This is a genomic window from Massilia sp. BHUDP2, assembly GCF_046236355.1.
Classification (GTDB): domain Bacteria; phylum Pseudomonadota; class Gammaproteobacteria; order Burkholderiales; family Burkholderiaceae_D; genus Telluria; species Telluria varians.
The window spans coordinates 1,016,900-1,073,758 of sequence record NZ_JBJUVW010000003.1; the positions used below are offsets into that span (position 1 = coordinate 1,016,900).

General features: G+C 61.1%; 53 protein-coding genes and 2 pseudogenes (1 of these 55 running past the window's edge). 27 read left to right on the plus strand and 28 right to left on the minus strand.

The window, feature by feature from the left end:
* The 3 genes and pseudogenes from folE to ACK6C6_RS21330 all read left to right on the plus strand — a co-directional run.
* Positions 1–412, plus strand: partial view of a GTP cyclohydrolase I FolE gene (gene folE / locus ACK6C6_RS21320; RefSeq protein WP_027867092.1) — the 3' portion only. The gene continues 155 nt to the left of window position 1, outside the view; only the last 412 of its 567 coding nucleotides appear in the window; its start codon lies beyond the left edge, outside the window; it ends in the stop codon at positions 410–412.
* An 86-nt stretch (positions 413–498) separates the two neighbouring features.
* Positions 499–774, plus strand: a pseudogene (locus ACK6C6_RS21325) (transposase); the annotation flags it as partial.
* A 176-nt stretch (positions 775–950) separates the two neighbouring features.
* The gene (locus ACK6C6_RS21330) at positions 951–1,556 is read left to right on the plus strand and encodes a phosphatase PAP2 family protein (protein ID WP_209589742.1); all 606 of its coding nucleotides are present in this window, start codon (positions 951–953) and stop codon (positions 1,554–1,556) included.
* 128 nt (positions 1,557–1,684) lie between these two features.
* Here ACK6C6_RS21330 and ACK6C6_RS21335 read toward each other — a convergent pair whose 3' ends face one another.
* The 3 genes from ACK6C6_RS21335 to ACK6C6_RS21345 form a co-directional block, all read right to left on the minus strand.
* Positions 1,685–2,122 carry a hypothetical protein gene (locus ACK6C6_RS21335; RefSeq protein WP_285381029.1) on the minus strand — a complete coding sequence of 146 codons (438 nt, stop codon included), beginning with the start codon at positions 2,120–2,122 and terminating at the stop codon, positions 1,685–1,687.
* 13 nt (positions 2,123–2,135) lie between these two features.
* Positions 2,136–2,405, minus strand: a complete 270-nt coding sequence (locus ACK6C6_RS21340) for a hypothetical protein (protein WP_409269143.1) — start codon at positions 2,403–2,405, stop codon at positions 2,136–2,138.
* A 136-nt stretch (positions 2,406–2,541) separates the two neighbouring features.
* Positions 2,542–3,279 carry a hypothetical protein gene (locus ACK6C6_RS21345; protein WP_409269144.1) on the minus strand — a complete coding sequence of 246 codons (738 nt, stop codon included), beginning with the start codon at positions 3,277–3,279 and terminating at the stop codon, positions 2,542–2,544.
* A gap of 622 nt (positions 3,280–3,901) precedes the next feature.
* Between ACK6C6_RS21345 and ACK6C6_RS21350 the strand changes: the two are divergent.
* Positions 3,902–4,421 (plus strand): annotated as a pseudogene (locus tag ACK6C6_RS21350) (RtcB family protein); the annotation flags it as partial.
* Here the strand turns inward: ACK6C6_RS21350 and ACK6C6_RS21355 are convergent.
* The 5 genes from ACK6C6_RS21355 to blaOXA form a co-directional block, all read right to left on the minus strand.
* Positions 4,411–5,049 (minus strand): HAD hydrolase-like protein, encoded by a 639-nt coding sequence (locus tag ACK6C6_RS21355; protein WP_209589739.1) that lies wholly within the window; start codon positions 5,047–5,049, stop codon positions 4,411–4,413. The pseudogene ACK6C6_RS21350 and the gene ACK6C6_RS21355 overlap by 11 nt on opposite strands.
* Before the next feature lie 12 nt (positions 5,050–5,061).
* The gene (locus ACK6C6_RS21360; protein WP_409269145.1) at positions 5,062–5,802 is read right to left on the minus strand and encodes an SDR family oxidoreductase; all 741 of its coding nucleotides are present in this window, start codon (positions 5,800–5,802) and stop codon (positions 5,062–5,064) included.
* A 58-nt stretch (positions 5,803–5,860) separates the two neighbouring features.
* Positions 5,861–6,400, minus strand: a complete 540-nt coding sequence (locus ACK6C6_RS21365) for a GNAT family N-acetyltransferase (protein WP_409269147.1) — start codon at positions 6,398–6,400, stop codon at positions 5,861–5,863.
* A 12-nt stretch (positions 6,401–6,412) separates the two neighbouring features.
* Positions 6,413–8,092, minus strand: coding sequence for a 2-isopropylmalate synthase (leuA, locus tag ACK6C6_RS21370; RefSeq protein ID WP_209589736.1), 1,680 nt, complete (start codon positions 8,090–8,092; stop codon positions 6,413–6,415).
* Between the two features lie 403 nt (positions 8,093–8,495).
* Positions 8,496–9,278: a class D beta-lactamase gene (gene blaOXA / locus ACK6C6_RS21375; RefSeq protein ID WP_409269148.1), complete on the minus strand. Its 783-nt coding sequence runs from the start codon at positions 9,276–9,278 to the stop codon at positions 8,496–8,498.
* A gap of 339 nt (positions 9,279–9,617) precedes the next feature.
* On the opposite strand from blaOXA, the gene infA reads away from it, so the two are divergent.
* The 4 genes from infA to ACK6C6_RS21395 all read left to right on the plus strand — a co-directional run bounded on the left by infA (position 9,618) and on the right by ACK6C6_RS21395 (position 14,056).
* Positions 9,618–9,881 (plus strand): translation initiation factor IF-1, encoded by a 264-nt coding sequence (infA, locus tag ACK6C6_RS21380; RefSeq protein WP_027867080.1) that lies wholly within the window; start codon positions 9,618–9,620, stop codon positions 9,879–9,881.
* A 91-nt stretch (positions 9,882–9,972) separates the two neighbouring features.
* Complete coding sequence (locus ACK6C6_RS21385) at positions 9,973–11,154, plus strand: fatty acid desaturase (protein WP_409269150.1); 1,182 nt, start codon at positions 9,973–9,975, stop codon at positions 11,152–11,154.
* A 74-nt stretch (positions 11,155–11,228) separates the two neighbouring features.
* A complete protein-coding gene (locus tag ACK6C6_RS21390) occupies positions 11,229–12,878 on the plus strand; it encodes an ATP-binding domain-containing protein (RefSeq protein ID WP_409269151.1) in 1,650 nt (549 codons plus the stop codon).
* Between the two features lie 83 nt (positions 12,879–12,961).
* On the plus strand, positions 12,962–14,056 hold the full coding sequence (locus ACK6C6_RS21395) for a hypothetical protein (RefSeq protein ID WP_409269152.1): 1,095 nt from the start codon (positions 12,962–12,964) through the stop codon (positions 14,054–14,056).
* A 24-nt stretch (positions 14,057–14,080) separates the two neighbouring features.
* Here ACK6C6_RS21395 and ACK6C6_RS21400 read toward each other — a convergent pair whose 3' ends face one another.
* Positions 14,081–14,581 carry an NMCC_0638 family (lipo)protein gene (locus ACK6C6_RS21400; RefSeq protein WP_409269153.1) on the minus strand — a complete coding sequence of 167 codons (501 nt, stop codon included), beginning with the start codon at positions 14,579–14,581 and terminating at the stop codon, positions 14,081–14,083.
* A gap of 141 nt (positions 14,582–14,722) precedes the next feature.
* On the opposite strand from ACK6C6_RS21400, the gene ACK6C6_RS21405 reads away from it, so the two are divergent.
* From ACK6C6_RS21405 to ACK6C6_RS21420, 4 genes are all read left to right on the plus strand, one after another.
* Positions 14,723–15,289 (plus strand): flavin reductase family protein, encoded by a 567-nt coding sequence (locus ACK6C6_RS21405; RefSeq protein ID WP_409269155.1) that lies wholly within the window; start codon positions 14,723–14,725, stop codon positions 15,287–15,289.
* Positions 15,290–15,544: 255 nt separating this feature from the next.
* Positions 15,545–16,642, plus strand: a complete 1,098-nt coding sequence (locus ACK6C6_RS21410) for an MrcB family domain-containing protein (protein WP_409269156.1) — start codon at positions 15,545–15,547, stop codon at positions 16,640–16,642.
* A 176-nt stretch (positions 16,643–16,818) separates the two neighbouring features.
* Entirely contained in the window at positions 16,819–18,120 is a 1,302-nt protein-coding gene (locus tag ACK6C6_RS21415) for an MFS transporter (protein WP_409269157.1), read from the plus strand.
* Positions 18,121–18,134: 14 nt separating this feature from the next.
* Positions 18,135–18,422 (plus strand): hypothetical protein, encoded by a 288-nt coding sequence (locus ACK6C6_RS21420; RefSeq protein WP_409269159.1) that lies wholly within the window; start codon positions 18,135–18,137, stop codon positions 18,420–18,422.
* A gap of 78 nt (positions 18,423–18,500) precedes the next feature.
* On the opposite strand, the gene gyrB is transcribed toward ACK6C6_RS21420, so the two are convergent.
* From gyrB to dnaA, 3 genes are all read right to left on the minus strand, one after another.
* Positions 18,501–21,002 (minus strand): DNA topoisomerase (ATP-hydrolyzing) subunit B, encoded by a 2,502-nt coding sequence (gene gyrB / locus ACK6C6_RS21425; protein ID WP_409269160.1) that lies wholly within the window; start codon positions 21,000–21,002, stop codon positions 18,501–18,503.
* An 80-nt stretch (positions 21,003–21,082) separates the two neighbouring features.
* The gene (gene dnaN / locus ACK6C6_RS21430) at positions 21,083–22,189 is read right to left on the minus strand and encodes a DNA polymerase III subunit beta (RefSeq protein ID WP_409269161.1); all 1,107 of its coding nucleotides are present in this window, start codon (positions 22,187–22,189) and stop codon (positions 21,083–21,085) included.
* A 215-nt stretch (positions 22,190–22,404) separates the two neighbouring features.
* On the minus strand, positions 22,405–23,802 hold the full coding sequence (dnaA, locus tag ACK6C6_RS21435; protein ID WP_313033738.1) for a chromosomal replication initiator protein DnaA: 1,398 nt from the start codon (positions 23,800–23,802) through the stop codon (positions 22,405–22,407).
* 333 nt (positions 23,803–24,135) lie between these two features.
* On the opposite strand from dnaA, the gene rpmH reads away from it, so the two are divergent.
* The 8 genes from rpmH to ACK6C6_RS21475 all read left to right on the plus strand — a co-directional run bounded on the left by rpmH (position 24,136) and on the right by ACK6C6_RS21475 (position 31,903).
* Positions 24,136–24,270 (plus strand): 50S ribosomal protein L34, encoded by a 135-nt coding sequence (gene rpmH, locus ACK6C6_RS21440; RefSeq protein WP_040378179.1) that lies wholly within the window; start codon positions 24,136–24,138, stop codon positions 24,268–24,270.
* A 30-nt stretch (positions 24,271–24,300) separates the two neighbouring features.
* On the plus strand, positions 24,301–24,699 hold the full coding sequence (gene rnpA / locus ACK6C6_RS21445; protein ID WP_209589716.1) for a ribonuclease P protein component: 399 nt from the start codon (positions 24,301–24,303) through the stop codon (positions 24,697–24,699).
* Positions 24,696–24,965 (plus strand): membrane protein insertion efficiency factor YidD, encoded by a 270-nt coding sequence (yidD, locus tag ACK6C6_RS21450; RefSeq protein ID WP_036206697.1) that lies wholly within the window; start codon positions 24,696–24,698, stop codon positions 24,963–24,965. The genes rnpA and yidD overlap by 4 nt, the downstream gene beginning before the upstream one ends.
* Before the next feature lie 10 nt (positions 24,966–24,975).
* A complete protein-coding gene (yidC, locus tag ACK6C6_RS21455) occupies positions 24,976–26,652 on the plus strand; it encodes a membrane protein insertase YidC (protein WP_409269164.1) in 1,677 nt (558 codons plus the stop codon).
* Between the two features lie 72 nt (positions 26,653–26,724).
* Positions 26,725–28,101, plus strand: a complete 1,377-nt coding sequence (gene mnmE / locus ACK6C6_RS21460) for a tRNA uridine-5-carboxymethylaminomethyl(34) synthesis GTPase MnmE (protein ID WP_409269166.1) — start codon at positions 26,725–26,727, stop codon at positions 28,099–28,101.
* Between the two features lie 164 nt (positions 28,102–28,265).
* Positions 28,266–29,498 carry a tyrosine-type recombinase/integrase gene (locus ACK6C6_RS21465; protein ID WP_409269167.1) on the plus strand — a complete coding sequence of 411 codons (1,233 nt, stop codon included), beginning with the start codon at positions 28,266–28,268 and terminating at the stop codon, positions 29,496–29,498.
* Positions 29,499–29,677: 179 nt separating this feature from the next.
* Complete coding sequence (locus tag ACK6C6_RS21470; protein ID WP_409269168.1) at positions 29,678–30,478, plus strand: hypothetical protein; 801 nt, start codon at positions 29,678–29,680, stop codon at positions 30,476–30,478.
* Positions 30,479–30,988: 510 nt separating this feature from the next.
* Positions 30,989–31,903 carry a plasmid recombination protein gene (locus ACK6C6_RS21475; RefSeq protein WP_409269169.1) on the plus strand — a complete coding sequence of 305 codons (915 nt, stop codon included), beginning with the start codon at positions 30,989–30,991 and terminating at the stop codon, positions 31,901–31,903.
* Between the two features lie 350 nt (positions 31,904–32,253).
* On the opposite strand, the gene ACK6C6_RS21480 is transcribed toward ACK6C6_RS21475, so the two are convergent.
* Positions 32,254–32,613 carry a hypothetical protein gene (locus tag ACK6C6_RS21480; protein ID WP_409269170.1) on the minus strand — a complete coding sequence of 120 codons (360 nt, stop codon included), beginning with the start codon at positions 32,611–32,613 and terminating at the stop codon, positions 32,254–32,256.
* A gap of 196 nt (positions 32,614–32,809) precedes the next feature.
* Here ACK6C6_RS21480 and ACK6C6_RS21485 point away from each other — a divergent pair, with 196 nt between their 5' ends.
* The 4 genes from ACK6C6_RS21485 to ACK6C6_RS21500 all read left to right on the plus strand — a co-directional run bounded on the left by ACK6C6_RS21485 (position 32,810) and on the right by ACK6C6_RS21500 (position 38,929).
* Positions 32,810–33,943, plus strand: a complete 1,134-nt coding sequence (locus tag ACK6C6_RS21485; protein ID WP_409269210.1) for an SIR2 family protein — start codon at positions 32,810–32,812, stop codon at positions 33,941–33,943.
* Entirely contained in the window at positions 33,940–36,660 is a 2,721-nt protein-coding gene (locus ACK6C6_RS21490; RefSeq protein WP_409269171.1) for a hypothetical protein, read from the plus strand. Before ACK6C6_RS21485 ends, ACK6C6_RS21490 begins: the two co-directional genes overlap by 4 nt.
* Positions 36,661–36,948: 288 nt before the next feature.
* Positions 36,949–38,298, plus strand: coding sequence for an FRG domain-containing protein (locus ACK6C6_RS21495; RefSeq protein ID WP_409269172.1), 1,350 nt, complete (start codon positions 36,949–36,951; stop codon positions 38,296–38,298).
* Positions 38,299–38,473: 175 nt separating this feature from the next.
* Entirely contained in the window at positions 38,474–38,929 is a 456-nt protein-coding gene (locus tag ACK6C6_RS21500) for a hypothetical protein (RefSeq protein WP_409269174.1), read from the plus strand.
* Positions 38,930–39,229: 300 nt separating this feature from the next.
* On the opposite strand, the gene ACK6C6_RS21505 is transcribed toward ACK6C6_RS21500, so the two are convergent.
* Entirely contained in the window at positions 39,230–39,988 is a 759-nt protein-coding gene (locus ACK6C6_RS21505) for a hypothetical protein (RefSeq protein WP_409269175.1), read from the minus strand.
* A gap of 282 nt (positions 39,989–40,270) precedes the next feature.
* Here ACK6C6_RS21505 and ACK6C6_RS21510 point away from each other — a divergent pair, with 282 nt between their 5' ends.
* Both ACK6C6_RS21510 and ACK6C6_RS21515 read left to right on the plus strand, forming a co-directional pair.
* Entirely contained in the window at positions 40,271–41,401 is a 1,131-nt protein-coding gene (locus ACK6C6_RS21510) for a hypothetical protein (RefSeq protein WP_409269176.1), read from the plus strand.
* Between the two features lie 480 nt (positions 41,402–41,881).
* Entirely contained in the window at positions 41,882–42,460 is a 579-nt protein-coding gene (locus ACK6C6_RS21515; RefSeq protein WP_409269178.1) for a DUF1439 domain-containing protein, read from the plus strand.
* 532 nt (positions 42,461–42,992) lie between these two features.
* Here ACK6C6_RS21515 and ACK6C6_RS21520 read toward each other — a convergent pair.
* Complete coding sequence (locus ACK6C6_RS21520; RefSeq protein WP_409269179.1) at positions 42,993–43,607, minus strand: Hpt domain-containing protein; 615 nt, start codon at positions 43,605–43,607, stop codon at positions 42,993–42,995.
* Entirely contained in the window at positions 43,604–44,560 is a 957-nt protein-coding gene (locus ACK6C6_RS21525) for a CAP domain-containing protein (RefSeq protein ID WP_409269180.1), read from the minus strand. Before ACK6C6_RS21525 ends, ACK6C6_RS21520 begins: the two co-directional genes overlap by 4 nt.
* A gap of 142 nt (positions 44,561–44,702) precedes the next feature.
* Between ACK6C6_RS21525 and pssA the strand changes: the two genes are divergently transcribed.
* Positions 44,703–45,488, plus strand: coding sequence for a CDP-diacylglycerol--serine O-phosphatidyltransferase (gene pssA, locus ACK6C6_RS21530; RefSeq protein ID WP_409269181.1), 786 nt, complete (start codon positions 44,703–44,705; stop codon positions 45,486–45,488).
* Here the strand turns inward: pssA and ACK6C6_RS21535 are convergent, their stop codons facing one another.
* The 12 genes from ACK6C6_RS21535 to ACK6C6_RS21590 form a co-directional block, all read right to left on the minus strand.
* On the minus strand, positions 45,489–45,800 hold the full coding sequence (locus tag ACK6C6_RS21535) for a metal-sensitive transcriptional regulator (RefSeq protein ID WP_027867059.1): 312 nt from the start codon (positions 45,798–45,800) through the stop codon (positions 45,489–45,491).
* Between the two features lie 18 nt (positions 45,801–45,818).
* A complete protein-coding gene (locus ACK6C6_RS21540) occupies positions 45,819–46,745 on the minus strand; it encodes an aldo/keto reductase family oxidoreductase (RefSeq protein ID WP_409269182.1) in 927 nt (308 codons plus the stop codon).
* Between the two features lie 107 nt (positions 46,746–46,852).
* Entirely contained in the window at positions 46,853–47,998 is a 1,146-nt protein-coding gene (locus ACK6C6_RS21545; protein ID WP_209589709.1) for a D-alanyl-D-alanine carboxypeptidase family protein, read from the minus strand.
* A gap of 114 nt (positions 47,999–48,112) precedes the next feature.
* On the minus strand, positions 48,113–48,733 hold the full coding sequence (locus ACK6C6_RS21550; RefSeq protein ID WP_036206714.1) for an alpha/beta hydrolase: 621 nt from the start codon (positions 48,731–48,733) through the stop codon (positions 48,113–48,115).
* A 25-nt stretch (positions 48,734–48,758) separates the two neighbouring features.
* Complete coding sequence (locus ACK6C6_RS21555; RefSeq protein WP_027867055.1) at positions 48,759–49,091, minus strand: ferredoxin; 333 nt, start codon at positions 49,089–49,091, stop codon at positions 48,759–48,761.
* Positions 49,092–49,139: 48 nt separating this feature from the next.
* Positions 49,140–50,321: a VanZ family protein gene (locus ACK6C6_RS21560; RefSeq protein WP_209589708.1), complete on the minus strand. Its 1,182-nt coding sequence runs from the start codon at positions 50,319–50,321 to the stop codon at positions 49,140–49,142.
* A complete protein-coding gene (locus ACK6C6_RS21565) occupies positions 50,318–50,944 on the minus strand; it encodes an ABC-type transport auxiliary lipoprotein family protein (RefSeq protein ID WP_349681040.1) in 627 nt (208 codons plus the stop codon). Before ACK6C6_RS21565 ends, ACK6C6_RS21560 begins: the two co-directional genes overlap by 4 nt.
* An 8-nt stretch (positions 50,945–50,952) precedes the next feature.
* The gene (locus tag ACK6C6_RS21570; protein ID WP_409269183.1) at positions 50,953–51,900 is read right to left on the minus strand and encodes an MlaD family protein; all 948 of its coding nucleotides are present in this window, start codon (positions 51,898–51,900) and stop codon (positions 50,953–50,955) included.
* A gap of 2 nt (positions 51,901–51,902) precedes the next feature.
* The gene (locus tag ACK6C6_RS21575; RefSeq protein WP_081925744.1) at positions 51,903–52,769 is read right to left on the minus strand and encodes an ABC transporter ATP-binding protein; all 867 of its coding nucleotides are present in this window, start codon (positions 52,767–52,769) and stop codon (positions 51,903–51,905) included.
* Complete coding sequence (locus ACK6C6_RS21580; RefSeq protein WP_409269185.1) at positions 52,769–53,917, minus strand: MlaE family ABC transporter permease; 1,149 nt, start codon at positions 53,915–53,917, stop codon at positions 52,769–52,771. The genes ACK6C6_RS21575 and ACK6C6_RS21580 overlap by 1 nt, the downstream gene beginning before the upstream one ends.
* Before the next feature lie 56 nt (positions 53,918–53,973).
* Positions 53,974–55,458 carry a DUF4080 domain-containing protein gene (locus tag ACK6C6_RS21585; RefSeq protein WP_409269186.1) on the minus strand — a complete coding sequence of 495 codons (1,485 nt, stop codon included), beginning with the start codon at positions 55,456–55,458 and terminating at the stop codon, positions 53,974–53,976.
* A gap of 102 nt (positions 55,459–55,560) precedes the next feature.
* Positions 55,561–56,766 carry an OmpA family protein gene (locus ACK6C6_RS21590; protein WP_409269187.1) on the minus strand — a complete coding sequence of 402 codons (1,206 nt, stop codon included), beginning with the start codon at positions 56,764–56,766 and terminating at the stop codon, positions 55,561–55,563.
* Positions 56,767–56,859 lie beyond the last annotated feature (93 nt).

Sequence of the window (56,859 nt, forward strand, 5' to 3'; positions counted from 1 at the left end):
AGTGCTCAAGGCCTTCGAGGATGGCGCCGAGGAATACAACGAACTGATCGTGGTGCGCGGCATCCCGGTCTACAGCCATTGCGAGCACCACCTGGCGCCCTTCTTCGGCAAGGCCACGGTCGGCTACCTGCCGAACGGGAAGATCGTCGGCCTCTCCAAGCTCACCCGCCTGGTCGACATCTTCTCGAAGCGCCTGCAGGTGCAGGAGCGCATGACGATCCAGATCGCCAACGCGCTGATGGAAGTGCTGGAACCGAAGGCGGTGGGCGTGGTCGTCAAGTGCCGCCACATGTGCATGGAAAGCCGCGGCATCCGCGCCATCGGCGAAGAGACCATCACCTCGGCCCTGCTCGGTGAACTGCAACCGAACCTGGCTTTGCGTACCGAGTTCCTGGCGCTGGCACGCGACTAGGACTAAGCTGTAAAGGCGGGCCGCCGGGCCCGCCTTGGAACCTGTTCCGGATCGCCGGCCTCCAAGTGATTTTCGGAGGGCGCGCCATGGATCGTCCGGCATTTCCCAGCGACATTTCTCGCGAACAGTTCGAGCCCGTGCGCGGCATGCTGGAAGCGGCGCGCCGCAAGACCCGCCCCCGCAAGCACGACCTGTACGACGTGTTCTGTGCCGTCCTCTATTTCCTCCACACCGGCGCCACCTGGCGCAGCATGCCGGCGGGCTTTCCGCCCTGGCGTACCGTGCACGAATACTTCACCCAGTGGACCATGCTGCGCGATGGCGACCGCACCCTGCTCGAAAGCGTGCTCGAGAAATCGGGGCGCGAGATGGAACTGGCACAGCTGAGGCGCCTGCTCCACCGCCATTGAGCTGAAGCAGTCGCACGCGACATTGTCGGGGAATTGTCACAATCTGTTGCACTTCTTGAAAAGTGCGTCAGCCGGGCTCCGCTAAGCTACAGGAAAGCTTATCAATATTTTATCTTCGAGCCGGCGCCATGTTCGAGCACCTCAACCTGATCCTGTTCTCCACCCTCAACGCCCAGGCCGGCCTGACCGGCTGGCAGTTGATGGCTGCCATCTTCGCCGCGCAGTGGCTGATCTTCGTGATGCCGCTGTCGCTCGTCATGCTGTGGCTCGGCGGCGGGCCGGGGCGCGAGGTCGCGCTGCGCGCCTTCATCGCGGCCGGCTGTGCGCTCACGTTGAACGCGCTGATCGGCCATTTCTGGTACAGCCCGCGGCCCTTCGTCGCCGAAGTCGGCCAGACCTTCCTGTTGCACGCGCCGGACAGCTCCTTCCCGAGCGACCATGCCACCAGCATCTTCTCGGTGGCCCTGGTGCTGGCGTTCAGCCGGGTGCAGGAAGCGCGCCGCGTCGGCTGGATGCTGCTGCCGCTGGCGCTGGTCGTGGCCTGGTCGCGCGTCTACCTGGGCGTGCACTGGCCGAAGGACATGGCGGGAGCGCTCCTGATGTCGGCGTCGATGGCCTTGCTGGTGCAGACGGCGGCCGTGCGCGCGGCAAGCGCTCACTTGCTGCCGGTGGTGGAAAACCTGTACCGCCGCGTGCTGGCGGTGCCGATCGGACGCGGCTGGCTGCGTCCTTGACGATATCGATGATGACCGGGTAGGGCGGCGCGGCCGGCAACGACCTGGTCGCCACCTGCGTCGGGCGAGGGATCCAACGCACGCAGGACGCGTGGACGGTTTCCTGCGCCGGCCGCGCTTTCCTACGCTTATTGTTCCGCAGGAGTACCGGCAGCGGCGGCGGCCTCGAAGACCAGCTTGTCGTGCTCGTCGAGGTGGAAGCTGCCCAGCGCCTGGCCGGTCACCGCATTCGCTTCCGGCGCTTCCAGTTCGGTACAACCCTGGGTTTCCACCTGCCAGACATCCTCGCCCGAGCGCAGCGTGTACACGTCCGGTCCGCTCGCGAACAGCTCGATCTCCAGCCCCGACAGCGACACCTTGCCCAGCTCCAGCTGGCGCTGGCAGTCCGGCATGCGGGCGACGATGAGGCGCAGCGTCGCCTCCTTGCTCCAGAAATAATCCTGCAGCACGCGCACGCTGAGCGCATGCTCCTTGCCCGCGATCGGGTAGCTGGCCGAATCGTTGACGCAGCCGGCCAGCAGCAGCGGTGCAAGAAGTGCGGGGAGCAGGTAGAAGGGCTTGCGCATGGCGGTTCCGTGGTCAGATGATGCGTGAAGGCATTGCCTGACGGAGTATAGAAGCGGCATGGGGCGGGCGCAACCGCGCGTGCCCTCCCGCCCGTTCAGAATCGGTACCCAGGGTGAGCGACGCGACGGTATGGCGCGGCACCGATAGCGGCGCGTGGAACTCGGCGCTGCGGCGGATGGCCCGCAGTTGCGTGAACCAGGGGCCGTGTTCGCGGCCGCGGGTGCCGGGAAAATCCAGCCGCAGCCCGGCACTCAGCTCACCGACCCAGCGCCGCGGCTTCACGCCGGGGTCGTCCTTCCACGGCCAAGTAACTCCTGTCGCACCGAAAGATGCTTTGGACCTTCCTGACGATGTTATTGAAGCCGCTTTCACTCAAACGGAACATAAGTTGTATAGCATCCTCTGATGCCTACGGCTACTATGGCACGGCAAGATTTGCTTTGGGGCCAGAAGGTTTTGGTTTTAAACTTTTCTTTGATTTTTCCGGAAAAGGCAAAAACAAGCCCTGCGATACTAATGCAGATTCGACTTGCGTCTTAAATGGTTCCATCCGCCTATATGCTCTCCAAGACAAATCCATTTGATATTTCATGGATTTTCTTATTTCAGCGTGAATATGAATCGAATTCCTTGCCTCATAAAATTCTATTAATTCCGCACAAAGAGCGTCGTCAATCAATCCAATATCTCTTGCGCATTCAGCTTTTTTATCAAAACGAATTTTTGAGGTTTTAATTTTTTTGATTGATTCTCTCGTAACGATAATTGGGCTGCCTCCATGAGTTAAATGCTTTTTTAGGAGTTCCATTTTGGCTGAAGGTATTGAAACATCTGTTCTGCCTGACTGTCGCTGCAAGGCTATTACACGACTGTCGGTTGCAAAGTCAACAAATAAGATATGATGAATAATGGCTTCGTATATCGAAGCATAAGAAAAAACTTGTGCTCGTACTTGAGCTCGAAGCATCCATTTGGTGACAGACAATCCTTCGAGGATTTTATACAGGCATCGGGTTGAAATAAACTCTTCTGCTAGGCGTGCTGCCAATTTTTGGTCGGATATAAATCTGAAGAAATCTTTGTGCCATTCTTCATCTGCGATGTCTCGAGTCACATAAGAAATTATTTCATCTTTAATTCTTTTATCGAACGGCAAAATCAGTGTCCTTTAGTAAGAGTTTATAACAAAAATTCGAAGATTGCAGGTCGAATAAGGTAAGGAAGGTGATATCAAGTTGTCGATTCCGATTGCTGCGATTCAACATGCTACTAGGATGTGCTGCAAAGATTGTCTGGCCAGGACCGCTATCGGCCCACACCGGCCGTGGGCTCAGGTTAGCAGGTTGTGACGAAGAAAAAGTCACACACTTTCACTACAAATCCTCGTTCCAAGCGGAAGATTTCTCAATCCTAGGCCGCTTTTTCTCACCTCTCGCATCGTGACGTTGATAATTTGTCCACGAAAGTGGGCCAAGGTTACGTCTGGTTCTTCTCTTATCTATAGGGCACAGATTCGCTTCGATGAAACATTTATTCTCAGTAGTATTGCAAAAAGACTGTTACCTCTTAAGGCAATCGCTTCCCCGCTAAGAACAGGGATGTAACAGTTACTATGTAGGATGACAGGCTGCGGCAAGATGGCGGCCAAGATCACCTTGCGCGCGAGCGACCTGCCCCGACAACCTGTCCGGTGCTGTGCAGCCCATCGAACAGCCGGTGCCGCAGGGCATTGTCGCGACCAAGATCCGCAACAACAAGGGAAGCCGCGATGTCAGTAAGCGGTCGGCTGGGCCCAGAAGTTCGCGCGCATCAACCGCGAAGTGATGATGCACAACGTGATCTGCGCGATGCGCGATGCGCGAGGTGATCCCGAAACCCTTCGAGACGCACGTGGAGGCAGTCAATTGCCACCACAATTATGTGCAGAAGGAGAAGCACTTCGGCAAGGACGTGTTCGTCACTCGCAAGGGTGCGGTGTCGGCGCGCGAAGGCGAGCTCGGCATCATTCCCGGTTCGATGGGCGCCAAGAGTTTTATTGTGCGCGGCAAGGGCAACCCGGAAAGTTTCAACAGCTGCAGCCATGGCGCCGGGCGTGTCATGAGCCGCACCGAGGCCAAGCGCCGCTTCACGCGGGCCGACATGGAGCGCGCCACACAAGGGGTGGAATCGCGCAAGGACGAAGGGGTGATCGACGAGATCCCGATGGCCTACAAGGACATCGACGCCGTCATGCATGCGCAGCGCGACCTGGTCGAGGTGGTGCACACCCTGAAACAGGTGGTGTGCGTCAAGGGCTGACGCTTCTGGCGATGTGCAGCAGCTCGGCCGGCGTACCGAACTCACGGTCCGGCGCCACCCGCCGCAGCGCCTCGATCGGCGCATAGCCCCAGCTCACCGCGCCGAAGGCCACCCCGGCCCGGCGCGCGGCGTCGGCGTCCAGGGCCTGGTCGCCCACGTAGAGCGCATGCGCCGCCGGCACCGCCGCGCGCTTGACCACCTTGCGGATGCGCCCGGCCTTGCCGAACATCGACATCCCGCATTCGTAGTGGCCGAACAGGGCGCTCAGGCGCGGGCCCAGCACCAGGCGCACGTTCTGCTCCGAGTTCGAGGACACGATCGCCAGCCGCACGCCTTCGCGGTCCAGCGTGTGCAGCACCTCGCCGATGCCGTCGAACAGCGGGATGCGCGCCGCGTTCTCGCGCATCAGCCCGATGAAGCTGCGCGAGGCAAGCGGCAGCTTCCATGCCGGCATGCCGACGTGACGCATGATCGTGCGGGTATCGTGGTGGCGCAGCTGCTGGGCTTCCTCCGCGGCGATGCGGCGAAAGCCGAGCTCGTCGGCGATCTGGTTGAACACGCTGATGAAGAAGGGGAAGGAATCGGCCAGCGTGCCGTCGAAATCGAAGATGGCGAGACGGTAGGACATGGGCGACAATCTTCAGGCGGTGCCGCCGTTGGCGCGCAGCACCTGGCCGTTGACCCAGCCCGATTCCTCGCTCACCAGGAAGGACACGATGCGCGCGATATCGCCCGGCTCGCCCAGCCGCTCAAGCGGCGGCAGCTTTGCAAAGTGGTCGATCTGCTCCTGCGTCTTCCCCGAGAAGAACAGCTCGGTGGCAACCGGCCCGGGCGCCACGGTGTTGACGCGAATGCGGCGTCCGCGCAGCTCCTTGGCGAACACCGCGCCCATCGCCTCCACCGCGGCCTTGCTGGCGCTGTAGATGGCGTAGCCGGGCAGCTTCATCGCCAGCACGGTGGTGGAGAAATTCACGATGCGCCCGCCATCGTTCAGGCGCCGCGCCGCCTCGCGCAGGGTGTTGAAGGTGCCCTGCACGTTGACGCCGAAGGTCTGGGCGAACAACTCGTCGGAAGTATCGGCCAGCGGCATGGTCTTGAGCACGCCGGCATTGTTGACCAGCACGTCCACCTTGCCCAACTCGCGCTCGGCGGCGTCGAACAGCGCGCGCACTTCCTCCGGGTTCGCCACGTCGGCCTTCACCGCGATCGCCTTGTGGCCGCAGGCGTGCAGGGTGGCGACCACGCGCTTGGCCTCGGCCTCGTTGCTGGCGTAGTTGATGACCACCTGGTAGCCGTCCTCGGCCAGCCGCTGGGCCAGGGCGGCGCCGATGCCGCGCGAGGCGCCGGTGACGATCGCGACTTGTTGAGCGTCCATGTTCATGCATCCTCCTGTCGGTGAGTGATGCTCCCATGATGAACTATTATTCTCCCCTCAACAATCAGGCCTGCAGCGCCTGCGCCATGCTGTGTTCGCGCGTATAAACGCCGACCGCTTTGCCGACGATCTCGGTGTCCGCTTCATACTGCAAGCCAAGGCGCCTGGCAACGCGCAGCGACGATTCATTGCCTGAGGCGATGAGCGCCCGGACTTTCGGTTCGCGCCGGACCTCGAGCGCATGGTGCAAGGCCGCCGCCGCCGCTTCGTTCGCGAATCCCCGGCCCCAGAAAGCACGATAGGTGTTCCAGCCAAGCTCCATCACGGTGGAGTCCTCGCGAAAGAAGGCGCCGACACTCCCGACGAGCCGGCCCGTCTGCTTTTCCTCGACAGCCCACCAGCCGGCGCCATGGATGAGCCATAGTCCTGCTTGCGAACAGAAGATTCGCCACGCTGCATGGCGGTCGGCCGGGACCAGGTGGGCCGCGCTGACCGGGTCGGCCAGGTGCGCTGCGAATACGTCGAAGTCTTCCCGCCGGTATTCACGAAGCCTGAGGCGTTCCGTGTGAAGGCCTGGAACAGAAGTGATGAACTCGCTATTCATGCGCCAGCCTTGTCAGGCGGCGATCGCCGTCTCGTCGGTGCCCGCGATCGCCAGGTGGCGGTTCACCGCCGACAGCACCGCGCGGAACGAGGCCGTCACGATATTGCTGTCGATGCCCACGCCGAACAGGGTCTGGCCGCTGCCCACGCGCAGTTCGACGTAGCAGGCGGCGCGCGCATCGGCGCCGTGGCCGATCGCATGCTCGTGGTAGTCCATCACGCGGATGTCCAGGCCCAGCGCGTTCACGAAGGCGTCGATCGGGCCGTTGCCCTTGCCCTGCATGGCCTGCGGCGCATGGTGGCGCGTCAGGTCCAGCGCGATCTCGACGCCGTGCGCGCTGTCCTCCGTCATGCGGTGCGCCACGTACTGCCAGGGGCTGTCCTGTTCCAGGTATTCGCTTGCGAACAGCGCGTGGATGCTTGCTGCGGCGATTTCGCGGCCGGTCGAATCGGCCACGCGCTGCACCGCGCGCGAGAACTCGATCTGCAGGCGGCGCGGCAGCTCCAGGCCGTATTCCTGCTGCAGCAGGTAGGCCATGCCGCCCTTGCCGGACTGGCTGTTGACGCGGATGACGGCGTCGTAGCTGCGTCCCAGGTCGGCCGGGTCGATCGGCAGGTAGGGCACTTCCCAGATCGCATCTGCCTTCTGCACGGCGAAGCCCTTCTTGATGGCGTCCTGGTGCGAGCCGGAGAAGGCGGTGAAGACCAGGTCGCCCGCATACGGATGGCGCGGGTGCACCGGCAGCTGGTTGCATTCCTCCACCAGCTGGCGCACCGCGTCGATGTCGGAGAAATCCAGGCCCGGGTCGATGCCCTGGGTGTAGAGGTTCATCGCCAGCGTCACCAGGTCGACGTTGCCGGTACGCTCGCCGTTGCCGAACAGGCAGCCCTCGACGCGGTCGGCGCCTGCCATCACGGCCAGCTCGGCCGCCGCCACGGCGGTGCCGCGGTCGTTATGCGGGTGCACGCTGATGACCAGGGCTTCGCGGCGCTCCAGGTGGCGGCACATCCACTCGATCTGGTCGGCGTAGACGTTGGGCGTGCTCGCTTCCACGGTGGAGGGCAGGTTGACGATCATCTTGTTCTCGATCGTCGGCTGCCACACATTGCTGACGGCATCCACGATCTGCTTGGCAAAGTCCAGCTCGGTGGTGGAGAAGGATTCCGGCGAGTACTCGAGGCCCCACTGGGTCTGCGGATGCGCGGCCACCAGTTCCTTGATCAGCTGCGTGCCCTTGACCGCGATCTGCACGATCTCCTCGCGTTCCATGCCGAACACCACGCGGCGGAACACCGGCGCCACCGAGTTGTAGACGTGGACGATGGCGCGCTTGGCGCCGGCGGCGGATTCCACCGTGCGGCGGATCAGCTCCTCGCGCGCCTGGGTCAGCACGATGATGGTGACGTCGTCCGGGATGCGCTTTTCCTCGACCAGCATGCGCACGAAGTCGAAGTCGGTCTGCGATGCGGACGGGAAGCCGACCTCGATCTCCTTGATGCCGATTTTGACGAGCATCTCGAAAAAGCGCAGCTTCTTCTCCGGGCTCATCGGCTCGATCAGGGCCTGGTTACCGTCGCGCAGGTCGGTGCTCATCCAGACCGGCGGGCGGGTGATGGAGCGGCTGGGCCACTGGCGGTCGGCCAGCTGGACGGCGGGGAAAGGACGGTATTTGGCGGCGGGGTTCTTCAGCATTTCGTTTGCTCCTGATGCGGTGACACGACGAGCCCATGGGGGCGGTGGTGTGGCGGCAGGCTGCCGGACGGGCCACGAACGCTAGGCCCGGCAACCGGTCAGTAGCTTTAGCAGGAGACGAAACTGTGCGCGCGAGCCGACTGCCAGCGTGATGCCGGTGGCGGAGAACGACGGGGTGTGGAACGGAATCTTGGACATCGGTACAACTTTCCTTGACTGCTTGCAGGCCGGCGGAGGCGCCGGGACGTACGGCGTGGATTACGCGCGTAGTAGCAGGGCTGCCAGCGATAGCGCGCCGGCGGCAGGTAGGGAAGTCGACAGATGCAGGTGGAAGGACATGCGATCCACTCTACGAGAGGAATGGATCGCATGTCAAGCAAAAAATGCTGCGCTGCGGAAGTGTTTACAGTTTCTCGAGCAGCGCCGGCAGTTCCTTCATGAAGGCGTCGCGCACGCGCAGGCCGGCACGGGGGCCGCTCTCGCCCTGCGCATCCTGCACCAGGCGCGCGAACACGACCGTGCGTCCGCCGTCGACGGCCCAGCCCACCAGCCAGCCATGCGGCGGCGAGCCCGGTTCCGACCCGGTGCCGGTCTTCGCATACACGTCCCAGCCGTTGCGCAGCCGCGCATGGCGCATGAGGGCCGCCGTCATGTCGAAGGCCCTGGCGGACACCGGCAGCGTGCGGTTGACCAGCTTGCGCAGGAACACCGCCTGCTCGTCGGCCGAGATCTTCAGCGAGCTGCCCAGCCAGGCCTGGGTCAGCCCGTCGTTCCTGCCCGGATTGCCGGAGGCGTCGCGGTTGCCGTAGTCGAAGCGGTCGATATAGGACTGGAAGCGCTCCGCGCCGAGCCGGGTCGTGACCTGCTGCGAATACCAGACCACCGAATGCTTCATCCACGCGGCCGGGCTTGTCGTGGTGCGCCATTCCGGCAGCCAGTCGACGTAGCCTTCGCGGAAGGGCAGCTGCGGCGTGGCCGTATCGACCAGGATGCCGCTGTCGTAGCCCATCAGGCTGATCGCCACCTTGAAGGTCGAGGCGGGCGTCACGCGCTGCTCGCACTGGCCTTCGCGCACCAGGGCCTTGCCGGTCGCGGCATCGACCAGAAGCGTGCAGCTGATTGCCGCCTGGCCTGCGCCCGGCAGCGCCACACCGGCCAGCAGGGCCAGCGCCATCAGGTATTTCATGTTTGTTGCGCCTCCATCAAAGTGGGCAGTATAGCAACCGGGCAATATTTGAACAGGCCACTTTTCTGCAGCGTAGCGCCATCGCTGGTATACTGGCGGTCTGTCGTCGAAGCAGCGCTTCAGACTTCCCTCGGTTTCGTATCTGCAACATCGCGCTACGCCGCCGCCCAAGCCTCCGCTCCTGCGTTTCCATGTGCAGGCTGCGCGCTTCCCTCTCTCCACCCTGGCCCCCGGTCTGGCCAGCATCAGCACCAACGCCGCCGCACTTCGCTGGTCGGCGCGACCGACGTTTCATCGACCCGTGCGCCGCGCGGGCCGTCAACAGCATAAGGAGCTAGCATGGCAAAAGAAGAACTGATCGAAATGAATGGACTGGTGTCCGAAATCCTGCCCGAAATGCGTTTCCGCGTTGAGCTCGACAACGGCCACAAGCTGATCGCCTACACCTCGGGCCGCATGAAGAAGAACCACATCCGCATCCTGGCAGGCGACCGTGTCACGCTGGAAATGTCGCCGTACGATCTGAACAAGGCACGGATCACTTTCCGCCACATCGAAAACCGTGGTCCTTCAGGTCCGCGTCCGGCGCCGCGCCGCCGCTGATCCTGCTCAAGCCTGTGTGACGCAGGCGTGCGCTTCCCGGGGACGGGAAGCGCGCATACTTCGCTTCCGTAGCTGACCACGGGAGCACGCAATGGAAGCATTTCTGCTTTTCCTGGCCGATGGGTTCACAAGAGCATCGCCCCTTGCCATCGTCGCCTATACCCTGCTGGCCACGCACGTCACCATCGTGGCCGTCACCGTCTACCTGCACCGCCACCAGGCGCACCGCGCCCTGTCCCTGCATCCCCTGCTTGCCCATTTCTTCCGCTTCTGGCTGTGGCTGACCACCGGCATGGTCACGCGCGAATGGGTGGCCATCCATCGCCGCCACCATGCGCACTGCGAACGCGAGGGCGACCCGCACAGCCCGCGCCAGGTGGGCCTGCGCACGGTGCTGCTGCGCGGCGCCGAACTCTACCGCACCGCCAGCCATGACCGGGAAGCCATCGCACGCTACGCGGCCGGCTGCCCGGACGACGCCATCGAACGCCGCCTGTACAGCCGCTTCACCTGGCAGGGCGTGGGCCTGCTGCTGGTGATCGACGTGCTGCTGTTCGGCGTGATCGGCCTGTCGGTGTGGGGCATCCAGATGCTGTGGATTCCGGTGCTGGCGGCGGGCGTGATCAACGGTGCCGGCCACGCCGTCGGCTACCGCAATTTCGACTGCCAGGAAGCGGCGACCAACATCCTCCCGTTTGGCGTGCTGATCGGCGGCGAAGAGCTGCACAACAACCACCACACCTTCGCCACCTCGGCCAAGCTGTCGGTGAAGTGGTACGAATTCGACATCGGCTGGATGTACATCCGGCTGCTGGAATGGCTGCGCCTCGCAAAGGCGCGACCGCTGCCGGCGCCGCCCGGCATCCGCTACCGCCATGCGAAGGTCGATACGGCCACCCTGCGCGCCGTGCTGGCCAACCGCGCGCGGGTGATGGCGGCACTGAATGCACGGCTCAGGCCGGTATGGCGGCGCGAATTGCGCGGCCTCGCGCTGGGCGCCGGCCTGGACCGGAAGGCGGCGCTGCGTCTGCTGAGCCGCGACCCCGGTTACCTGAATGGCGACGAGCAGGGCAGGCTGGGCCGGCTGCTGGCGGCCAGCGAGTGCCTAGGGCGGGTGCAGGCGCTGCGCGAGCAGCTGGCGCAACTGTGGCAGCGCTCGCTGGCGAGCGAGGAGCAGCTGATGGAAGCGCTCAGCAGCTGGTGCGCGAAGGCGGCGGCGGACAGCTGCGCGCAGGTGCGCTCGTTTGCGGCCGAGCTGCGCGGGTATGCCTAGGTTTCAACGGTGCTGGCAACAAACATGATCGGCCTTACAATGTTTCTATCTAAAAAACAGGCACCCGACGACCCATGGCCCATATCCATCCTGCCGGCTGGCGCGAGATGTCCGTCACCGGTTCCGCCGCGCGTGAAATCGAAACCCTGACGCTCCTCGAGAAGCGCCTCTCGGATACGCCCTACGAGATCTACCATGGCGTCCACTGGACCAACGTCGAGCACGGCTTCTCGGCCTACGGCGACATCGACTTCATCATCGTCGCGCCGAACGGCAGGCTGCTGCTGATCGAGCAGATCGCCGGCTTCCTGAACGAGAGCAAGGATGGCCTGGTCAAGAACTACCAGGGCAAGCCGCGCAAGATCCGCCACCAGATCCTGCACACCATCGAAGGCTTCGCCAAGCGCTACCAGGGCGAGCTGTCGATCGACTACCTGCTGTACTGCCCCGACTACATCGTGAAGGACCCGCAGCAGGCCGGCATCGACCCCAGCCACATCATCGACGCCACCACCAAGGGCCGCCTGGGCGCGAAGATCAAGGAAATCCTGCCGATTACCGCCCGCACCGAGGACTTCGACCGGGTCACCCGCTACCTGGGCGACACCCTGAGCCTGCGCCCGGACCCGAGCTCGATGATCGGCTGCGCCACCAGCATGGTCACGCGCCTGTCGGGGGGCCTCGCCACCTGGGCGCGCCGGCTCGAATTCTCTCCCTTCCGCCTGCGCGTGGTGGGCACCGCCGGCAGCGGCAAGACCCAGCTGGCGCTGGCCGAATACACGGCCGCCATCGACGCCGGCCTGCGCCCGCTCTACGTCTGCTTCAACCGTCCGCTGGCCGACCACATCGAGCGCCTGGTGCCCGCAGGCGGGCGGGTCGCCAACTTCCACGAGCTGTGCGACGCCTGGCTGCGCGCCCAGGGCAAGACGCCGGACTACGGCGCGCCCACCGTCTGGGCCGAGATCGAAGGCGCACTGGTCGAAGCGGACCTGCCCGAGACCTGGCAGTACGACGTCGTCATCGTCGACGAGGGTCAGGATTTTTCCAGTACCTGGCGCGACATCGTGCTGCGCATGCTGAAGGAGGGCGGCCGCGCCATCTGGCTGGAAGACCCGGACCAGAACCTGTACGGCAAGGAGATGGTGCCGCTGCCCGGCTGGGTAGTGCTGCACTCGAACACCAACTACCGCAGCCCGCGCGAAGTGGTGCAGATGCTCGGCTCGATCGGCGCCGTCAGCCAGCCGGTGGAGGCGGGCAGCCCGTTCAAGGGCGCCGATATCGAGGAACTCACCTACCCGGAAGGCGACGTCGAGGCAATGCTGTCGCAGACCCGGCGCGCCGTGACCCTGTGCCTGGCCGCCGGCTTCGGGCGCCAGGACATCGCAATCTGCTCGTTCCGCGGGCGGGAGAAGTCGGCCATCCTCAAGCTCGATAAACTGAGCGACGCGCACACGCTGCGCTCCTTCACCGGCGCCTACGATCTGTTCGGCAACCCGGTGTTCCGCGAGGGCGGGTTGCTGGCGGAATCGGTGTACCGCTTCAAGGGCCAGTCGGCGCCGGCGCTGATCTTCACCGAGATCGACTTCGAGGAGATGGACGAACTCACGCTGAGAAAACTGTTCGTCGGCATGACGCGCGCGCGCCTGAAGCTCGTGCTGGTGATGAGCGAGCGTGCATCGGTGCAGTTCCTTGATCGCATGAGCGGGGGCCTGCCCGACGCTTGATTCATGCCGACGGCATGGAAATCCATCCCGTCCCCGCGCACGTCCCGTGCTAGCATTTTGCTCATCGAATCCTGGAGAAGACGATGAAGCGACCGGCGGTGGCAAAGACTGCGCGCATGCGCGTGAAGGTACTGGGAGCATCGGCACTGATGCTCCTGCTGGCCGCCTGCGGCGACCATCCGCCCAAGGACGACGATGACGACGAGCAGCCGCCCGCGCAGGCCGCCATCAGCATCGTCGCCGGCAGCGCCACGGACTCCGGCAGCACCAACGCCACCGGTGAGGCCGCGCGCTTCAATGGCCCCACCGGCATCGCCATCGACGCCGCCGGCAACCTGTACGTGGCCGATACCGGCAACGACGCCATCCGCAAGATCACGCCGACGGGCGTGGTGAGCACCCTGGCCGGCGCACCGGGGTCGAGCGAATACATCGAAGGCCCGGGCGACCGCGCCCGTTTCGTCCAGCCGCTGGCGCTCGCAATCGACAGCAGCGGCACCCTGTTCGTTACGGACGACATGCGGATCCGCAGCGTGAGCAGCACCGGCCAGGTGAGCACGGTGGCGACTATCCCGGTCGGTAACAACGTCGACAGCCGCAGTAATGGGGCCATCGTTCCGAGAGCGATCGCAGCCGATGCGCGCGGCCACCTGCTGGTGACGAACGGACTCAGCACCCGGCGCATCGTGGCCGGGGCGACGGGCATGCTGGAGGGTGTCGAGGTGGCCCAGGACCTGTGGGGCACGCGCATCGCCGATGCGCGCGGCGTGGCGATCGACAGCAACAACAACGTCTACGTGTTCGACCTGCAGCGCAGGATCAGCCGCACGTTCAATCCCACCACCGTCAATGCAAACGTCCTGAGCCCGCTGGCAGGCTCACCGAATGTGAGCGGCGCGGCCAACGGCACCGGCCCTGCGGCGAGCTTCGAACAGGTGGTGGCGCTGACGGTCGACCCGCAAGGCAATGTCTATGCGGCCGACGCGGTCAACAACCTGGTGCGCAAGATCACGCCGGAGGGCGTGGTGACGACGCTTGCCGGCACCACACGCAAGGACACGCTGCAGGCGGGGAACCTACCGGGCAGCCTGGCGCCCATCCGGGGCATCACCAACGACGGCAAGGGCAACCTCTACCTCACCTCGGGCAACGCCGTCATCAAGATCAGGCTGCCGTAAGCGGGCATGGCAGCGGCGGTGGCTTCAGTGGCCGATCGCCGCGGTGGCGACGCCCTGCGCCACGCTGTTCTTGCTGGTGGTGGTGGTGAGCGCGAACAGCGGCTTGCGCGGCGACTTGTCCGTGCTCCATTCATAGGCGACGGTACTCTTGACGCCGTCCGGCCCCTTTTCCGAGGTATTGCGCTTGCGCTCGCTGCGGAAAGGCTCGGGCGCCTTGCCCACCGTCTTTTCGAACATCGCCTGGACCGTCGCGGCCGGCACCGTTTTGGCGTACAGCGCGCACAGGTTCTTGTCCGAATGGACGACCATGATGAACTGGCCGTGCTGGCTCGGCACCGACCAGGCATTGCCCTTGGCACCCTGCAGGAACACGGCCGCAGCCTCGGCAGGCAACTGGGGGAAGGCTGAGAGCTGCTTGCGCAGGCCGTCGAAGTCGTGCAGGTACTTCAGGCAGTGCGTCGAATAGATATTCATGAAGGCCGCGGCCTGCTGTTCAGGCGCGGCGATGGCGATTGTGGAAACCAAAGTCCCTCCGAGGATGATGGCGGCTTGGGGAAGAAGTCGCATTTGGTCGTGCTCCGGCTGATATCTGATACGTCTTACTATAGCAACTCAGCCCTGAAATGCCGGGTTGCCTCAGGCAAACGTACGCGAGGGAGGGAAGGTATGGCACGCGCTTATACGAAGCAGGATGTCCCGCTCGAAAAGATCCGCCGCTACCTGGAACCGGGGCCGATCGTGCTCGTCAGCTCGAGCTGGGAAGGCCGGCGCAACATCATGACCATGGGCTGGCACACGGTGATGGAGTTCTCGCCCTCGCTGGTGGGCTGCGTGATCGCTTCAAGCAACCACAGCTTCGAGATGGTGCGGAAAAGCCGAGAATGCGTGATCAACCTGCCGACCATGGCGCTGCTGGATGCGGTGGTGGGCATTGGCACCACGTCCGGCAGTGAAGTCGACAAATTCGAGCGCTTCGGTTTGACGCCGGAAGCGGTGGAGGGTGTTGCGGCGCCTGCCATCCGCGAATGCCACGCCCACTTCGCCTGCCGGCTGCATGACGACAGCCTGGTGGACAAGTACAACTTCTTCATCTGGGAAGTGGTCGCGGCGCGGGCGGCGAGGACGCCGAAGCATCCTGAAACCGTGCATTACACCGGCGAGGGCGTGTTCATGGTGGCGGGGAAGGTGGTCAGCCGGAGATCCGGAGCCATGTTGTCCAAAGAGGCGTACTAACGCAGGGCCTAGCTGCTGCGTGGGGCGGAATGTTGCCGGGGTCGAGGTAGACCGGCAGCCCCAAGTCCCGCGTCGTCTCAATGTTCGCACCACGCGACTTGCAGTTTTGATGCGGTAAACGGTATCGCACGGGGGGAGCATGCGTTGGGCGACTTTGTACAGGAAAGACATTTTTATAGCATACATGCACGTTGACTCGCCATCTGAAGATATCGATGCTAACCTTGTTCAATATCTTATGAGCAATGGTGCTACGTGCAGAATCTCTTTACTGACGTTTTTGATAATTATTCCACAACTCGTGCAAAATTAGGAGGCGTAGCCAAACTCGTCGGTACTCCGGATCAAAATGCGCTTCTTGAAGAAATTCCCCATCGAATAGAAGCTTATCTTAAGAAACGTAAGATTTCTCATCTTTACAAGGTAAAGGGATCAATCGGTAACGGCAATATAGCGCGGGTTCCATGGGTTGGAATTTTCCGAAAAGAAATTACCGAAAATGCCGAGAATGGTTATTATGTAGTGCTGCTGTTTTCGGAAGATATGAGTAGGTGCTACTTAAGTTTGAACCAAGGAATTACAGCGGTCGAGAAACGCTATACAAAAAATTTTGCGTGGAGAAAAATGGAGGAAGCGGCTGCTCGAGCATGGAGTTATCTCGATACGGCTCCAGACGTTTGGAAAGGAAAAATTCCACTTGCCTCTACTGGCGATTTGGGGCGTGCGTATGAAGCAGCGGCTATTGCGAGCTACGAATATTTTCGTACTAATCCTCCAAGTGATGCTTTGTTTTTCGAAAATTTAACTACGCTGCTTAAATATTACGAGCGACTATATTATTTATTTAATGAAAATTTACATTCTTTATTTTCTGTAAGTGAAGAAGAGTTTCAAAGTGTTGTGTTAGAAAAGGCAGCTCAACTGAATGTCTCTGAGCATGCAAAGAATATTGTCGGCGCCCCTCTAACCGTCAACCCATTATCTAATAAATATGTTCGCTCTCCTGTTGTAGCTGCAGCAGCTATTCAAGCTGCACAGTTTTCGTGCGAAATTGACGCTACTCACTGGACATTCTTGTCGAGAGCACGAAAACAGCGGTACGTAGAGGCGCATCATCTAATTCCGATAAGTCAACAGTCACGATTCCAAGCTTCGCTAGATGTTGTCGCGAATATTGTCTCATTATGTGCAACATGTCATCGCTTGCTTCATTATGGTGCTGACAACGAAAGAAAATCTATACTAATGGAACTTTTTAAACAGCGGAGGGTGCGGCTACAGGAACATGATTTGCAGATTGCATCTAACGATTTCTTACGTTTTTATGCTAGAACAGCCCCAATTGATGACTAAAGCATATAAAGTCTGCTTGAATGTCTGTGGTAGTAGAGTCAGCTCTTAAGCTCTGACGATATGAAATTCCGGCAATCTACCTGTTTAATGATGTTCAACTGATACCATTGAAGAATTTACTGGTGAACGTGGGAAATATCTTTCCAATATCAACATTGATTTGATACGATCTTAAGATGATCGATATCTCTGGCAATGCAGCCGCTCCTTACCGTATCCGACGTCGTCAAACCATTGCACTTGTATTGCTGGTGGTCACCGGCGTTATCAACTACCTCGACCGCGCCACGCTCGCCGTCGCCAATGAGTTCATCCGTGCCGACCTGGGTCTCTCACTTGGCCAGATGGGTTTACTGCTGTCGGCCTTCTCCTGGAGTTACGCACTGTGCCAGCTTCCGGTTGGCGCCCTGGTCGACAAGATCGGACCGCGCTGGTTGCTCGGCGCAGGCTTGGTACTGTGGTCGCTGGCACAAGCCGCGGGCGGCCTCGTCTCGACCTTCGGCTGGTTCGTGCTCGCCCGGGTCGTGCTTGGTATCGGCGAGGCGCCGCAGTTCCCGGCGGCGGCGCGGGTTGTGAGCAATTGGTTTCCGATCAAGGCACGTGGTACGCCGACAGGTATCTACAACTCGGCGTCCCCACTGGGCTTTGCGCTCGCACCGCTGTGCCTGTCGCCCCTGATTGCCGCCACCAGCTGGCACTGGGCATTCTTCGTCACCGGCACGCTCGGCATCGTGGCGGCGGTTGTCTGGGTGATGTTGTATCGGGACCCGGTGCGCGAGCAGATGTCCGCGGAGGAGCTGGCGTATCTCGATGAAGGCCAAACGGTGGAAGAGGCGCCGAAAGCAGGCTTTGCCTCCTGGCTCGCCCTGTTCCGGCATCGCGCGACCTGGGGCATGCTGCTCGGCTTCTTCGGATCGGTCTATCTCAATTGGGTCTACCTGACCTGGCTGCCGGGCTACCTGCGTGCAGAGCGCAACATGGACGTCGCCTACGTCGGTGTGGCGGCAACGATTCCCTTCCTGTGCGGCTTCGCCGGTGCCCTGGTGGCCGGCTGGGCGTCTGACCAGATCACACGGCGTGCGTCATCGGTCCTGGCAGGGCGCCGTACGGCGGTGGTGATCGCCATGCTAGGCATGGTAGCGTTCACGATCCCGGCTGCACTGGTCGAGAGCAATACCCTGGCCATTGCCTGCATCTCAGTTGTCATCTTCCTGGCGAATGCCGCGTCGGCCTGTTCCTGGTCGCTGGTCACGGTCGTGGCGCCGCGCAGCCGTATCGCCTCGCTGGGAGCGATCCAGAACTTTGGCGGTTTCATCGGCAGTGCATTGGCGCCAATCTTTACCGGCTACATGGCACAGGCCTGGTCCTTCGTGCCGGCCTTGCTGGCCGGCGCCGGCATCGCCTTCGTCAGCGCGATGTTGTACCAGTTCCTGGTTGTGCGACCGATTCCCGAGCAGGAGTCCGATACCGGAGCGTAGAGATGCGTCTAACGATGAAGACTGTACTTGTTATGCTTTGCTTTAGCCTCGGCTCGGCGATCGCAGCCGAAGCCCGGCTTCCTTCCGACGTCGTCAGATATGTGGAACAGCGTGAAGGCTGCGATCATTTCCGGGGAGAGATCCCGGACCCGCCGGACAAGCAGCGCATGAAGGAAATGGAGCGCGAAATCCGCAAGCTCTGTACTGGCACAGATAAAAAGCTTACGCAGCTGAAGCACAAGTATGCCAAGAACCAGGCGGTCATGAAGCGTCTGAATGACTTCGACGAAAAGATCGCGTAGTCGCCGTCACCAACTGACGGCAGAATGAAAAAGGCCTCGTACGAATACGAGGCCTTTTTAACTTGAAGCGTAGAGCGCTTAGACGTCGATATTGCCCGCCTGCAGCGCATTGGTCTCAATAAAGTTACGACGCGGCTCGACTTCATCCCCCATCAGCGTGGTGAAGATCTGGTCCGCCGCAATCGCATCCTCGATCTGCACCTTCAGCAGGCGGCGCACGGTCGGATCCATCGTGGTTTCCCACAGCTGCTCCGGATTCATCTCGCCCAGGCCTTTGTAACGCTGCTTGCTCACGCCGCGTTCCGCTTCCTCGCGCAGCCAGATCATGGCTTCGTGGAAGCCGCGCACCGCGAACTCCTTCATCTTCTCGCCTTCGCCGCGGCGGATGATGGCGCCTTCGCCGATCAGGCCCTGGAAGGTGGCGGCCGCGTTGGCCAGCACGGCGTAGTCGTTGCTCTGCACGAAGTCGGCGTCGATCGAGGTGACGTTCACGTTACCGTGGCGCATGCGCTCGATACGCAGCGCGTGCTTCTCGGACAGCTCGTCCGAACGCACGACCACCTTCACGGCCGGATCCTTGATCGCCGCTTCCATCGCCTTGGCCGAGGCTTCGGCCTTCTCCAGCGTGCTCATGTCCAGCGTCACGCCGGCCGTGATCGCGGTCAGCGCCGCGCGGTCGATCACGCGGGTCAGGCGCATCATGATGGCGTTCGACAGGTTGTACTGGCGCACCAGCTCGGCCAGCGCTTCGCCGTTGATCGGCTCGGCGCCTTCGCGCGGGATCAGCGAGGCGCTGTTCAGCGCCACCGTCATCATGTAGCTCGCTTCTTCGACGTCGTCCTTCAGGTAGCGCTCGTCGCGGCCGGCCTTCACCTTGTACAGCGGCGGCTGCGCGATGTACACGTGGCCGCGCTCCACCAGCTGCGGCATCTGGCGGTAGAACAGCGTCAGCAGCAGGGTACGGATGTGGGCGCCGTCGACGTCCGCGTCGGTCATGATGATGATGCGGTGGTAGCGCAGCTTGTCGACGTTGAATTCGTCCGGGCCGATCGAGGTGCCGAGGGTCGCGATCAGGGTGGTGATCTGCTCCGACGACAGCATCTTCTCGAAGCGCGCCTTTTCCACGTTCAGCACCTTGCCGCGCAGCGGCAGGATGGCCTGGAACTTGCGGTCGCGGCCCTGCTTGGCGGAGCCGCCTGCCGAGTCACCCTCGACGATGTACAGCTCGGCCAGCGCCGGGTCGCGTTCCTGGCAGTCGGCCAGTTTGGACGATAAGCCCAGCCCGTCCATCACGCCCTTGCGGCGGGTCAGGTCGCGCGCCTTACGCGCCGCTTCGCGCGCACGCGCTGCTTCCACGATCTTGCCGCAGATGATCTTGGCGTCGTTTGGCTTCTCCATCAGGAAGTCGGTCAGGGTCTTGGCCACGATCTCTTCCACCGGGCCGCGCACTTCCGACGACACCAGTTTATCTTTGGTCTGCGACGAGAACTTCGGCTCCGGCACCTTCACCGACAGCACGCAGGTCAGGCCTTCGCGCATGTCGTCGCCCGAGATCTCGACCTTCGCCTTCTTGGCGAATTCGTTCTCGTCGATGTACTTGTTGATCACGCGGGTCATCGCCGCGCGCAGGCCGGTCAGGTGGGTGCCGCCGTCGCGCTGCGGGATGTTGTTGGTGAAGCACAGCACCTGCTCGTTGTAGGCGTCGTTCCACTGCATCGACACGTCCACCGAGATGTTGGTGCCCTGCTCGGACACGCGCTCGCCGGTGGCCTGGAACACGGTCGGGTGCAGGACGCTCTTGGCCTTGTTGATGTACTCCACGAAGCCGCGGGTGCCGCCCTCGAAGGCGAACACTTCTTCCTTGCCGGTGCGCTGGTCGCTCAGCTTGATGTTGACGCCGTTGTTCAGGAACGAGAGTTCGCGGATGCGCTTGCTCAGGATCTCGTAGTGGAACTCGACGGTGGTGAAGATTTCCTCGTCGGCCCAGAAGTGCACTTCGGTGCCGCGCTTGTCGGTGTCGCCCAGGACCTTCATCGGCGAGACTTCCACGCCGTCGACGACTTCGACGATGCGGTCCATCGGGACGCCGCGCGAGAATTCCAGCTGGTGGATCTTGCCTTTCTGGCGCACGGTCACGCGCAGCAGCTTCGACAGCGCGTTCACGCACGAGACGCCGACGCCGTGCAGGCCGCCGGAGACCTTGTACGAGTTCTGGTTGAACTTGCCGCCGGCGTGCAGTTCGGTCAGGGCGATCTCGGTCGCCGAGCGCTTCGGCTCGTGCTTGTCGTCCATCTTGACGCCGGTCGGGATGCCGCGGCCGTTGTCGGTGATCGAGATCGAGTTGTCGGAGTGGATGGTGACGTGGATCTCGGTGCAGTAGCCGGCCAGGGCTTCGTCGATCGAGTTGTCGAGCACCTCGAACACCAGGTGGTGCAGGCCGGTGCCGTCCGAGGTGTCGCCAATGTACATGCCCGGGCGCTTGCGCACCGCTTCCAGGCCTTCCAGGATCTGGATCGAGGACGCGCCGTATTCGTCCGCCTTGGCGGCGGGAGTCATTTCTGGTTGGGTATTCTCGGACATGGACTGCTTTCTCTATAAAACGGGTGATTCAGGCGCCAGCGGAAGCCGGCGCCCGAACCCAAATGCTGCGTGGCTGCTGATTAGATACGCATCGGCATGACGACATACTTGAAGTCGCCATTGTCGGGAATCGAGATCAGCGCCGACGAGTTCGAATCGCCCAGCGCGATGTTCACCTGGTCGCACTTCAGGTTGTTCAGCACGTCGAGCAGGTAGGTCACGTTGAAACCGATGTCGATGGTGTCGCCGCCGTAGTCGATCTCGAGTTCTTCCACCGCCTCTTCCTGGTCGGCGTTGGTCGAGCTGATCTTCATGACGCCCGGCTCGATGATGCAGCGCACGCCCTTGAACTTGTCGCTGGTCATGATCGCGGCGCGCTGCAGCGAACGCAGCAGCTCTTCGCGGCCGATCGTGAAGTCGTTCTTGTAACCCTTCGGGATCACGCGGGTGTAGTCAGGGAACTTGCCCTCAACCAGCTTCGAGACCAGCTCGATGTCGGCGAAGGTCAGCTTGACTTGCGAGGCGGCGATATCCAGGCGCACTTCCTCATCGCTTTCTTCCAGCAGGCGCTGCAGTTCGATGATGGTCTTGCGCGGGATGATCACTTCCTGGCGCTCGAAGGCCTGCTCGGTGGCCACCTGGCAGAAGGCCAGGCGGTGGCCGTCGGTCGCCACGGCGATGATGTTGTTCCCGTCCAGCACCAGCAGCAGGCCGTTCAGGTAGTAGCGGATGTCCTGCTGGGCCATCGCGAAGTGCACCATGTTGAACAGGTGCTTCAGCGTCTTCTGCGGCAGGGTGACGCTGGCGTTGTAGCTGTCGGCCACCGACACGGTCGGGAATTCTTCCGCGGCCAGGGTCTGCAGGGCGAAGCGCGACTTGCCGCTCTGGACGGCCAGGCGCTTGTTCTGCAGGGTCATGGTGACGTCGCCCGACTCCGGCAGCGCGCGCAGGATGTCCAGCAGCTTGCGCGCCGCCACCGTGGTGCCGGTCACGTCGTCGCCCGAACCGATGTTGGCGAGCGTGGTGATCTGGACTTCGGTGTCGGTCGAGAGGAACGAGACGCTTTCGCCGTCCTTGCGAATGAGGATATTGGCCAGAATCGGCATGGTGTGCCGACGCTCGACAATACCGCTCACGATCTGCAGTGGCCGGAGAAGCGTATCTCGGGTGGTTTTGACCAGTTGCATAGATATCCTCAGTTAAGTATTAATTATTTATTGCTCTAACACTATTTTGCCAATTGCCGGGAGATAACACAAACCTCTCCGAATATTGGGGCGGCGACCGTTTTTCGTAGGGTGGGCGGGTTCCCCGCCCACGCGGTCAACGATCGTCGGCGCTGCCGCGATGTATTGTCCTGCAGCGATCACCGCGTGGGCGGGAGACCCGCCCACCCTACGCATTAACCTTTCAGCGTCTGCTCCAGCACGTGCAGCTCGTGGTTGCACTCGGCGTTCTTCTGGCGGTCCTGGGCGATCTTGCGCACCGCGTGCAGCACGGTGGTGTGGTCGCGGCCGCCGAACAGCTCGCCGATCTCCGGCAGGCTCTTCTGGGTCAGTTCCTTGGCCAGGTACATGGCGATCTGGCGCGGGCGGGCGATGTTCGCGGGGCGGCGCTTGGAATACATGTCCGCCACCTTGATGTTGAAGAAGTCCGCCACCGTCTTCTGGATGTTCTCCACCGAGATCTGGCGGTTCTGCACCGACAGCAGATCCTTGAGGGCTTCCTTCACCACGTCGATGGTGATGTCCTTGCCGTGGAAGCGCGAGTAGGCCAGGATCTTGCGCAGCGCGCCTTCCAGCTCGCGCACGTTGGAGCGCAGGTGCTTGGCCACGAAGAAGGCGACGTCGTCCGACAGGGTCACGTTCTCGGACTGCGCCTTCTTCAGCAGGATCGCCACGCGCATTTCCAGCTCCGGCGGCTCGATCGCCACCGTCAGGCCGGAGTCGAAGCGCGAGATCAGGCGGTCGTCCATGCCGGTGATCTCCTTCGGATAGGTGTCCGAGGTGATGATGATCTGCTTCTTGGCAGCGATCAGCGCTTCGAACGCATAGAAGAACTCTTCCTGCGTACGGCTCTTGCCGCCGAAGAACTGGATATCGTCGATCAGCAGCATGTCGAGCGAATGGTAGTAGTGCTTGAAGTCGTCGAAGCCCTTGCGTTGATAGGCGGTGACGACGTCGCGCACGTACTGCTCGGCGTGGATGTAGCGGATGCGCGCGTTCGGGTTGTCGGCCATGACCTGGTTGCCGATCGCATGGATCAGGTGGGTCTTACCGAGGCCCACGCCGCCGTAGAAGAACAGCGGGTTGTACGACACGCCCGGGTTGTTGGCGACCTGGATCGCGGCGGCGCGCGCCAGCTGGTTGGCCTTACCGGTGACGAAGCTCTCGAAAGTCAGGTCGGTGTTGATGCGGCTCTGCTCGCGCTTGGGCGAGTTGGCGATGTTCACGTTGCCCTGGCTCGGCGCCGGGTCGGCAGGGCGCGGGGCGCCATTGCCGGCCGCGCTGCCGTCGCCGGCAGCCGTGGCAGGACCCGCCGGCTTCCTGGCCGGGCTGTTCTTCGGGTCGAGCACGAACTGCACCTCCACCGGCGCTTCCCAGTACTGGCAGGCGAGTTCGGTGATGCGCGTGGCGAACTGGGTCTTGACCCAGTCGAGCTTGAACCGGTTCGGCGCGGCGATGCGCAGCTTGCCATCCTCGTAATCGAGGACGACCAGCGATTTGATCCACGCACTGTATTGCTGCGGCGTCAGCTCGAGTTCCAGCTGCGCGGAACAGGTCTGCCAAAAGTTTTCCATACTTCGCTAATTGATACGTAACACGCTATTTTACCTGTCTCGGCCGAAGTTATCCACAGGTTGGGCCCAGAATTTTCAAGCATGGCGCAGTTTGCAAGACTCATCAGGAAACAACGGCCGCCTTGACAGCTGGACTGGAAATCATGTCTAATTCAGGGTTCCCCGTCCGTGCGCCATATCAAGCTGACAATTCAGCAGGCGGCTGCCCGGGCGAAACGAGTATCTGCTGTGGCGTGACGCTGGCTTAACCATCTGCGAACTGTCATTGGCGACGAATCCTGACACGACGTCAGACCCGATTTTGCACTTACTTTTGCTTTAAGCGAGACCACCATGAAACGTACTTACCAACCTTCCGTCGTCCGTCGCAAGCGCACGCACGGCTTCCGCGCACGTATGGCTACCCGTGGTGGCCGTCAAGTCCTGAACGCACGCCGCGCCAAGGGCCGCAAGCGCCTGGCTGTCTAAGTTTTTTAGACCAGATCGACGCGGTCGGTGATGACAGGCGAAGGTTCGCACGACTTCGCGCGCGTTCGGCGTATCGTTAAAACGGATGAGTTTTCATCCGTTTTTCGTTTGCGCCCGGCGCAAAAATCCGCGCATTTCGTGCTCTACACCCGACCCAACAAGCTGCCGCATGCGCGGCTGGGCGTCGTTGCGGCCAAGCGTTTCGCGCCGCGCGCCGTCACCCGCAATACGATCAAGCGCGTCACGCGCGAGCTGTTCCGCACCAGCCAGCTGCAGCCCTTCGACTGCATCGTGCGCCTGTCGCGGCCGGTCAACGGCAAGGACGGGCCGGCCACCACGCGCGCCCTGAAGGCCGAGCTGCGCGCCGAGCTCACCCGCCTGTTCGCCTCCCAGCGCCCGCGCCGACCGGCGCCCTCGCCGACATCATGAAGACGCTGCTGGTCTGGTTCCTTCGCGGCTACCAGCTGCTGCTGTCCCCGTTGCTCGGGCAGAAGTGCCGTTTTTACCCGACCTGCTCCAATTACGCGATCGAAGCGCTGCGCGTGCACGGCGCCGCCCGCGGCTCGCTGCTGGCCGCCCGCCGCGTGTGCCGCTGCCATCCGTGGAATCCGGGCGGCGTCGACTTCGTCCCGCCGGCGCGCGAGGGCAAGGACCAGCAACCTCCACCAGCCGCTCGCGGTTGTAACCACTCCTGACTAGACTCCAATGGAACTCAATAAACGTACCGTCCTGTGGATCGTGTTCGCCATTTCCCTGATTGTTCTCTGGAACAACTGGATGGTGGCCAACGGTAAACAGTCGCTGTTCTCGCCGGCGCCGCCGACCGCCCAGGTGGCGCAGCAGCAAACCAAGCCGAGCGACGTGCCGGCCGCCCCGCAGCCGGGCGCCACTGCCGTGCCGGGCGGGCCGGGAGCCAGCCCGGCCGGCGTCCCGGGCGCCGCACCTAGCGCGCCGTCGACCCAGCGCATCACCATCACCACCGACGTGGTGAAGGCCGACATCGACACCCTCGGCGGCGTCATCAAGCGCCTCGAGCTGCTGAAGTTCGCCGACGAAATCGACAAGACCAAGAACAAGGTGCTGTTCAACGTGGGCGGCAACAGCGTCTACCTGGGCCAGACCGGCCTGGTCGGCTCGACCCCGGCCGGCGTGATGCCGAACCACGCGACCCCGTTCGTGGCCCGTCCGCTCACGCGCGGCGCCGACGGCACCGTGCAGCTGGTGATGGACGCGGAGCAGGGCGGCGTGCGCCTGACCAAGACCTTCACCTTCCGCAAGGGCGACTACGTCATCGGCATCCGCCATGACGTCACCAACCTGACCGCCGCGCCGGTGCAGCCGTCGCTGTACCTGCAGCTGCAGCACGACGGCAACAAGCCGGCGACCGATTCCTGGTTCATGCCGAGCTACACCGGCCCGACCCTGTATACCCAGGAAGACAAGTACCAGAAGCTGACCTTCGAGGACATCGAGAAGGGCAAGGCCGATCACGCCACCAAGGCCAACAACGGCTGGGTCGCGATCTCGCAGCACTTCTTCGTCTCGGCCTTCATCCCGGCCGACAAGGCGCAGCGCGAGATCTTCACCAAGAAGATCGCGACCAACCTGTACGCCATCGGCACCATCCAGCCGCTGGGCACCGTGGCGCCGGGCGCGACCGTGTCGAACGACACCCGCCTGTACTCGGGCCCGCAGGACGAGCAGACCCTGGAAACCATCGCCCCTGGCCTGGAACTGGTCAAGGACTACGGCATGCTGACCATCATCGCCAAGCCGATCTTCTGGGTGATGACCCACCTGCACTCGCTGCTGGGTAACTGGGGCTGGACCATCGTCGCGCTGACCGTGCTGATCAAGCTGGCCTTCTTCCCGCTGTCGGCGGCCGGCTACCGCAGCATGGCCAAGATGCGCGTGGTGACGCCGAAGATGCAGGCGATCCGCGAGCGCTACAAGAACGACCCGCAGAAGATGCAGCAGGCCACCATGGAGCTGTACAAGACCGAGAAGATCAACCCGCTGGGCGGCTGCCTGCCGATCCTGGTGCAGATGCCGGTCTTCTTCGCCCTGTACTGGGTGCTGCAGGCATCGGTCGAGATGCGCGGCGCGCCGTGGATCCTGTGGATCGACGACCTGACCCGCCCGGACCCGTACTTCATCCTGCCGATCATCTACGCGGTGTCGATGTACATCACCACCAAGCTGAACCCGCAGCCGACCGACCCGGTGCAGGCCAAGATGATGCTGTTCATGCCGCTGGCATTCTCGGTGGTGTTCTTCTTCTTCCCGTCGGGACTGGTGCTGTACTGGGTGGTCAACAACATCCTGTCGATCGCGCAGCAGTGGGTCATCACCAAGAAGTTCGAGACCGGCGCGGCGAAGTAAGCGGCCTGGTTTCAGTGGAAAGCCCGCGCTTGCGCGGGCTTTTTCTTTTCCGTATCCCTTACAATCCCCTCCATGAAACTCGACACCTCCCCCATCGCCGCCATCGCCACCGCCCCCGGCCGCGGCGGCATCGGCGTCGTGCGCGCCTCCGGCAAGTCGCTGCAGGCCCTGATCGACGTCCTGTTCCCCGGCGTGAAGCTCAATCCGCGCCACGCCACCTACATTCCGTTCAAGGCCGCCAACGGCGACGTGATCGACGAGGGCCTGGCCCTGTACTTCAAGGGCCCGCATTCCTATACCGGCGAAGACGTGCTCGAACTGCAGGGCCACGGCGGCCCGGTGGTGCTGCAGATGCTGCTGGCCCGCGTGCTCGAAGCCGGCGCCGGACACGGCCTGCGCCTGGCCGAGCCGGGCGAGTTCACCCGCCGCGCCTTCCTGAACGACAAGCTCGACCTCGCCCAGGCCGAGGCGGTGGCCGACCTGATCGACGCCTCCACCGAAGCCGCGGCGAAGTCGGCCTCGCAGTCGCTGTCCGGCGCTTTTTCCCAGGTGGTGCACCAGCTGGTCGACCAGACCATCGATCTGCGCATGCTGGTCGAGGCGACCCTGGACTTCCCGGAAGAAGAAATCGACTTCCTCGAAAAATCGAACGCGCGCGGCCAGCTGGCCGGCATCGTCGAGGCGCTGGAAAACGTGTTCCGCCAGGCGGCGCAGGGCGCATTGCTGCGCGAAGGCCTGAACGTGGTGCTGGTGGGCCAGCCGAACGTCGGCAAGTCCTCGCTGCTGAACGCCCTGGCCGGCGCCGACGTCGCGATCGTCACCCCGATCGCCGGCACCACGCGCGACAAGGTCACCGAGACCATCCAGATCGAAGGCATCCCGCTCAACATCATCGACACCGCCGGCATCCGCACCCTCGATGACATCGACGTCGTGGAACGCATCGGCATCGAGCGCACCTGGGGCGAGGTCGGCAAGGCCGACGTGATCCTGCACCTGCTGGACGCCAACCTGGGACCGAGCGCGGAAGACGAAAAGATCGTGGCCGCTTTCCCGGCCGGGGTGCCGGTGGTGCGCATCTGGAACAAGATCGACCTGTCCGGCCACAAGCCTTCGATGGACGTGTCGCCCGACGCCACCCACCTCTACCTGTCGGCGCACGAGAAGCTGGGGATCGACCTGCTGCGCGCCGAACTGCTGCGCATCGCCGGCTGGCAGCAGACCGGCGAGTCGCTGTACCTGGCGCGCGAACGCCACCTGATCGCGCTGCGCGCCGCCCGCGAGCACCTCGAACTGGCGCGCCAGCACGCGCTGCAGGACGACCAGTCGCTCGACCTGTTCGCCGAGGAGCTGCGCCTGGCGCAGGACCAGCTCTCGAGCATCACCGGGCAGTTCACGCCGGACGATTTGCTGGGGGTGATCTTCAGCCGCTTCTGTATCGGAAAATAGGTTGTCGCCAGTAGTTGGCAATCGTTGCCAAATCTTTGACGTGCAGGCCTTTTGCATCAATGAGTTAGTGGCCAGCGTTGCCTAATGTTGCCCATTGACACACACGACTCTTAAGTACACACTTCAGTACACAAACCCATGTGTACTCAAAAGTGTGTACTTAAATGCCAAAAGCAGCCATCCCCCTAAACGACAAGCGCATCAAGGCGCTCAAGCCAAAAGCGAAGCGATACCTCATCGCCGACGGTGGTGGCTTGGTGCTGGAAGTCATGACATCGGGTTCGATGGTCTGGCGATACCGTTATTCACTTAACCGCAAGCAGCAGCCTATGGTCACCATTGGCGACTATCCCGCGATCAGCCTACAAGATGCTCGAATCCGAGCACGTCGCTATGCCGAGATTGTGGCCGGCGGCGTGTCGCCCGTCGCCGATGCTAAGAAAGACCGGGGTGCTACCAAAACTCTCGATTCAGTGCGCGCCTTTGCCGATTTTTGGTACGAGTCTGAGATAGCCCCTAAATCGCTGTCGTATCGCACCGTTACAAGGCGCGCCTTGGACAAGGATATCTACCCAGCTATCGGAAATAAGGCCCTAACGGAGGTGAATGCCGGTGACGTGCTCGCCATCTGTGACAAGGTAAAAGGACGCGGTGCCTCGCAAATGGCCCTATTTACGCGCAATGTGGTCAAGCGCATGTACGAGTACGCGATTTCGCGTCAGGCCGCGACAATCAATCCTGGCCAGCAATTGGTCGCTCGTTACATTGCCACGCCCCAGAGTCGCACGCGCGTTCTATCGCCCGATGAAGTCGGTACGGTCTTACGCACGGTATACACCTCAAACATGAGCCGCGCCTACAAGTTGGCACTTCACCTCCTTGTGATCACGATGGTGCGTAAGTCCGAGCTAATCGAGTCTGAGTGGTCGGAGTTCGATCTGGACGAAGGCATATGGCGCATCCCGGCTGAGCGGATGAAAAAAGACCGCGAGCATTGGGTATTCCTGTCAGGGCAGGCGGTGTCCATGTTACGCGAACTGCGCACGCTTTCGCACAGCGAGCGTTTTGTGTTCCCCATGCGGCGCGGCCACGAAGACAGACCTATCGCAAAGTCGACGCTGAATCAGGCCGTGCGTGCGATGGACTCCGACGTACAACACTTCGTCATCCATGACTTCCGCCGCACCGCGTCAACGCACCTGCACGAGATGGGTCATTCGTCCGATGCCATCGAGAAAGCACTTGCACACTCGATAAAGGGCATCAAGGGCGTGTACAACCGGGCTGAGTACGCCGACGAGCGCCGCAAGATTTCACAGCTATGGGCCGATTTCGTTGACGCGCAAATTGCCGAGGACAGAAAGGTCGTGATCGGCAAGTTTGCCCGCGCCGCATGAAGATTTCACGACATCTTGACGAGTCAGGCAGATGGGAATTGATGCGCGAACCTCGTGCCAGGGACGACTCCGGCGTGGTGAAGCGCATGGGTTATGACCGCAAGATGACGGGGCACCGGACTCCGCTCGCTGTCGATGGGTGTGGCCTCGAATTCAGGTTCAGTAAATAGGGTACTACTTTGGGTAAATTGTTTGGCTTAAAACAATGGGTGACGGTAGCTGCGGCTGCACGGCAGATTTCACTTGTATGCGACGAGGAGGCAACCGAAGCTGACGTGTTGCAGTTGGCTCTGGACGGTCACCTCAAATTATCGGTCGACTTCGTCAATCATGCCAAAGCTCGAATGGGAAAAATTGTCCCCGAGGATGAAGCTCCAACGTACATGGGATCTCTATCTCAGCAAGAAATCATCAGCGGTATCGATCTCAGCGATGGAACGGTACTCGTATTGGATGATCAGACTGTGACGATTGAAGGAATCTGGGATTTGTTCATGAAGGGTTCTGAACGCCTGGATGTTGAGCATGCATACCACCGCCTAACCGATGGGCCAGCTGTTGAGCTTCAATGCCTTAACGGTGCTTTCGTGACGCGACCGGACGGGTCGATTTGTCAGCTTCAAGATCATTTCGAGGACAAAGGGAGCGATGGAAGTTTGAACAGGAGATTCTACTACCCTGCATCTGGCCTCCCACCAGATAGTGTGTTCGTTGTTCGTACGAAGGCGTTGATCGAGTTTGAGCAGGCAATCAACGGTGTGCCGTCAAACATCGAAAAGCCGTTATCGGCAACGGAACGAAATACGCTTTTGGTCATGATCGCGGCTCTCTGCAAAAAATCTAATATTGCTCATCAAGATCGAACCTCGGCAAGCGAAGTGGCGCGACTCATCGATGACATTGGCAGCAGTGTCAGCGACGAGACCATCCGCAAGGCACTAAAGCAAATCCCTGATGCCTTGGCACGACGAGGAAAATAAACCTATTTCGCCGAATTCGACTTCTAGAAAATCGAATTCGGTCACTCGCAGCGCCATCAAACCTACTCTTGCATCAATCCGCTGAATCATGGCGGCAACATGCAAAGTTAGGCAACCATGGCAAACATCGCAGCCCCAGCAGCACCTCCCAGTAAGACTCTTCCAGCGGACGGCATGTCCCGCTGGCGTCAGATTGCCCCATTCTCGCCCGTCAGCCGCGAGAAATTCCGCCAACTGGTAATCGCGGGTAAAGCGCCGCCAGCAATTCGCCTTTCTGAGCGTTGCACTTGCTATTCCAACCGCGAACTTCACAAATTTTTTGCCGACCCCCTGAATTATGTGGCGGAGGTCAAATAGGTGGCGGCAATAACTTCAAAAAATAGCATGCCGTCCGTCAAGGGCGCGCCATCCTCATCTCGCGTGGCAAGCGTTCAACTGTACCAGAGGAAACCTGTAACCAATTCGCTGACCATTTCCCGTGAATTCATGGCGTTAAGGGTCTAGGGAGAAATGACAAACACCCAATTCCTGCGAATCAAGAAGCTAACCGGAAAGGCCATCATTGAGGTGGCCGCCCGACACAATCACCGCGAAATTTTGGCCGAACTCGGTCAGGCGTCAGGCGGACGCATCAATCCAACACAAACGAAATTTAATCTCATATTGCATGGTCACAGCACGGCAGCAGCCGTGGCTGCCGACGCCAAGGCGCTGATGGATGCGGCTGGAATCAAGTTGCTTCGCAAGGACGCTGTACTGGGGCTAGAAATTATTTTCAGCCTGCCATCGAAGTCGACTATCGACCAAGGACGGTTCTTCAATGATTCAGTCCAGTGGGCGAGTCAATATTTTGCAGTGCCAATTCTCAGTGCCATTGTTCACAATGACGAAGCAGTCCCACATTGCCATGTCCTGTTGCTGCCACTGGTTAATGGCCGAATGGTTGGCAGTGACCTGATGGGGGGGCGCAGCAAGCTCCTCGCCATGCAAGCTGACTTCCATGCGAAGGTAGGTCAGGGTTACGGACTGGCCCGTCAAGCGGTGACGCAAAAGCCCGCTAGTGCCGCGATAAGGAAGCAGGCGTTAGAGTCCGCATTGGAGGTACTGAAAGCGAATAGCGGACTCTCGGACGCTATTTTGGTGGCGTTGCTTGCGCCTCATACTATCGACCCAGCGCCGCTCTTAGCGGCGTTGGGCATTGCGATGCCGACTTCGAAAGCCATCAAAAGCAACTTTGTAAAGATGATGACGAAGCCGTGCAAGCCAGAAAAGCCTATAGGGTTCAGAAAATCGAAACCTATAGGGTTTGATGGCCGCGCAGCTTTCGAAAGTGAGCAAACCCTATCCTGTGTAGGGTTCGACAAAGTTGCAGCACCGTTTTCACTTTCAAACGAGCCGACCGGCGTTAGCAACGGGCCGCAATAGTGAGCAAAGCGAGCAAGATGAGATGGGCAACGACGAGCCAACCGGGCGAAGGGTTCAGTTTGCCCTTGACAGAAAACTGTGTCTCCGCTACTAGCTCGACTGGGTGGAGGAGAAACCGCGAAAGTTTGCCGGAATTTTCTTACCCTACACGCGCGCGTACGCGCGCGAAGGAAGTCTGTCAACAGGTTCTTTATGATGACGAGCCTTAGCCCTGTCCCAGCACTGCGGTGGGAAGTTGCCAGCGAGGGCATACGCCGGGTAAAGTTTGGCTTTTCGAAACAAAGGTCAACAGCATGAGTGCGGAAGATCCAAAAGCGATCGAATCGTTTGCTGATGAGCTGGACAACTGGCTACGCCATCGATTCCACTACCGGGCTCGGCTTACTCATTGTGGTATGAGCGGAACCGTCGATGCGCGACGGGCTAAAGTTGGCCTCTATCTCCGGCTGATAACGCGCTCTGTCGAAGGCTACCCGTGGCCGGCGAACACGTTGGTCATTGCAAGAATCGAGTTCAGAGAGCGGCACAAAGGACACGGCCGAGCATTGCTCCAATTTCTTCTTACACAGGCAGAACGATTCCGTTACGACAAAATCGCCGTCGAATGCGCAAGCGACGATATCGGGATTCAGTCGTTCTGCGCCAAGTTCTTCTTCGATCAGCCAACCTCGCAGCGTCGTAATTCGAATTGGATCGCGTCTGTCGAGCATGTTTCTCTCGTGCTGGCCGGCAAAACATCGCCTTAATTGGAAAACTTATGAGAATTCTTTGTGTTAGTAAGTTCAACCGTACGGTTAAGGCGACGCACTGGCTTTGGGATGGCCAGCGTTGAGTACCCTTCTCACATCGTCTGCAAAGTCACCGCCTCGTGACCGGGTAATTTCACTTGGAAACGGCTTGCCAGTCGTGCCGGAAAGGTTGTTGCTCGCACACGCGCGTGGACAAGTTCTTTTTATCGCTGGAGCAGGTGTGTCTATGCCTGCGGGTTTGCCAGATTTCCGTAAGCTAGTGGTAGATGTCTATGCGCGGCTCGACAAAGGTATACACGCCGTAGTAACAAGCAGCAAGGATGACGAAGCTGGGGACCTTAGTGGCCTGACTAGCCAGCAGATCGCTGAAGTTAGAAGGTTCAAACGAAGGGACTACGACGTCGTGCTAGGTATGCTCGAACGCAGGATTGATGACAAACCCAGCGCTACTAGTCGTGTCAGGGCAACGGTGGCTGAAGTTCTTCGTGCCGCAGGCAAGAAGCCAGCGCCCATCCACAAAGCGCTCATGCGGCTAGCCGATCGCGGCGGCGCTTCGACTATCGTCACCACAAACTTTGATCTCTTGCTTCAGGACAGTGCGAATAGCAAGACGAAACTGCAAACGTACTCGCTTGGCGGAATCCCACGCCCAGGACGAAGTGGCGAATTCTCTGGTTTTTTGCATATCCATGGTGCCTTGGACCGCAATCCCAATAGAACGTCCGATCTCGTCATTACTGATCGGGACTTCGGCGAGTTCTATATGCGTAGGCGCACCGTGCCAGACTTCATCTACGATGCAGCCAGGCTGTTTCATATAGTGCTCGTTGGCTATAGCGCTGACGATCCTCCCATGCGCTACCTCTTGAATGCCATTGCAGCCGACGGAGTACGCTTTGACGATCTCAAGGAGCGCTTCACATTTGTCGGCGTCGCGACGCCGGACCCGGTCCTTGTCGAGGACTGGAAGGGCCGCGGCATTACGCCGATTGCATATGACAGCAAGGATCATCACCAGTCGCTTCTAGATCTGCTGGAGCGCTGGGCTACCCTCTCCGCTATCAACGGCAAGCCTCGAAAAGTTGATGCCGAAATTAAGCGAATCGTTAGTTCGCCAAGGAGTGTTGCGGATGAGTCCGATCGAGACCTGTTCGACCACTTGGTTCGCCGTGGAAACACTAGCGAACGCATAAGACTCTCTAGTTTAGCCTCTAAAGCTGGAGCAGATACCGGGTGGCTGGACGCCATCGCGGAAATTGCTTTGGAGCGAGAGAGCGAGGCGTCAGTATGAAACTCTACTGGCCCTCGCTCAACGATAAGGATTCGGATGCGGTCCGAACGCTGATAGCATTTCTACACGGGCGACTCTCTGAGCGGCACATTCTCGACTGGGCACTTAGAATCAAACCGCATGAAACTATCAAACGCACCGCTGTACTGCAATCTCTAGAACTTTTGGAAGCTAAGCAGCTCAAGGATCCTTGGCGCTCTGCGTGGCGCTTGATTGAGGAAAGTTGGGACCGGGCGCAGCCACAGTCACCGGGAACCGTTGCCTACCACGTCCAGCCGCGCATTGTTGCCGGTGAACGTTCGGGCTCCCTGATCTCCGCTATCACCGCCACAGTGCAGCCGTGGCTCAAGGTCAGCGCCCGATCTGAATCGTCTACTACAGTTATACCCGAACGCCCGCGCCGGGTTGAGGACCTCCTCCTGGCATCACTCAATAGCCATGAGCTGGCCAATTTGGACATCTATCGGCTCGACAGCATCAAGGAGGTCGAATTTCTGGTAGCGCTTGGTATCTCTCTCGAAGGAGCGGTGAACTACGGCATCGCTCTAGGGCACAGGCTGGGGTGGCAGGGGGACCACAAGTTCTGGCGACTGGGAGGGCTGTACTACGTTGGCTATCGGGTACAAAATGAAGCCGGACGCGACCGGGACGTGGACAAGTTCCATGAGGGGATCGCGCCGTCAGTCAAACTTCTTGATGCCGTCGTGAAGAGGATAGGAACACTCGATCCGGGAAGGGCTCAAGCGTTTGTATCCCGCTGGAGACAGATGTCAACTCCTATTCACTTGCGGCTTTGGGCTTCGCTTTCGCAGACCCCCGAACTCACGTCGGCGGCCGAGTTGTCCGATACCCTACCCGTACTAGAGAATCGTCCGTTCTGGGACATTCACACATTCCCGGAGATCGCCGAGTTACGCGCGCTTCGCTTTAATGATGTTTCAAAGGATGCACGCAAGCGGATATTGATTCGTATTAGGAGGGGTCCGCCCCGTACATTTTGGCCAGCGGATTCGGATCGTGCCCTCGTCAAGCGCGCGCAGCAATACTGGTCGGCGCGCGAGCTGCGTCGCATAGAGGTAGCTGGGGGGATGCTTCCATCATCAGCCTCTAGTTGGCTGGCAGCCCATCTACATAACTTCCCAGACCTGAATAACATGGATTCAGTCCAATTCGGATTTTTGTCTTCGGGGATCTCTGGATGGGTCGAAGTGGAGCCGGACGATCATTTCAGCGACCTGACTGGCGAAGCGCGGTTGCGCGCTCTAGAGGCGGCGCTATCCTCTGTTAGCCGCAGTTGGAACGACGATCCCGCCGAGCGCGCATCAGATTGGATTCGGCGTAATGAAAATGCTAGCTTGATTCTGTCTGATTTTGAAGCTGCTCCTGGTGGTGGCGCCGAATTCCCTAACACTTGGGATCATTTCGGCTGGTCACACAAGGCGCTGAATGGGGAGAAAAAGGCTACTCTGAAACACCGGCATACTGGAGATCGCGTTCTGACTCTGTTAGAGCTACTGCCGACTGCTACGATCGAGGCAGCTATCGAAGGGATTACGTACTGGATCTCGTCGTGGGAACACATCGTTCCGAAATCGCCAAAACTTGTAGCCGTGTGGGCCAAGCTCTGGCCTATTGCGGTAGCGGCCACGAACAAGACGACTGGCGAGACTGACACAATTGATCTAAACGAGCTTGTTGTAGACGGCGACGGCTCCGAACCTTCGGATCTGGACACGCTCAACACGCCGGCGGGCAGGTTAGTTGGTGTTTTCCTCGCGTTGTGTCCCGACGTTCGAGGTGGTAGGAATCCATTCAAGAAAAGTGATTTTCTGCGCGTCATGCGTGACTCGATCATTGCGGCAGACGGCAAGGCAGGCTTAATCGGGCGGCATCGAATGATTGAAGCGCTTCCATACTTCCTAAAAGCCGATGAGGAATGGTCCAAGCATAACCTGGTGGCGCCACTAATCGCAGACGACGCGCAATCCTTAGCCCTTTGGCGCGCCATCGCGCGTCGCACGCAGTTTACTAATGTGCTGAAGGTGATCGGCCATCAGTTCGCGGACAGGGCGGCCGATCGCCGACTGGGGCGCGAGACACGAAGCTCCCTACTGTCAAGCCTCGTGCTTGAATCCCTGCACGCACTCCGCGAAGGAAGGGGTCCGGTGATTGGAAACGCGAAAGTCCAGCAAACGTTGCGAGCTGTGGATGACGAAGTGCGAGCTAATGCTGCACAAACGGTACAACGCTTCCTAAGCTCGATGGCTAGTAATACGAAAATTCAACCCCGGCAGTCCGCCGACGAAATATTTCACCTTGCCGTCGCGCCTTTCCTCAAGAACATCTGGCCGCAGGAGCATTCACTGTCCACGCGCGGCGTCAGCGCAGCATTCGCAGACTTGCCCGTAGCTGCAGGTGAGGCATTCACCGAGGCGGTTAACGCCGTTGAGCACTTCTTGGTGCCGTTTGATTGCTGGTCAATGTACGATTTTGGGCTGGGGGGCGATGTTGACGGAGTTCCTCGACTGGCATCGATTAGTACGCCAGAGATGGCAGCGGCGCTCCTGCGGCTACTGGACTTGAGCATTGGCACGGCTGAAGGCTCGGTAGTCCCTATGGATTTGGCTGAGGCACTCAATCAGATTCGTTCAGTGACCGGGAAACTCGTGCAAAACCCGGCATTCCGGCGATTGGAGACCGTTGCGCGTCGGCGATAGGTCAAATCCATGTAGGCTGTATTAGTTCCTTGGCTTCTACCTATAGACGAAGTACGGGTTGTTGGATTAGGCGAAACGTGTCTGTTTCAGGTCGATTCAGGCGATCGTGACACACCGTGAATTTTCCTCGGCGGCAACCTGATATGCTGTCGGCGACGGTCGGGTTCGACCAGAGCCAGTCGCTGAAAAAAATTCGCCGTTTGCCGCCACTCTTCAACCAGATGATAGTCTCTCGGGGACATTCATTTGGGTCGGAATATTTAATGATGCTAACAAAAAGAGAAAGCTATGTTCAATTTTCTTGTGACCTCCCAACCTGATGGCTGGGACAAGAATTACTATGAGTGGGAAAAGGGGAGAATTCTCGAATATACTGAAGAGAAGATCTCTAATAAGCTAGAAAAGCTTTCCGAGAAAGAGTTAAAGTTAATGGCTGCGTTACCATGTCTCTTTGCATGCGAAGCGTGGAATCGAATAGCTATGAGAGTCGGTCGCATCACAAAATTGGTGCGTCGGCAGAGCACAGTATTGATTGAATTCGAGTTTGAATCAAATATCCCTGAAATTTCTTACGATTCCATCGAGCCACATTTTCCATACTTTGACATTCGAAAATGGGAAATGAATCGTACTCACTGGGCTGTAAAGGAGGGGGACCTTCTAGACATGCTCCGAGCTAGAGGTCTACTACCTCAAAATTCGACTGCCCCGTTGCTGCCTGCTGGGGATACAGGTCTGCCGTCTGAACAGGCCGAAGTCGTTGAAATCCGCTCGTTGCAGGAGTACATTGACAGAGTTCTGTCTAGCACAGTTTCGAAGGAGGAGGATGTTTATTACCGAGGCCATTCTAGTAGGACTGGATACAAGCTGGAGCCGTCGCTATTTAGAAAAGATAAAGATGGGAATTTGCTTTTTCTAACAAACGAACATTTGCTTTACCGCGAGCTTTTGGTTTCGAATGCGAGCGATTTTGCTAGCGACTCGTCAACCCTAGATCGCCTTGTTCGAATGCAGCATTATTCTCTTCCTACTCGGCTTCTCGATATTACATCGAATCCTCTCATCGCTTTATACTTTGCCTGCAATGCCAAAGACAAACATAACGTCGTTGGAGAAGTAATCCGCTTTGTAGTGCGACGTGATGCAGTTAAGTATTTTGACTCAGACACCGTCAGTTGCTTAGCTAATCTTGCCCGTTTGACTGATGCGGAAGTAATTACTTATCCTAATACGCCAAATAGCCTTGCTGACGCTGAAGCTGGCCTTGATTTATTCAATAACCAAGCTAGTATCAAGCGTCTCCACCACTTTATCTGCGAAGAAAAACCTCACTTCGAAAGGCGAATTCGGCCTGATGACATACGAAGAGTGCTTTGTGTTAAGGGTAAGCGAAATAACGACCGTATTTCGTCTCAGTCAGGAGCTTTCCTGTTATTTGGTGATAACGCAAAACTGAATGAAGAGGGGGATGATACCTTTAAGATTTCTCGTTATGCGGTGGCTGACAAAAAGCGGCTGATTAAAGAGCTGGATGCTATGAATATTAACGACAGCACGGTGTTCCCTTACATCGAAAATTCTGCCAAGTACGTAGCGGAGAAGTTCAAGTTTGTTGCGCCACAGATCAAATCGACTTAATAGGTCGGTAGTTGCATCCGGCGGCTTTGGATTGTGAGCAGCCCACTGAACAACAGCAACCGACCCTAAGCAGACGGTTCAATAATGAAAGACCAGACACCTTAAATTGATATTGCTCTGAAAATTTTCTCACGGCAGCATTCGCTGATTTGAACTCTACTTACTCGCATCTTTCATGAATCTACAAACACTGCTGCCACTCCTCGTTCCGAAGGCGATCGCCTGGGCACAGGAGCAGTCCCATCTCATACTGCGGAGCGGTGTTTCGTTGAATGAGAAGGGAACGGCGCTTGCGACGCACGTGGGCGTTGCGAAGCCTGGGCTTGTCCGAATCCAGTATGTCGCGGAGTTGCCGATGCCAGAAGACCCATTGCTGCGCGAAGTCGCTGGTGCTACCGGCCTGATTGGCCCGAACATGGCGGGCATTACCCTTGGCTATGGCATTTTCATCGTGGAGAGACATGCTGATGTGCGGCTCATTTCCCATGAACTGCGCCACGTACAACAGTATGAGAGCTTTGGGGGTATTGAAGCATTCATGCCTGTGTACTTGGCCCAGATTGCTTCTGTAGGGTATCACAATGCCCCACTTGAACAGGACGCACGTGCCCACGAAGTGCATGCGATTTAAATTGACAATCGCCGTGGGCGCACTGCCAACGGGCATTCGCTTACTCGTAGATTCGATCTCAGCTGTTAAGGTGCTGTCGGACCGCCTGCGCAAACGCTTAAGTGAACTGCAATCTGGCCTGGGCGCGCTCCGTCACGATATCGTTCAAGACTGCGATATGCTCAGGCTTCAATGCTGGCGGCCTGCCGCCAGCGTTGCTTGACGGCTCAATACCGTCGAGTGAATCTCTCATTGCCATGGCATGCTCCTCCACATCAAGATAGCATGCCACACGTGCTTTATTGATTTTGTCTACACCCGCTAAGAGCGAAAAAGCTTTTTGTCGCAATCTTCAACAATTTCTTTTACGATCTTCCACATAGTATGCAGAGCATTTGCCATAGGAATACTTTGAAGAAAGTCGATGTCGGCGAATGAAACGTTTGCATTCACTTTTATATTAGGTTCAGCCTGTAGCTTCACTGTTCCTCCATATCGGAGCAGTTCCAAGCCCTCTGCAAAGGGAGCCCAGCCAGGATTATCCCCCAATATGACGCCGGAGTTGAAGACGCCGCCCGTAATCGTTACGTTCCCTACAACTGCCCCAACAGCTATCAACTGTCTATGCTTATCGATGAGGTTAAGCTGATTAATCGCCCAAAGGAACTTGTTGCCTTCAGGGTATGCCGCATACCCTAATAGCATATTTCGAGCCGTTTCCGAAAGTTTCGCCACTTTCTTCGTTGTGTCTTTTGATTCAAAAACCTCTTTGCTATTGGCGAAGGGAAAGTAAAATTCTTTCAATTCAACTTGCCCTTCCTTAGCTGCAATTGCACAAACTAACTGGTCTAAAGCTGAACGGAGCGAAAAAAGAATCTCTCCTGCTAGCACATCAAATTCTTCCGGCAGTTCGTTTTTGAAGCGCGCCCGGACTACTGTCTCCTGCCTTTCCTCTTCCACCTCATAGGAAATTTGGTATCTATGAGTTTCTGAAAACGCCCGGATTTTGCTGTCAAGTTGCTCGATGGAGCCACCTGCCCGATTCAACTTCAATACGGGACCTCGCAGTCTGTGATCCATAATCTCCTCCTGTGTTGGTATTTAGTTAACATATCAGATCGCTCCACACCTGTGTAACTCAAAAGCCTCCTATCCGGGCCAGTAGTGGCGTTACAATAGGTCTGCAACCGGTCCGAAGTGGTCATTGAGATCATCAGCAAATATTAGGTGTCCATGATTCACCGACCCACCCAAATTCTACCTCAGTTACCCCGGCTGATTGGTCTAGCTGAAAAACTTGAAGATTCAAGCATAGCAGCGGCTGGGCCTTTATCAGATTAGCTCCTGCGAAGGAAATATATCTTGCATTTCCCGTATAGTTTAAAAGTTCCATGGCATGACCAGAAACATGCGAAGCTTGGCGATCTCACTATTGGTTTGACGGGTCAGCATGATCCGGAGATGGGTACATACCGTGGAGTATTAAGCGTGCTGCGCGGCAACCACTGTATCATCCTTGCCGACATCGTTTTCGTACCGTTAGACCAGTTCCCACCCAGTGCTTATGATGGCTCGGTAGCGGAGGTCCTAGACTGCGGTAACGTTGTCATGCACGCTGAGCTAGCCAGTGACTACGCCTTTCTTAGCATGGTGACGGGAGGTAGTCCATATAAAGAGGCACTAGAGCGATTTGGCCCGGCCGCAGCGCTTGATCTGTTCAATTCAATACACGAATGGGGGGTATTGCAGGCGCGGCATTCGAACCCGAGTTGGTATCGGAATGAACTGCACGCCTGCATTGACGATCCTTTGTTCGAAGATCAGGTTCTGAATCATGAGTACTTGGAGGGTTATATCAATTCCGCTGGCCATACGTTTGGCTCTGCGATATTCGACTCGCAACTTGAGGCGGAGCGGCTTGTCTCGGAGCTTGAAGAAATCCCAGTTGGGAACGATGACGCGGCACAACAGCAAGATGCTGCAGCGTTTGAAGCGTGGTGTAAAAAAACAATCGCCTTCATGCTCGGGGACGGATTCGATCCCGTGCAGCTTCATCCAAACGGCCAAGCATTTCAGCGACGCGATGTTGTGGCCACGAACTTGTTTAGGAGTTCATTTGGTACCAGGATACAAAATGGTTTCGGAGTCCAACACTTAGTCTTCGAAATCAAAAACAAGCGAAAAATAGAAAAGCAAGATATCGTGCAGGTTTCAGGTTACCTGCACGATTCATACGGTCGGCTTGGGTTTGTCATCTATCGATCCGATGCCCTCGTCCTCGATCAAATAGGAGCATGGCGGTTTCGTTCGATTGCGCTCATTCACCGGAAGCACATTGTCGAACTGACGACGGGGAAGATCACCGAGATGCTACGCACATTTTCGATGCATTGGAATCCTGAGCTGTTCGATCACGGTCTACGCGAGCTGCTCAATAAATACGAGTGCGACTACATCAATGAGCCGATGCCATCGGCACAGTCTCGCGCCTGAAGCTGTTTTCGTAAGTTCGGCGTCATCGTCTGCAACTAAGCGAGGCAGCTCGCGTAGGTCCGCTTCGGGAGCGATCGCGGACGTACACGGCCGTAGCCCGGCAGCTAAGATGGCGGCCGTGTTCTAGACGGACTGATGCCATGGCCCAAGCACTTCTTTCCGAAGACCTTAGTCGCTTATAGTAGCTCATCTCCTGGCCTAACCCAGATCGTCGAAAGGTGGACGGCCACGTATTAATGGTCGCGCGGCTTTAACCGGATCTTGTTCTGCTCAAGATTGGGATACCCATCACAATTTGTTTTTAGTATACAGGTTAGTACACAAAAACCCTGGATCATGGCGTAAGCCCTGTGGTTGAGCCATCGCTGCCTATTCAGTCACTTCTGTATCGGAAGTAAGAGGACGCCGCGTATCGTCACTGCACTCCGGATTGCCGCATGCTAGGCTTCGCCTGACAGACAGGACAGGAGGGCAGGATTGATGACAAACACTGACGGCAGCAAGCGGCGACGGTTCGTGCGGGGAGGGCTGCTGTTTGCCGCCTGCGCCCTGCTGTCTTCCTGCGCCAGCCTGACCGGCCCGCGCACGGTCGACATCCCCCTGCACAAGCTGCAGGCCGGCCTGGAGCGCCGCTTCCCGCTCAGCCATCCCCTGATGGGCCTGTTCGACGTCCGCCTGCAGCGCCCGCAGCTGGCGATCCAGCCGGAATCCGACCGGGTCGCGCTGGCGCTGGAAGCCTCGGTATCGCCGCCGTTCGCGCGCGACACCTGGAGCGGCAGCCTGGCCTTCTCGGGCCGGCTCTACGTCGACCCAGGCCGCCCCGCCGTGATGATGGCCGAACCGCGCGTCGACCGCGTGACGATCGGCGCCAACCCCGAGGCCGAGCGCCAGATCGCGCGCATCGCCAGCACCCTCATCGATACCGTCGTGCGCGACACGCCGGTCTACACCTTCGACCCGCAGGACCTGCGCTATGCCGGCGTCCAGTTCACTCCGACCCGGATCGAAACCACACGTTCTGGTCTGCTGGTAACGCTGGAACCCGCGAATCAGCGCTAAGCGCACGCCAAGTCGCATTTCCGCCACGCATATGATTATGTGCGTACAAAAAATTAGCAATACGCTATTATTTTTGCGCGCAGGAGCGCAAGTCCTTGGAGGTGTGTTGTGCGCAAGCCTAATCGGCATGTGAGGATTGCAGAGCCAGTCCATTCGGCGCACACTGGGACGGATGGAATGGCACTGAACTGCCGTGGCGCGACCTCGCCGCGGTCCGCGCTTGAGGTTTCTCATGGGCACGATGTTCTGCTGAAGTAATCTTGGTTGGACTTCAGTCTGTCGTGTAGGGGGTGGATCTTGGAAACGACACAGGAAAGCTTTTCGGACAATGGGCTGGCCGCCGAGCCGGCCCTGGCCGCGGTCGCCGTAGCTACCCCAGGGATACCCGCGCGAGCGAGCCTGCCTGCGAAAGGCTCATGCTGGTATTGCGAGAAACCGCTCGACAGCGTGCGCCGTTTCTGCGGCAAGAGCTGCGCTGCTTCCTTTGACGAGGAAGCGGAATTCACACGCTAGGCGCTCCCGGCCGACGCCCTCACAGGGCATCCAGCACCGAGAGCGCCCGTTCGTAATCGAAGGCCGCCACCGCCGATTCCAGTTGCGCCATGCGCGCCGCGCCCAGGCGCGCGCGCAGTCCGGTGCGCTTCTCCGCCATGAAATCCTGGGCGCCGCTGTCGCCGAGATCGAGCAGGCCGCGCAGGTTTGCCAGGTCGGCTTCCGCCAGCGCCGCCTCGCCTGATGCCGGGATGCCGGCGGCCGGCGCGAGCAGCAGCGCCACTTCCGCGATCACCCGCGCCAGTTCCGCGTCCAGCTGGTCGAGCAGCAGCGCATCGGCCGGCGCGCCGGCACGCAGCACCTGTTCGACCTCCAGCGCCAGCGCACGCAGGCCGCGCGCCTCGACCATCGCGGCCGCGCCTTTCAGCGTGTGGGCGATGCGGTGCGCCAGCATGGCGTCGCCGCCGGCCAGCGCGGCGCGCAGGCGCAGGGCGGTGTCGGCGTAGTCGGAATGGAAGCGGGTGAGGACGCGCAGGTACATGGCCTCGTCGCCCATCATCCGATCGAGGCCGGCGGCGCAGTCGAGCGCCGCCATGGACACCTGTGCGGGCGCCGGTGGCGAGCCCGGTCCGGCCGGGGAGGAGGACAGGCTCACCGGGTAGTAAACGACCAGTCGCGGCTCACCGGGCTGCCGTTCACCGTGCCGGAGAAGCTGACGTCGTAGGTGGTGGCCGCCGCCAGTCGCGCCAGCGGAATGATCGCGATGGCGGTGCGCTGCGCGGCGGTGCTCGATGAGTTCACGACCAGCACCTCCAGGTTGGCGCCGCCGCGCGGGCGCACCGTGAAGGTCTGCATCGTCAGCGGGGCGTCGATGTTCGCGTGCACGCTGATCGGGTAGCCCACCTCGTTGCGGTCCGGGACTGGATCCGGTTCTTCGGTGTTGCTCATGAAGTTCGGCACCACGCCGGTCTGGCCGTTGAACGGCCAGGTGACGATGGCGTTGGCGGCGATGCCGGGACCGAAGCCGCCGCGGCTCGCGAAGTCGGCGGTGAAGTAGCTGTAGCCACTGGAGGAGGTGGCGGCGCCGGTGCCGATCTCGCGGAACTTCGGTTCGAACATCACGAAGCGGTGGTAGATCGCGGTGACCAGCTCTTCGGCCATGAAGAAACCGGTGCCGTTGGTGACGCCGGAGATCACTTCGCCATAGGCGTAGCCGTTGGCCGGAATGGTGTAGCCTGCCGCGTTCAGGCGGTCCTTCAGGGTGGCGCCGGTGAAGCCCGGGTTGCCCGCGGCCTGGTCGTGGCTCATCACGCGGTTGGTGCGCAGGTACTCGGAGTGGCCCAGCGCCGCATTGTTGATCAACACGTTCTCGGTCACGACTGGCACGCCCAGCTGGGTGCGGCGGTAGTTGATCCAGTTGCGGCCATCGACGGCGATGCTGCCGGTCGCGCTGGGCGCCGCGGTATCCGGCACGATGTTGGCCGGAGGTGTCACGCCGACCGGGGTCGCCACGGTGTCCGTGCCGCCGCCTCCGCCGCCGCACGCGACCAGGGTCGAAGCGGCCACCAGTCCGGCGATGAGGGAACGCCAGCGAGGCACGTAGCTCATGTTGCAACTCCTGTCAATACTGGGGAACGACATCACATTCTAGAGCAAAAGAGAGGCAGACGACGCCCGTGGCGTTGCGCGACGTCCAGCTTATTTCACTCCCCTGTAGAATATGCTATCGATCTCATTGCCGAGTCATCAATTGTCGACCAAGCCCACCAGCCGGCAGCGCCTCGCGCGCGCCAAGTTCGCCCTGCCCAGTTTCGTGACCCTGCTGTCGATCGCCTGCGGCTTCGGCAGCATCGTGATCTCGGTGGACAATGCGCACATCGGCTCCCCCGCCGACTATCGCCTGGCGGCGATCCTGCTGGTGCTGGCCGGCGTGTTCGACGCCCTCGACGGTTTCGTCGCCCGTCTCACCAAGACCCAGTCCAGCTTCGGCGTGCAGCTCGATTCGATCGCCGACGTGATGAACTTCGGCTGCGCCCCGGGGCTCCTGCTGTATTGCTACGGGTTTGCCCAGATGGGCGCCGCGCACCCGACCCTGGTGCGCATGGGCGGCCTGGCCTGCTTCGTGTTCGTCACCTGCGGCGCGCTGCGCCTGGCGCGCTTCAACGTCATGGTCGGCCGTACCGACCCGCGCTATTTCGTCGGCATGCCGATCACCGCCGGCGCGGCCTGCGTGGCCTCGGTGGTGGTGGCCTGGCCCGATCCCGCCACCACCATGGCGCAGTGCTTCGCCATCATCGCGCTGATGATCGCGGTCGGCACGCTGATGGTGTCGACCATCCGCTTCCCCAGCTCGAAGCACCCGCGCGGCAAGGTGATGCTGGCGCTGCTGGCGGTGTGCGCCGTGCTGCTGGCGGTCCTGCAGACGCGCTTCTTCGTGCTGTTCTTCCTGCTGTACGTGTCCGCGACCCTGCTGCTGAACATCGCCTGGCGCATGGGGTGGCGCGGCATTGCGCCGCCTCTGGTTTACGAAAACTGATCAGGCGAATTTATCGAGCATCGCCGCCAGGTGGGCGGCGCGTGCCTGCGCTTCGTCGAGGTCGGCCGCATTGCCGGCCTGGGTCTGGATCGACCCCGCCAGCAGCTGCACGAAGGAGCGGTCGAGCGCCTTGCGCGCCGCCGCCATCTGCTGGGCCACGGCGTCGACGTCCGACGGCTCCGCGGCCAGCGCAATCAGCTTCTGCACCCCGCGCAGCTGGCCTTCGATGCGCGCCAGCCGGTTCAGCAGGTCCTTCTTCTGCTGCGCGGTGAGGGCGCTGCCCTCGACGATCTTCAGCGGGCTCTCGGCCATCGTCGCCTGCCTTTGGCCTTATGCCACTTCGTGCCCGCGCGCCGCGCGCAGGATGCGGAACCAGTCGCCGCGTTCGAGCTGGAAGGAGGTAGCGGCCACCGCTTCGCGGATCGCCTCGAAACGCCCGGTGCCGGTGAGCGGGATCGGGCGGCTCGGCAGCTGCATGATCCAGGCGAACAGCACGCTGGCGAAGGGCTGTTCCATGCGGTCGGCAATCTCCTGGATGACCGAGCGGACCTCCACCGCGCGTGCGTCGCCGGAGGTGAACAGGCGCCCGCCGCCCAGCGGCGACCAGACCATCGGCGCGATGCCCAGGTCCTGCAGGCCGTCGAAGGTCTCGTCGAACATCGGCGCGACGAACATTGGCGAGAACTCGACCTGGTTGGTGGCGAGCGGCACGCGGCGGTTCAGGCATTCGAACTGGTGGCGCGTAAAGTTCGATACGCCCACGTGGCGCACCTTGCCGGCCTGCTGCAGGCGGGTGAAGGCGTCGGCGACCTCGTCGAAGTCCATCAGCGGGTCGGGGCGGTGGATCAGCAGCAGGTCGAGGCGATCGGTGCCCAGCAGGCGCAGCGATTCCTCGCTTGATGCGATGATGTGGCTTGCCGTGGTGTCGTAGTGCTGGATGCCGTGCTGCGGACGTTTTTCGGAGACCAGCTTGATGCCGCACTTGCTCACCAGCTCGATGCGCTCGCGCAGCGAAGGCTGGGCGCGCAGGGCTTCGCCGAACGCGCCCTCGACGCCGTAGTTGCCGTAGATGTCGGCGTGGTCGAAGGAGGTCACGCCCAGTTCGATGCACTGCTCGATGAAGGCCACGCGCTGCTGGACCGACATGCCCCAGTCATTCATGCGCCACATGCCGGCCACGATGCGGGACAGTGCGAGCCCGCTCTCACGGGTGGCGATGCGCGGGCAGTGCAGGTCGGCGGGGAGCGGGTGGGTCATCGTGCGCTTTCGTGTGAACGGGATGGCACGATTATAGCGGTGCGGCCAAACAAAAAGCCCGCCCGGCTTGCGCACGGACGGGCTGTTCGGATGGGCTCAGGCGAGGATCACTGCATCCACAGGCGCAGCGAGTCCCAGGCGCGGCCGAAGATGCTGGCTTCCTGCACCTCGTCCAGCGCCACCACCGGCAGCGCGATCAGCGGCTTGCCGTCGACCATCATCTTGAGGGTGCCGACCTGCGAATTGCGCGCCAGCGGGGCGACCAGCGGGTCCTTGCGCTCCAGGACCGGTTTCATCTTGCCCGCCACGCCCTTCGGCACGGTCACCAGCACGTCGCGGGTGAAGCCGAGCTTCACGTTCGATTCCGAACCTTTCCAGACCGGCACGGTCGATACGGCCTGGCCCTTCGAGTACAGCTTGACCGTGTCGAAGTTCTGGAAGCCCCAGTTCAGCAGCTTCTGGCTTTCCTGGGTGCGCACCGAATCCGAGGCGGTGCCCAGCACCACCGAGATCAGGCGGCGCTGGCCGGCGTTGCCGTTCGGGCGGCGCGCCGAGGCGATCATGCTGTAGCCCGAGGAATCGGTGTGGCCGGTCTTCATGCCGTCCACGGTCGGGTCCAGCCACAGCAGGCGGTTGCGGTTCTGCTGGGTGATCTTGTTGTAGGTGAACTGCTTGATCGAGTCGATCTTGTAGAACTCGGGGAAGTCGCGGATCACGCTCGCGGCCATGACCGACAGGTCGCGCGCGGTCGAGTAGTTGTTCGCGTCCGGCAGGCCGTGCGGGTTGGCCCAGCGGGTGTTCTTCATGCCCAGGCGCTCGGACTCGCGGTTCATCAGGGTCACGAAAGTGCCTTCGTCGCCGGCCACGGCTTCGGCCAGGGCCACCGCGGCGTCGTTACCCGACTGGATCATCAGGCCGTGCAGCAGGTCGTTGACCGACACCGGGACCTTCGGATCGATGAACATCTTCGAGCTGCTCGCGTCGACTTTCCAGGCACGCACCGAGACGTTGACCATGGTGTCCAGGGTCAGGCGCTTGTCGCGCAGCGCGGCGAAGGTCACGTAGGCGGTCATCACCTTGGTGAGCGAAGCCGGTTCGATGCGGGCGTCGGGGTCTTGGGCTGCAATGACTTGGCCACTCGTCGCGTCGAGCAGCAGCCACGACTTGGCTGCGACGGTCGGCGCGGGCACGGTCTGTGCACTGGCCGAAGCCATCAACAGGCTGGCGGCCACGGCCGCTAACAGTTTTTTCATGGGAGTGTTCGCTGTAAAAAAAATGCTAATGCAGAAGTGCGCAAGGCAACACCCGAGAGTATTGCCTCGAAAGAAGGGACTAATTATTGCACAGCGACAGCGTCAAATGTCACGTCATCGCCACATTTCGACGACAAGATTCTTAATGTGACCAAGCTTGCGGTGGAAAAAGTGGTCGGCGCCCGGGATCACGGTCACCGGGATGTCGAGCGGGCGCGCCCAGTCGAACACTTCCTGCAGCGTGATCGTATCGTCAAGTTCGCCGTGGATCAGGATGGTGTCCGCCGGGACCGGCGGCATCGGCCACTTGCCGGCCGCGGTGCCGACCAGCACCAGGCGCTCGGCAGGGCGGCCCTCTGCGATCAGGCGCTGCTGGAACTGGGCCTGCACGAAGGTGCCGAAGGAGAAGCCGGACAGGGTCACCGGCAGGCCCGGGTACTGTTCGGTCATGTGCTTGTACATGACATCCATGTCGTCCACCTCGCCGCGGCCGTCGTCGTGCACGCCTTCCGACTCGCCCACGCCGCGGAAGTTGAAGCGCGCGGTGGCGTAGCCGAGGGTGACGAAGGTGCGCGCCAGCGTCTGGGCCACCTTGTTCTCCATGGTGCCGCCGTACAGCGGGTGCGGGTGCGCCACCAGGGCGATGCCGCGCGGCTGGCCTTCCGGCAGGTCGAGGATGCATTGCATCTTGCCGGCGTGGCCGTCGAGGGTAAACTTGTGCGAATACTTGTTCATTAATCCAAAGCGCTTGCAGGGGTGATCAGATTTTCAGGCGTTCGACGACCTTGCCGCCCACCAGGTGGGTGTCGATGATGTCGTCGATGTCGGCGTTGTCCACGTAGGTGTACCAGGTGCCTTCCGGGTAGACCACCAGCACCGGGCCTTCCTCGCAGCGGTCGAGGCAGCCGGACTGGTTGACGCGCACCTTGCCCTGGCCGTTCAGGCCGAGTTCCTTGATGCGCTTCTTGGCATGCTTCTGCGCTTTCTCGGCGCCGCACTTGCCGCAGCTCTGGCGGGCGTCCTTGCCGTCGCGCTCGTTCATGCAGAAGAAGACGTGGTGCTTGTAGAAGGGTGCGTCGTTGGTGTCGCTCATGTCGCTCTCGTCATAGATGGTCGCCAGCCCTCATGATACGGCAAATGTTCAAGACTCCCCGTCCGCTGCCCCGGGCCGCGGCTCCGGGCGGTTCAATTGGTGCGAGGGCAGCAGCAGGAACCACAGCGCCAGGAAGGGCCATGTCAGGGAAAGGAACTGGGCCGCGCCGTTAAAGTTCAAGAACTTTCCCTGCACCCAGCCCTGCAAGGTGGAGACGAAATACGGGTTGACCGGCACCGTATTGACCACGATGAGGCTCAGCACCAGCGTGACCACCGCCAGCCGGCGCTGCGCCACCTGCGGCGCGAACACCAGGCCGGTGAGCATGATGATGCCGATGATGAAACCGCCTTCCGCGCCGGGCGTCACCCAGACAAACGCGTTATCGGGCCGGAACAGCAGCGAGCTCGCCAGCGCCTTCACCAGCAGGGCCGTGGCCAGGAACACCACCATCAGCAGGAAGCGCGGCGCGCTGCGGCGCACCAGGCACATGAGCGTCAGTACGGCGCCGGTCATGCCGCAGGCCGTGATGATGGTCTCCGAGAGCCAGTACTGCTCCACGCTCATCGCTTCGCCCGGACGCAGCATGTTGACCAGGTCGATGTCGGTATCGAACCAGCGCGACAGCCAATCCGAGAGGATGGGCAGCACCTGGCCGTGGCCGAACAGGTAGCTTTGCGGGTAGATCTGCGCCAGCGGCCACAGGGCCACCAGCACCAGGCCCTGGCTGGCGTAGGGCGCGAACCAGCGGCGCCGCAGCTGGAACAGGCGGCTGCGGTCGAGCAGGCCGGGCGCCCACCAGGCGCCGAGCAGCGCGCCGGCCAGGCAGCCGCCGGCATTGGTGATCAGGTCGAGGTTGGACGGCACGCGGCTGGGCAGGAAGTTCTGCACCGTTTCCATCGTGAGCGTCACCAGGATGCCGGCAAGCGCCGCCAGCAGCACCGCCCAGATGCCGCGCACGCGCGGGTAGACCGACAGCACCAGCAGCACCCCGAGCGGCATGTAGCCGACGATATTGACGCCGACGTCGAAGCCGGTCCAGTAGCGTGGCATGACCGTATTGAGGAAGGTGAATACCGGCACCCCGCTGTTGCGCCAGCCCGTGAACGGGTACCAGCTGGCGTAGATGATCAAGAGCAGGTAGGCCAGCAGCGCCGCGCGTGCGATCGGCGAGCCGCGTCCTTCGCGCGGGCGTTCGCGCTGCTCGACGGCGACGGTAGGCTTGGTCATCGTTTTCGGGTATCGACCGTCGCCAGCCATGCCAGGATGTCGCTTGCCACGGCGTCGGTGCTGGCCGCGAGGGCGCGCGCGCCGCCCGGCGCATCGGCGCTCGGGGCCGGCGTCGTGCGCGTGAACGTGCGCTGGTCGAGCAGGCGGTGGTCGTTGAACAGCGAGGCGCGCAGGGTGATCTGGCCTTCGCTCTGGCTCACGCCGGAAAACGCATGGACGAAGTCGTCCACTTCCACGCGCAGCAGCGGCACCCCGGTGGAGGCGTCGGTGGCCGACAGCACCTTCATGCCCGACTGCGCCAGGCGCGCCTTGACGCGCTGGGTGAGCATCTGCAGCGGCTCGTTGGCCCAGCGCGCATGGGCGTAGGTGCGGGCCTGCAGCGCGTCGGCATAGGCCAGGCGGTAGAACATGCGCTCGTTCTCCAGGGCCGACGGGCCGGTGAAGTCCATCACCACCAGCGCGGCGATATTGGCAGGTGCGGAGGCCGGAGCCCCCTGCTGCAGCGGCGCGGCGGGACCGAAGTCGTAGGTCATGCTTTCCTGGATCTTGTTGCTGGCGCAGCCTGCGAGGAGGAGGCTCGAGGCGGCAAGGGCGAACAGGGCGCGGATCGGAGTGGCGGTCACGGTGGTCCTCATTTGGTCGGTGGCACGAAGCCCGGTTCGCCCGGACCCGGCTGGGCGCTCGGGGCGCCGAACAGGATGCTTTGCGGGCGGTCGGACAGCGAGGTGGCGGTGCGCTTCACGGCGCGCAGCGCGCCGCGCGCCTCGTCGGTCATCTGGACGACGTGCGGCAGGGTTTCGAGTTCGAGTTCGCTGGTGGCCGACTGCAGCGAGCCGACCGCGCCATTCAGGCGCTCGAGCGGGCCGTCCGGGGCCTGCAGGCGCGTGGCCAGCTGGTCGTAGTTGTCGGCGGTGGCCTGGATGCTGGCGGCGGTCGCGTCGAAGGAGCTCAGGCTGCGGTCGATCTTTGCCGTGAGCGCCGGCAGGCGGTCGATGGTCGGCTCGAGCTTGCGCGGAATGGCGGCATAGGCGTCGGCCGCCTTGCCGATGCTGTCGAAGGCGCCGACGATGGTCTGCTGGTTCTCGTCGGTGACCATCTTGGCCAGGCTGTCGGTGATCTGCTCGGTCTTTTCCAGGATGGCCAGGCCGCGCTTTTCCAGGATGTCGAGCAGGCCCGGGCGCAGCGGGATGCGGGCCGGCTGGTCGTCGCGCAAGGCCAGGCGCGGCGAGCCGGTGCGGTCGTCGTCGAGCTGGATGAAGGCGATGCCGGTCACGCCCTGGTAGCCGAGCGAGGCGAAGGTGGTGGTGGTGATCGGCGAATTCTTGTCGACCGACAGCTTGATCAGGATCTGGCCGGTGACGCGCGGGTCGAAGATGATCTGGTCCACGCGCCCCACTTCCAGGCCGCGATAGCGCACCGCGGCTTCCGGGTTCAGGCCCGGGATCGACTGGGTGGTCACGATCTCGTAGGGCACCAGCTCGGTGCGGTCGCGGTTGAGCCACAGCCCAACCAGCACGGCCGCGACCACCAGGGCGATCGTGAAGACGCCTGTCATCAGGGCATACGACCTGTTTTCCATATTCAGTTCTCCGAATCGTTCTGGGCCTGGCGCTCTTCGAGCACTTCCAGCGCCCGCTGGCCGCGCGGGCCCAGGAAAAAGTGTTTGATGAAGGGATGCTGGACGCGCAGCACGTCACAGGCCGGTCCGACCGCCAGCACGTGCTTCTCTGCCAGCACCGCGATGCGCGACGACAGCGCGAACAGCGTGTCGAGGTCGTGCGTGACCATGACCACGGTGAGCTTCAGTTCGCTGTGCAGGGTCTGGATCAGCGACACGAAGGCATCCGACAGGTCGGGGTCGAGGCCCGCCGTGGGTTCGTCCAGGAACAATAAGCGCGGTTCCAGCGCGAGGGCGCGCGCCAGGGCCGCGCGCTTGACCATCCCGCCCGACAGGTCGGACGGCATCTTGTTGGCGTGCTCGGGGCCGAGGCCGACCATGTCCATCTTGAGCAGCACGGCGTCGCGGATCACGTCCTCGGGCAGCGAGCGCAGCTCGCGCATCGGGAAGGCGATGTTGTCGAACACGCTCAGGGCCGAGTACAGCGCGCCCTGCTGGAACAGCATGCCCCAGTGGTTGCGCATGTGCTGCAGCTGTTCCGGTTCGGCCTGGCTGATGTCCTCGCCGAACACCTTCACGCAGCCTTCCGAGGGGCGCTCCAGGCCCAGCATCTGGCGCAGCAGCACGGTCTTGCCGGTGCCGGAGCCGCCGACGATGGTGAGGATCTCGCCCGCATAGATGTCGAGGTTCAGGTCCTGGTGCACCACGGTGCGCCCGAAGCGCGTCCACAGATTGCGGATCTCGACCACCGGCGGCCCGACGTCTTCCTCGGGGCGCTTGTTCAGGCGCTGCGGTTCGCGTGGCTTGGTGGGCTGGTTCGTGTCTGCCATCAGAACCCCACGTCGTTGAAGATGATGGCGAACACCGCATCCGCCAGGATGACGACCGTGATCGCCGTGACCACCGCGGTGGTGGTGCCGCGGCCCAGGCTTTCGGTGTTCGGCTTGATGCGCAGGCCGAAGTGGCAGGACACCAGCGCGATCAGCATGCCGAACACGCAGCCCTTGAGCAGGCCGATGGTGTAGTTCACCACCGGCACCGCATCCGGCAGCTTCTGGATGAAGTAGCGGAACGACAGGCCCAGCTCGATCTTGGCGGAGACCATGCCGCCGATCAGCGCCATGGCGTCGGTCCAGACCACCAGCAGCGGCATCGAGATGGCAAGCGCGATCACCTTGGGCATGATCAGGCGCTGGCCGTGCGAGATGCCCATCACCAGCATGGCGTCGAGTTCCTCGGTCACGCGCATCACGCCCAGCTGCGCGGTGATCGAGGAGCCGGAGCGGCCCGCCACCAGGATCGCCGCCAGCAGCGGGCCCAGCTCGCGGATCACGGCCATGCCCAGGATGTTGACGATGTAGATGTCGCCGCCGAACATGCGCAGCTGCTGCGACGACAGGAAGGACAGCACGATCCCGATCAGGAAGCCGACCATCGCCGTGATGCCGAGCGCCTGGAAGCCGGAGTGGTAGATGTTGGCCGAGATCTCGCGCCAGGGCCCGGCCTGCGGGCGGCGCAGGAAGCGGCCGAAGTCCAGGATCAGCTGGCCGATCAGGCTGATGAAGCCGCGCAGGTGCTCGAAAAAGGACAGGATGCCGCCGCCCAGCACGATCAGCCAGTTCAGCGGACTGACTTTATGGCGCGGCAGCTTGATGGCGCTGGCCTTCTCGATGCGGCCGAACAGTTCTTCGTGCTGCGGATCGAGCTTCAGGCCGGCGGGACGCTGCTTGCCCCAGGCGTTCCAGAACATCTGGGCGCCGACGTGGTCGAGGCGCTCGATGCTGGAGAGGTCCCAGGCGAGGCTTTGCCTGTTCTTCTTGAGCGTGTTCAGGGTGCGGGTGATCGCCTTGAGCACGCCCTTGCGCGACAGCGTATGTACCTGCCAGACGCCGCTCGCCATGACAGATGGGGCCGCGCCGGTACCCGAGGCCTGGTCTGGATGCTGGATGGTTAATATTGGCGCATTTTCAATCTGCATTGCGCCAGTGTAAAAGAGAATCGTTATCGCTGCTACACGGTTCCTAACATAGCGCGCTACGCAGCCAGGTGGCGAACCTGGCGTTCGGGCGCGGCGGCCACGGGCTTGTGCGCCGGGGCGGTATCGAGCTTGCCCGCATAGTCCGAGGCCAGCAGGGCAGCCGCTTCCTCGCGCGTCATGCCGCGCAGCTGCAGCCATTCCTGCACCAGTTTTGCCAGCTTCTCGAGCGCGATGCGGTGGGTTGCATCGGTCTTGGTGTAGATCCAGCTTGAAAAAGCCATGAAGTTGTCGAACGGGGCATCGCCCAGCAGCACGCGGGTGGTGTTGGCGAAGCGGCCCGAGTTGGCCACCAGGTCCCAGTAGCGGGCAAAGCGCACCAGGCGCTGCATGGTCGGGAAATCGACCTGTTTCGTCGCCAGCACGGTGTAGGGCGGGTAGGGATCGTAGACCATGCCGAAAGGCTCGGTGTGGCGGATGATCGGGGTGCCGCGCAGGCGCTTGAGGATGCCGAACTGGATCTCCTGGGCTCCCAGCCCTACCAACTGGTCGAAACCGCGCGCGAAGCTGGCCACGTCCTCGCCGGGCAGGCCGGCGATCAGGTCCACGTGCAAATGGGTCTGCGAGTGTTCGGTCAGCCAGCGGATGTTGTCGGCGGCCTTGGCATTGTCCTGGCGCCGGCTCACCAGGGCCTGCACCTCGGGGTTGAAGCTCTGGATGCCGATCTCGAACTGCAGCGCGCCGGGCGGGAACCTGGCGATCGTCTCCTTCAGGGCTTCGGGCAGGTGGTCGGGAACCAGCTCGAAGTGGGCGTAGACCGGGTCATCCGGGTTCGCCTCGAGTTTATCGAGGAAGAACTGCATGATGCGCAGGCTGGTCTTGACGTTCAGGTTGAAGGTGCGGTCGACGAACTTGAACAGGCGCGCGCCGCGCGCATGCAGCGACTCCATCTCGGCCAAAAAGGCCTCCAAGGGGAAGGGCCAGGCGGTCTTGTCCAGCGAAGACAGGCAGAACTCGCACTTGAACGGACAGCCGCGCGAGGCTTCCACGTACAGGGTGCGGTGGGCGATGTCCTCGTCGCTATATAAAGAATAGGGCAGGGCGATCTCCGCCATCGGCGGCTGCACGCCGGCGTGCACTTTCATCAGCGGCTTGGGGCCGTTCAGGATCTCGCCGCACAGCTTGGGGAAGGTGACGTCGCCCCAGCCGGTGACGACGTAGTCGGCCAGCCGCACGATCTCCTGCTCGCCGGTCTCGTGCGAGACTTCCGGGCCGCCCAGCACGATCGTCAGCTGCGGCGCGACGCGCTTGAGCAGCGCCACCAGCCGGGTGGTCTCTTCGACGTTCCAGATGTAGACGCCCAGGCCGAGGATGCGCGGCTGGTGCGCCAGGATGCGTTCGACCAGGTCGCTGGTCTTGGCGCCGATGACGAATTCGTGGATGCGCGTCTGCGCCTGCAGCGGGCCCATGTTGGCCAGCAGGTAACGGAGTCCGAGGGAAGCGTGGGTGTAGCGCGCGTTGAGCGTGGAAAGCAGGATGGTCATCCCGCGCATTGTACCGAATGCGGGCACCGGGCCTGCGGCGTCGGCGCCACAAAAAAGAAAAGCGCCCGGCTTGCGCCGGACGCTTTTTCATTCAGCCAAGGCTTACTTGGTGACGGTACGGGTGCCGACCACTTCGATGGTCACGCGGCGGTTCTTGGCGCGGCCTTCGGCGGTGGCGTTGTCGGCGACCGGCTGGGTCTCGCCCTTGCCTTCGGTGTACAGGCGGGCCGGATCCAGGCCTTTCGAGACCATGTAGGCCTTGACGGCTTCGGCGCGGCGCAGCGACAGCTTCTCGTTGTAGGCGTTGGTGCCGACCGAGTCGGTGTGGCCGACGGCGATCATGACTTCGGTGTTCAGGCCTTCCAGCTTCGCCATGAACTCGTCCAGTGCCGCCTTGCCTTCCGGCTTGACGATCGCCTTGTCGAAGTCGAACAGGGCTTCAGCCGCGATCGAGACCTTTTCCGAGGTCGGGACCGGTTCCGGTGCCGGTGCCGGTGCGACGACCGGTGCCGGTGCCGGCGCTGGTGCCGGTGCTGCCTCGACCGGTGCCGGAGCAACGTAGGCTGCCTTGACCGGACGGCCGAACTTCCAGACCAGGCTCACGGTGGCGGTGTCGATGTCGCCGCGGTTCTGGACCGCGTCGGTCACGCGGTAGCGCTCCACTTCGCCGCGCAGTGCCATGTTTTCGCTCAGCGCGTACTCCAGGCCCAGGCCGTACTTGCCGTGGCGGCGGCCTTCGTTCGGCGGGTTGGCGACGGTCACGGCATCCAGGCGGGAGCCGTTGAAGTGGGTCTTGGCACGGGTGTACTGGACACCGCCGCGCGCCAGGAAGGTCAGGCGTTCGGTGATCGGCAGGCGGCCGACCAGGTCGAGGTTCACGCCGCGGAACTTGGTTTCACCGTTCAGGTTGCCACGGTTGGTCCAGGCTTCGAAGTCGAAGTTTTCCAGTTCGAAGTAGCCGGCTTCGATGGCGAAGTAGCGGTTCAGCTGCTTGCCGACGAACAGCTTCCAGGTGACGTCGCGGTCATCGGTGTTGAAGCTGCTCAGGGTCGAGCCGTTCGAGTTCAGGGTGCGCTGCAGCGCGCTCTGGTCGATGTCTGCGCGCGAGCGTCCAGCGCCCACGCCTGCGTACCAGGCGCTGTTGGCCCAGTCCGGGTTCACGTAGGCCGAATCGGCCTGTGCGGACTGCTGGGAAGCTGCCTCTTGCGGTGCCGCGTGGGCGTTCACCATGGTTGCGCAGGCCAGTGCGATCAGTGCGGCGAGTTTGTTGGATGCTTTCATTGTTCTGCTTTTCGTCAGTAAAAACATTGGTCTGTTACCGGGGCCTCGAAGGCCTCGGCTCTCGGGGAGTTACAGGGCAAAGTATTACCTTTTGGCATCTTGCGTACTGTTCGCTACCTC

Bases quoted from the DNA above. Each gene is read 5' to 3' on its own strand.
- rnpA (WP_209589716.1), top strand. From the start codon at position 24,301: ATGACAGGCGAAGGTTCGCACGACTTCGCGCGCGTTCGGCGTATCGTT.
- ACK6C6_RS21480 (WP_409269170.1), bottom strand. From the start codon at position 32,613: ATGCTCGACAGACGCGATCCAATTCGAATTACGACGCTGCGAGGTTGG.
- ACK6C6_RS21355 (WP_209589739.1), bottom strand. From the start codon at position 5,049: ATGTCCTACCGTCTCGCCATCTTCGATTTCGACGGCACGCTGGCCGAT.
- leuA (WP_209589736.1), bottom strand. From the start codon at position 8,092: ATGCTGAAGAACCCCGCCGCCAAATACCGTCCTTTCCCCGCCGTCCAG.
- ACK6C6_RS21420 (WP_409269159.1), top strand. From the start codon at position 18,135: ATGAAGACTGTACTTGTTATGCTTTGCTTTAGCCTCGGCTCGGCGATC.
- ACK6C6_RS21570 (WP_409269183.1), bottom strand. From the start codon at position 51,900: ATGGAAAACAGGTCGTATGCCCTGATGACAGGCGTCTTCACGATCGCC.
- gyrB (WP_409269160.1), bottom strand. From the start codon at position 21,002: ATGTCCGAGAATACCCAACCAGAAATGACTCCCGCCGCCAAGGCGGAC.
- ACK6C6_RS21490 (WP_409269171.1), top strand. From the start codon at position 33,940: ATGAAACTCTACTGGCCCTCGCTCAACGATAAGGATTCGGATGCGGTC.
- ACK6C6_RS21575 (WP_081925744.1), bottom strand. From the start codon at position 52,769: ATGGCAGACACGAACCAGCCCACCAAGCCACGCGAACCGCAGCGCCTG.
- ACK6C6_RS21390 (WP_409269151.1), top strand. From the start codon at position 11,229: ATGGCCCATATCCATCCTGCCGGCTGGCGCGAGATGTCCGTCACCGGT.
- infA (WP_027867080.1), top strand. From the start codon at position 9,618: ATGGCAAAAGAAGAACTGATCGAAATGAATGGACTGGTGTCCGAAATC.
- ACK6C6_RS21475 (WP_409269169.1), top strand. From the start codon at position 30,989: ATGACAAACACCCAATTCCTGCGAATCAAGAAGCTAACCGGAAAGGCC.
- ACK6C6_RS21505 (WP_409269175.1), bottom strand. From the start codon at position 39,988: ATGGATCACAGACTGCGAGGTCCCGTATTGAAGTTGAATCGGGCAGGT.
- ACK6C6_RS21415 (WP_409269157.1), top strand. From the start codon at position 16,819: ATGATCGATATCTCTGGCAATGCAGCCGCTCCTTACCGTATCCGACGT.
- dnaN (WP_409269161.1), bottom strand. From the start codon at position 22,189: ATGCAACTGGTCAAAACCACCCGAGATACGCTTCTCCGGCCACTGCAG.
- ACK6C6_RS21335 (WP_285381029.1), bottom strand. From the start codon at position 2,122: ATGCGCAAGCCCTTCTACCTGCTCCCCGCACTTCTTGCACCGCTGCTG.
- ACK6C6_RS21360 (WP_409269145.1), bottom strand. From the start codon at position 5,802: ATGAACATGGACGCTCAACAAGTCGCGATCGTCACCGGCGCCTCGCGC.
- ACK6C6_RS21365 (WP_409269147.1), bottom strand. From the start codon at position 6,400: ATGAATAGCGAGTTCATCACTTCTGTTCCAGGCCTTCACACGGAACGC.
- ACK6C6_RS21405 (WP_409269155.1), top strand. From the start codon at position 14,723: ATGGCACGCGCTTATACGAAGCAGGATGTCCCGCTCGAAAAGATCCGC.
- yidD (WP_036206697.1), top strand. From the start codon at position 24,696: ATGAAGACGCTGCTGGTCTGGTTCCTTCGCGGCTACCAGCTGCTGCTG.
- ACK6C6_RS21580 (WP_409269185.1), bottom strand. From the start codon at position 53,917: ATGCAGATTGAAAATGCGCCAATATTAACCATCCAGCATCCAGACCAG.
- blaOXA (WP_409269148.1), bottom strand. From the start codon at position 9,278: ATGAAATACCTGATGGCGCTGGCCCTGCTGGCCGGTGTGGCGCTGCCG.
- yidC (WP_409269164.1), top strand. From the start codon at position 24,976: ATGGAACTCAATAAACGTACCGTCCTGTGGATCGTGTTCGCCATTTCC.
- ACK6C6_RS21540 (WP_409269182.1), bottom strand. From the start codon at position 46,745: ATGACCCACCCGCTCCCCGCCGACCTGCACTGCCCGCGCATCGCCACC.
- ACK6C6_RS21500 (WP_409269174.1), top strand. From the start codon at position 38,474: ATGAATCTACAAACACTGCTGCCACTCCTCGTTCCGAAGGCGATCGCC.
- ACK6C6_RS21535 (WP_027867059.1), bottom strand. From the start codon at position 45,800: ATGGCCGAGAGCCCGCTGAAGATCGTCGAGGGCAGCGCCCTCACCGCG.
- ACK6C6_RS21385 (WP_409269150.1), top strand. From the start codon at position 9,973: ATGGAAGCATTTCTGCTTTTCCTGGCCGATGGGTTCACAAGAGCATCG.
- ACK6C6_RS21560 (WP_209589708.1), bottom strand. From the start codon at position 50,321: ATGACCAAGCCTACCGTCGCCGTCGAGCAGCGCGAACGCCCGCGCGAA.
- dnaA (WP_313033738.1), bottom strand. From the start codon at position 23,802: ATGGAAAACTTTTGGCAGACCTGTTCCGCGCAGCTGGAACTCGAGCTG.
- rpmH (WP_040378179.1), top strand. From the start codon at position 24,136: ATGAAACGTACTTACCAACCTTCCGTCGTCCGTCGCAAGCGCACGCAC.
- ACK6C6_RS21515 (WP_409269178.1), top strand. From the start codon at position 41,882: ATGACAAACACTGACGGCAGCAAGCGGCGACGGTTCGTGCGGGGAGGG.
- ACK6C6_RS21585 (WP_409269186.1), bottom strand. From the start codon at position 55,458: ATGACCATCCTGCTTTCCACGCTCAACGCGCGCTACACCCACGCTTCC.
- ACK6C6_RS21330 (WP_209589742.1), top strand. From the start codon at position 951: ATGTTCGAGCACCTCAACCTGATCCTGTTCTCCACCCTCAACGCCCAG.
- ACK6C6_RS21465 (WP_409269167.1), top strand. From the start codon at position 28,266: ATGCCAAAAGCAGCCATCCCCCTAAACGACAAGCGCATCAAGGCGCTC.
- ACK6C6_RS21395 (WP_409269152.1), top strand. From the start codon at position 12,962: ATGAAGCGACCGGCGGTGGCAAAGACTGCGCGCATGCGCGTGAAGGTA.
- ACK6C6_RS21550 (WP_036206714.1), bottom strand. From the start codon at position 48,733: ATGAACAAGTATTCGCACAAGTTTACCCTCGACGGCCACGCCGGCAAG.
- ACK6C6_RS21555 (WP_027867055.1), bottom strand. From the start codon at position 49,091: ATGAGCGACACCAACGACGCACCCTTCTACAAGCACCACGTCTTCTTC.
- ACK6C6_RS21590 (WP_409269187.1), bottom strand. From the start codon at position 56,766: ATGTTTTTACTGACGAAAAGCAGAACAATGAAAGCATCCAACAAACTC.
- ACK6C6_RS21545 (WP_209589709.1), bottom strand. From the start codon at position 47,998: ATGAAAAAACTGTTAGCGGCCGTGGCCGCCAGCCTGTTGATGGCTTCG.
- mnmE (WP_409269166.1), top strand. From the start codon at position 26,725: ATGAAACTCGACACCTCCCCCATCGCCGCCATCGCCACCGCCCCCGGC.
- ACK6C6_RS21525 (WP_409269180.1), bottom strand. From the start codon at position 44,560: ATGAGCTACGTGCCTCGCTGGCGTTCCCTCATCGCCGGACTGGTGGCC.
- ACK6C6_RS21495 (WP_409269172.1), top strand. From the start codon at position 36,949: ATGTTCAATTTTCTTGTGACCTCCCAACCTGATGGCTGGGACAAGAAT.